Here is a 54,271-nt window from a genome sequence, read left to right on the forward strand (position 1 = left end):
CTATGACACAGAGCAGGTGGAGAATGCCCGCAGCCAATGGAAGCGGCTGAAGGGGGAGGGTCATTTGCTCACCTACTGGCAGCAGAATCCCGAAGGTCGCTGGGTGAAGAAGGCTTGAGCGTCAGCCAGCCATCGCCTCTTCGTATTCGGCCGACAGCTCCAGCCACTGCTCCTCCGCATTTGCGAGTTTTGCGGCCGCTTCCCCGCGCTGCCTGGCCTTCTCGGCCGCCTTTGCCGGCGCCTTCTCGTAGAGCGTCGGATCTGCAAGTTCCGCATCAAGCTGTTGAATCAGTCTTTCAAGCTTCGCGGTTACGGAGTCAATTTCATTGATTTTTTTCTTCAGCGGTGCAAGCGAGGCGCGCTTCTCGGCGCTCGCCTTTCGCTGCTCCGCCTTGTTCGCCGGCTCCTCTGCGCCGACTTGCGGCTTCTCGTCCTTCTTCCTGCCGGCCGCGACGATCAGGTCGCGGTATTCTTCCATGTCGCCGTCGAACGGCTTCACCGTCCCTTCGTTCACCAGCCACAGCCGATCCACCGTCGCCTCGATCAGGTAACGGTCGTGGGAGATCAGGATGACGGCACCCTCATAATCGTTGAGCGCTTCGATGAGCGCCCGGCGGCTGTCGATATCCAGGTGGTTGGTGGGCTCGTCGAGGATGAGCAGGTTCGGCGCGTGGAAAGCTGAAAGCCCCATCAGCAGGCGTGCTTTCTCGCCGCCCGAAAGGTCCTTTGCCGCCGTCGCCATCTTTTCCGTCGCGAGGCCCATCTGTGCAACGCGGGCGCGCACCTGCGCTTCCCCAGCCTGCGGCATCAGCCGGCGCACGTGGTCGACCGGCGTCTCGTTGGGGATCAGGTCGTCGAGCTGGTGCTGAGCGAAGAAACCGACCTTCAGGTTAGGCGCGAGCTTCATTTCTCCCGCCTGTAACGACAGTCGTCCGGCGATCAGCTTCGCGAAGGTGGACTTGCCGTTGCCGTTCGCGCCAAGAAGTGCGATGCGATCGTCATTGTCGATCCTCAGATTGATGCCCTTCAGGATCGGCTTGTCCGCCTCGTAGCCGACGGCGCCGCCGCTGATAGAGATGATCGGCGAGGCCGGCTGCTTCTCGGGCTCCGGAAAGGTGATCGGCTGGACGTGGTCCTCGATCACGGCCGCGACGGTTCCCATCCGCTCCAGTGCCTTCACACGGCTCTGCGCCTGCTTCGCCTTCGAGGCCTTGGCCTTGAAGCGGTCGATAAAGCTTTGCAAGTGCTTTCGCGCCGCCTCGTTCTTGGCGCGCGCCTTCATCTGCAACTCGTCGGCCTCGGCCTTCTGTCGTTCGAACTGGTCGTAGCCGCCGCGATAGAAGGTCAGCTTTTTCTGGTCGAGATGGACGATCGCATTGACGGCGTTGTTGAGGAGATCGCGATCGTGGCTGATGATGATGACGGTATAGGGATAGCGCCGGACATAATCCTCGAGCCACATCGTGCCTTCGAGATCCAGATAGTTGGTCGGCTCGTCGAGGAGTAGCAGGTCCGGCTGCGAGAACAGCACGGCCGCCAGTGCCACGCGCATGCGCCACCCTCCGGAAAACGAGGAGGCCGGTCGTGACTGCGCCTCGTGGTCGAAACCGAGGCCGGCAAGAATGCTCGCGGCCCGCGCCTCCGCCGAATGCGCGTCGATGTCCACCAGCCTCGTCTGGATCTCGGCGATGCGGTGCGAGTCGGTCGCGGTCTCCGCCTCCCGCATCAGCGACGCCCGCTCCTTGTCGGCAGCCAGCACGATCTCGATCAGCGGCTGCTCCGTTCCTGGAGCTTCCTGTGCCACCTGACCGATGCGGGCATTCCTGGGGATCGAGACGGAGCCGCTTTCCGCGGCAAGGTCGCCGGTGACAATCCGGAACAGGGTCGATTTTCCGGCACCATTGCGGCCCACGAGCCCCACCTTCGCACCGGCTGGGAGGCTGACGCTCGCATGGTCGAGAAGCAGGCGGCCCGCGATCCGGGCTGAGACATCGGTAATGGTGATCATGGCCGGCGTTTTGGCTGAAGTCGGTGAGCCTGGCAAGACGGGATCAGACTGGCTGCGAAACGAAGCTGCCGCCTCGTCGTCATCTCGCGACCTGACAAACCGCAAGACCGTGATTAATGGCTTTTTTATTAATGCCGGCTAGCATGATCTTAGAATGACGGAGGACGCTCCACGCACGGACGAGCCGTGCCCCCTTTGGACAGGTGCCTGATGCTGACGGGTCGAAGCTTCATAGTCTTGAATTTCTGCGTCTTCCTGCTGCTGATCTTCTCGGTCTGGGCCCTGCCCAACGGCCGGTTCGTCCTGGTCCTGACGGATCCCGATGCGGCACCCGATTACCCTCTCTCGGTCATCGCGAATGCTGGTGGCGACTTCGTCGCCCAGGGTCGCTTACCGTGGATGACCGTTGCCCACTCAGAGGCCCCGGACTTCGCAGCCCGGCTTGCAAGCGCAGGCGCGGTTCTGGTCCTCAACCATCAACTGGCACTCGGTTGCCTGGAAGGAAACAAAGGATGAGTTCACTAGCATTGCTGCGCAACAAGGCTGCGGGCGGCATTGTCGGTCTGTTGTGGATCAACCTGCTGCTCGTGGCAGTTCGGGAATTCTTCAGTAGCGACGGCTTCTCGCTCGCTCCGGTACTCGCCACCCTCGTGATCGTCGCGCTTGCAACGGCGGGCTGGTGGAAGGATCGCATCGGCCCCGCAACGCGCATCGTCACCTCCATGGCGCATGCCGCCACAGTCGCCATGCTGGTCTATTCCTTCTCCGGATCGCCGCTGCAGATCGACATCCACATGTACTTCTTCGCCTCCCTAGCGATCTGCGCCGTGTGGATCGACTGGAAGGCGCTGCTCGCCTATTCGGCTCTGGTGGCGGTGCATCACCTCGCTCTCTTCTTCGTCATGCCGCTGGCGGTCTTTCCTGGCGAATCCGATTTCTCGCGCGTCATTCTCCACGCCGTGGTCCTGATCGTGCAGACCGGCGTGCTCGTCGCCCTTACGCATGCTGTGGTCAATGCGTTCGAGGCTTCCGACGCAGCGGTCGAAACCGCCACCAAGGCCGAACGCAATGCCGTCGAAATGTCGGAGCGGGCCCGGGAGGCGGATCGCGAGGCTGCAGAGCAGCGGGCGATGAACGCCGAGGAGCGGGCCCGTGAGGCGGAGGCGACCAAGCTGGTCGTCGAGCGCCTCGGCACGGCGCTGTCCGAGCTGTCGACCGGCAATCTGGCACATCGCATCGACCAGCCGTTCCAGGGGGCGCTGGATGCATTGCGGGACTCCTACAACTCCTCCGTTGAGAATCTCGAGTCGGTCCTCACACAGGCCGGCCTGGTTGCAAACACCATCCGCGGAGGCACGGCGGAAATCGGCCGCGCCACCCACGATCTCTCGGTACGGACCGAGCGCCAGGCAGCCTCCGTGGAGGAAACGGCGAGCGCGCTCAGCATTCTCACCCAGACCGTCAACGAGACCGCCAGTGTCGCCGAGCATGTCGATCGCATGGTGGACAAGGCGCGCGATGGTGCGGAGCGCTCTGGAGCGATCGTCACCAATGCGGTGGAGGCCATGAGCCGCATCGAGAATTCGTCTCGCGAGATCGGCCAGATCATCGGCGTCATCGATGAAATCGCCTTCCAGACCAACCTGCTTGCTCTGAACGCCGGCGTCGAGGCCGCCCGCGCTGGTGAGGCCGGCAAGGGCTTCGCGGTTGTCGCCCAGGAGGTCCGTGAACTTGCCCAGCGGTCGGCCAATGCTGCCAAGGAGATCAAGGCGCTCATCAACGCCTCCGGTGCGGAGGTCAACAACGGTGTGACGCTGGTGAACCAGGCCGGCGAGGCGCTGACGGTGATTGCCAACGAAGTCCGCCAGATCAGCGGCGAGATCCAGAGGATCGTCTCCGGTGCACGCCAGCAGGCGACGGGCATCTCCGAGATTGACGGCACGATTGCCGAGATCGATCGAGGTACGCAACAGAACGCGGCCATGGTGGAAGAAAGCTCCGCGGCGGTTCAGGCCCTCCTCAACGAGGCGGTGGCGCTCGAGAACCTCATGGTGCGCTTCAAGCTATCGAAGGATGGCTCTGGGCATTCGATGGGCCGACGTGCGGCTTGAGACGGCGTGGCTCGCTCACCCGAGCCAGACGTCGAGGAACAGCATGAGCACCAGCCCTACGGCAAGACCGAAAGTCGCCTGTTTCTGATGGCCGCTGCGGTGGGTCTCGGGGATGATCTCGTGGCTGATCACATAGAGCATGGCGCCCGCAGCGAATGCGAGCGCCCAGGGCAGCAGCGGTTGTGACACGGTGACCAGTGCTGCGCCGATCAGCCCACCGAGCGGCTCGACGAGGCCGGTGAGCGTGGCAATGACGAACGAACGCCACTTGCTATAGCCTTGCGCGAGGAGCGAAACAGCGACCGCCAGTCCCTCCGGCGCATTCTGAAGGCCGATCCCGACGGCGAGCGGCAGCCCGCCTTCGATGCCGTTGGCCCCGAATCCGACCCCGACGGCCAGCCCCTCCGGGACATTGTGGATCGTGATGGCGATGACGAAGAGCCAGATCCGGCGCACCGAGGCGCTGCTCGGACCCTCGCGTCCGCTGTCGAAGTGCTCGTGCGGCAGAAACTCGTTCATCAGCGAAACCGTGCCCATGCCGACAAGGATGGCGATACAGGCAATTGCCGCGGGTATCGCTCCCTCACCGAAGCGCTGCTCCGCCGCATCGAGGGCCGGAATGATCAGCGAGAAGAAGGACGCCGAAAGCATCACTCCCGCGGCAAAGCCCAGCGACAGATCGCGGAAGGCTCCGCCAGGTCGCCGCCCGAAAAGCACCGGCAGCGCGCCGACGGCGGTACACAGGCCGGCCAGCAGGCTGCCGAGGACGCCGAGCAACAGTGGAGACATCTCTTCAATCATCGCGCCGGACCATAGCTTCGTGGCAGCAAGGAGCGAACCGGTGTGGAGCGTCAGCCGCCGGGACAGAAGCGTCAGATATGGGAGGCAAGAGCCACGTCAACGCGGACCGTCTCCGTCATCGTGGCATCGCCGGGTTGGTCTGGCACGGCAGACCCCGGTGCGCACTACATCCACCGGGAGCCATCGCTGCGGAGGAAATAGACGAGGTCCAGCACCAGCGACGGTCCGCCGAGCGATGTCAGGATGGCATGGACTTGGCCGCGGTGATGGGTCTGGTGGTTGAACACGTGGGAGAGGACGGGCCCGAGCGGCTGCGTTATGGTGGTCGGATTGGAGATGGTCGTGTAGGTGAAGTCTCCGGCGATACGCTCGTCGTTCAGGCCGTCGACGAAGCCGATGATCCGCTGGTCCTCGGCGGCTCGAGCGTCTCGAAGAGCGGAGAAGTCATCGAAGAGAACGACATCCAGTGCCTTCGGTGCCTCTCCTTGCCCGGTCATGCGGCTCACCCAGATACGGTCAGCCACCAGCAGGTGGTTGAGCGTGCGATGGATCGAACCGAAGAACGCACCCGCGTCGGCGCGATAGTCTTCGTCGCTCAGGTCTTCGCATGCGGCGTAGACGCGGCGATTGGCCCAGCGATTATAGTCGGCAAACATCTGGAAATGGCGGCGCATTGCATCCTCCTGGTTCGCCGCATCTTAGCCCGATCGGAATGTCGGCGGGATGATTGCATCTATGAATTTTGCTGATTGGATATGCGGGCGCCGCTCGGTCACAATCGGCATCATTTCAAGCGATCGGAGACTCCATGACCCGTGTCCTTTATTCCCTCTGCGGCCGTGACGAGAACCGCCCTTTCTCCCCGCACTGCTGGAAGGTCTCCATGGCCCTGGCTCACAAGGGCCTGGATTTCGTCGAGCGGCCCTATCCGTTCACCGCCATACCCGAAATAGAGGAGGGGTTCTCGAAGACCGTCCCGATCCTTCGCGACGGGGATCGGCTGGTGCGCGACAGTTTCGAGATCGCCGTCTATCTGGATGAGGCCTATCCCGATCGTCCGACGCTGTTTGGCGGGGAGGGCGGCAAGGCCTTGTCGCGCTTCGTCGAGAGCTTTTCCCAGATGGTCCTCCACATGCCCGTGACGAAGATGGCGATCATGCACATCCACGACATGCTGGATACGCCGGACCAGCAGTATTTCCGCGCCAGCCGGCTCGATCGTCTGGGCAAGGAGATCGAAGCCGTCGCCGCAGAGGGCGACGCGGAGCGGGAGACCTTTGCTGCGAGGCTCGAGCCGGTCCGCCGCACGCTGCATTTCCAGCCATTCCTGGGCGGCGACAGCCCGCTGTTTGCCGATTACATCCTCTTCGGTGCCTTGCAGTGGATGCGGGTGACAGCCGGCCCGCCTCCCTTGGCGGCGGACGATTCCGTCATGCAGTGGTTCGCGCGTTGCCTCGACCTTCACGATGGTCTCGGACGGCGTGTGACGGCCGCGTGAAATTCCCAGGAGCCCCTTGTTTCCAGAGCAGAGGGCGGGTAAACACCGCCCACTTTCTCGGGAAACAAAGGAATTGACGATGGCGATTGAACGCACGTTTTCGATGATCAAGCCGGACGCCACCAAGCGCAACCTGACGGGCGCCATCACCAAGGTGTTCGAAGACAACGGCCTGCGCGTCGTTGCCTCCAAGCGCGTCTGGATGAGCAAGCGCGAAGCGGAAGGCTTTTACGCCGTTCACAAGGATCGTCCCTTCTTCGGCGAACTGGTCGAAGGCATGACCTCCGGCCCGACCGTCGTTCAGGTTCTGGAAGGCGAGAACGCTATCCTGAAGAACCGCGAGATCATGGGCGCGACCAATCCTGAGCAGGCTGCCGAAGGCACCATCCGCAAGCAGTTCGCACTTTCGATCGGGGAGAACTCGGTTCACGGTTCCGACGCTCCGGAAACCGCTGCCCAGGAAATCAAGTACTGGTTTGCAGACACCGAAATCGTCGGCTGATCTGCCGTCAGATGATCTGGAAAAGCCGGCCGTCGCGCCGGCTTTTTTCATTCGGGACAGGACTCGGGAGAGAAATCGGTCGAACCGTAGGGCCTGAACACCTCCGGGTTCCGGTCGTAGGCAGGGCCTAGCGAAAGCGGCTTTGCGGGCAGCACGACCTGGTCGACGTTCGAGGCGATAGTCGTCTTGATCATCTGCAGTTCGTCGCCTTTCTGGTCGAGCAAGCGGATCGTGACGCTATAGGGCTTTCCCTTCTTCACGCAGTGGATCGCGGGGCTTTCAAGAACGATCTTCTCCATTGCCGGAAACAGCTTCTGTTCCACCGTCAAAGACGGCCCGCCGCGAGGATCCTCGAAGCTCGCCTCGGCCACACCGCCTTCCGGCAAGGGAGCAAGCCTGCGGAGCGTAACGAGGTAGGTCGCTCGTGCCACCCGGTAGTTGAACACGAAGATCTTGCCTGAAAGCTCCACGACGTCCTGATCCGCCGTATCCCGCTGGCAGGCGGCAAGGGCAATCAGGGTCATCATGGCAACCACCCAACGCTTCCTCACGGCATCGCCTCCTTCTTGCGCCGATAGTGGCGGCTCGCCTTCACGCGGTTGCCGCAGACAGCCATGTCGCACCAGGTGCGGCTCCTATTGCGGCTGCGGTCGAGGAACAGCCAGCCGCAATTGCCGCAGATCTTCAGGCGCTCGGTCTCCGCCAGCAGGCGTAGCGCCGAGCGAGCCGTTGCCGCCTCGAGCGTCGCCTCGCTTGCGGACTGCTTCAGCATTCGTGCGCAAGCCTGCAGCAGGTCGGCGAGCAGCACGCGATCGTCATGGCCTTCGACCCGGCGGCGGAAATAAGCGTCGATCGCCTCACGCAGTGCGAGGAAATCCTTCCGGTTCGGCTCCGCGACCGGCTTGATCTCACCGAACAGAGACCGCTCTGCCGAAAACTGCGTTGCGGCCTTGGAAAAGGCATCCATCTGCTCGGCAACTTCGAAGCGGTCGGTACGGCGGGCCAGACCGGAGCGCAGGATGACGCTGTTGGCAACATCGAGAGCAAGGGAGCCACCAGAAAATCGATGGGGAGTCCAAGTGAAGATCATGTCTCCAGTATAACCATCAAAAGTCGTTTGACCAGTTACATGGATGGTGGAATCCTGCGGCATGAGCTACTTTCTGCAGCAGATCGCGAATGCCGTGCCGCTGGCGACACTTTATGCGAGCCTCGCCTTCGGCTATGCGATCGCCTTTGCAGTGACGCGGCGTGCTGACATCACCTATGGAGCGATCTTCGCGTTCTCCGGGCACCTTTATGTGTTGGTCGCCCACTTCGGGTGGAATGAACTTCGGCTCGTCTTGCCGGCCGCGCTAGCGCTGGGCGCTCTGGCCGCTCTCAGCGGCGGTGTGGCGACCGGCATGGTCAGCGGCCGGTTCATCATCCGGCCTCGGGCGAGCGTCTCTCCGAACGCTGTCATCGTCGGCTCGCTGGGCCTCGTGCTCGTCCTGATGGAGGGGGCCCGGCTCGCGGCGCAAACCCGCGAACTCTGGCTGCCACCGCTGATGAAGGAGCCGATCGTGCTATGGTCGGGCGAGGGCTTTCCGGTCACGCTGACGACCCTCCAGTGTCTCAGCACGGCGATCCTGCTGCTACTGCTTGGAATGGGCGCGGTCTTCCTCGTCAGGAGCACCTGGGGAAGGCGATGGCGGGCGGTCTCGGAGGATTCACGGGCTGCCGAAATGTGCGGGGTCGATGCCCGAACGGTCTTCGTCATGTCCTATGCGGCCGCGGCACTCATGGCTTCGATCTGCGGCATCCTCGCCACGTCCTACTACGGCACGATGGATTTCGGCGCAGGGCTTGTCTTCGGGCTCAAGGTGGTATTGATCGCGGCGGCGGGCGGCCACGCCCATCCGATCCGGGCCGCGGGCGGCGCCGCCGTGATCGGCTTCGCGGAGACCCTGTGGGCAGGCTATGGTCCCATTGTGTGGCGAGATCTGGTGATCGTCGGCGGTCTCGTGGCCGTGCTGGTCATGAGCCGCAGGGAGCGGATCGTGCCGTGACTAACGCCACTTCTCCCGCGCTCGATCATCGGCATCCTTGGCGGAGACCCAGTCACCTGTCGTGCCGTCGGCTTTGTGCTCCTTCTTCCAGAAGGGTGCGGAGGTCTTGAGGTAGTCCATCATGAAGCTTGAGCCATCGAACGCGGCCTGCCGGTGTGGGGCCGCGGCGATCACCAGCACGATGTTCTCGCCCGGCGCGAGCTTCCCATATCGGTGGATGGCGGTCAGGCCCTGGAGCGAGAAGCGCTCGATTGCGAGGTCCGCGATCCGCCGCATCTCCGCCTCGGCCATTCCCGGATAGTGCTCCAGTTCCAGCGCCGACAGTGCGCCCTGCTCGTCACGGCAGAGGCCCGTGAACGTAACGACGGCGCCGATGCCAGTCCGCCCTCCGATGAGCGCATCGACCTCCGACTGCAGGTCGAAATCCTGCATCTGGACCCGGACGAGGGGCGCCCCGTACATCGGCTCAGCCGCCCGTCATCGGCGGGAATATGCCGATCTCGCGGGCGTTGCCGATCTTCTCGTGGTGCTCGACATGCTCCTGGTCGAGCGCCACGCGAATAACCTCCGGATACTGCAGTGCCGCCTCGTACTGCTCGCCGAGTGTCTTCAGGTGGACCAGGAGATCGCGCACGGTCTTCACGTCGTGGGGCAGTTCGATCTCTTCCTCCGGCTTGCCGATCCGTTCACGCACCCAGGCGAAATAGATGAGCTTGGTCATCGTCAGTCCACCATGTGCTTGAGGCCGGCCTTGAAGTAGTCGTAGCCGGTGTACATCGTCAGCACGGCGGCCACCCACAGCAGGCCGATCCCCATCTCGGTCGTGTAAGGCAGGACCTTGTCACCGGCGGGACCTGCCAAAAGAAAGGCGATGGCCACCATCTGGATCGTGGTCTTCCACTTCGCAATACGAGTGACCGGTACCGCCACCTTGAGCGCGGCCAGATATTCGCGCAGACCGGAGACCAGGATCTCGCGGCACAGGATGACGATGGCCGCCCAGATCGACCATCCGGCAATGGTTCCATCGGCGGCCATGAGAAGCAGCACTGACGCGACGAGCAGCTTGTCGGCGATGGGATCCAGCATGCGGCCGATATTGGAGGTCTGGTTCCAGATCCTCGCGAGATAGCCGTCGAGATAGTCAGTGATTGAGGCGACCGCAAAGAGGATAAGAGCGGTCCATCGTGCAAAATCCGAGCTCGCCAGACGCCCTTCGACAAAGAAGCAAAGGACGATGATCGGTACGGCGACGATGCGCGCATAGGTCAGGAGATTGGGAATGTTGTACGCGCGCGATGCCATTTCATAACCTGCTGATTGACTTCCTCTAGTTGGCCCTTCCTGCAGCAGGCGTCAACAGTGGCGGCGGCCATTTGGCGACCAATCCGCGACATCAGCCTGGCTGCCTCTCGTGGAAATGGTGATAGACCAATTTGGCGACCGTTTCGGAAATGCCTTCCACCGCCATCAGGTCGTTGAGGCCGGCACGGGAAACAGCCTTTGCCGTGCCGAAGTGCTGGAGCAGCTTGCGCTTGCGGCCTGGACCGATCCCTGCGATCTCGTCGAGCGGGTTCTTGACCATCTCCTTCTTTCGGCGTGCTCGATGGGAGCCGATGGCGAAGCGGTGTGCTTCGTCGCGCATGCGCTGCACGAAGTAGAGCACCGGATCGCGCGGCGGCAGCGAAAAATCACTGAGCCCGTCGGCGAAGAAGCGTTCGCGCCCGGCGTCGCGATCGACGCCCTTGGCAACACCGATTGCGGTTACCACGTCGCGGATGCCGAGTTCGTCGAGGATCGTGCGCACCGCCGTCATCTGCCCCTGGCCGCCGTCGATCAGGATCACGTCCGGCCATGCGGGGAAAGGGGCGTCCGCGTCTTCCGCGCCGATCTGCGTCCGATCCGGAATGCCTTCCTCCTTGATCAGCCGTGAGAACCGGCGCGTCATCACCTCGCGCATCATGCCAAAGTCGTCGCCGGGGGTGATCTCCGTCGATTTGATGTTGAACTTGCGGTACTGGTTCTTCACGAAGCCCTCTGGCCCCGCCACCACCATGCCGCCGACGGCATTGGTGCCCATGATGTGCGAATTGTCGTAGATCTCAATGCGCCGCGGGACGTAGGGAAGACCAAAGGTCCCCGCGAAACCCTTCAATAGCCGCGCCTGCGAAGAGGTTTCTGCCAACTTGCGCCCATGTGCCTCTCGGGCGTTGCCGAGCACATGCTCGACCAGATCCCGCTTCTCACCGCGCTGCGGCACCGAAATGGTCACTCGCTGGCCGGCCTTTTCGCAGAAGGCCAGAGCGAGCAGTTCCTGCTCCTCGACCGTCTCGGAGAGCAAGATATGCCTTGGCACCGGCTTGTCGTCATAAAACTGCGCCAGGAACGCATTCAGCACTTCGGCGCCCGACATCTGCGGATCGGCCTTCGGGAAATAGGCCCGGTTGCCCCAGTTCTGGCCGGTGCGGAAGAAGAACACCTGGATGCAGGTAAGCCCGCCTTCGTGATGTATGGCGAAGACATCCGCCTCGTCGACTCCGGAAGGATTGATCCCCTGGTGGCTCTGCACGTGGGAGAGAGCAGCGAGCCGGTCGCGGTAGATTGCTGCACGTTCGAAGTCGAGATCCTCCGACGCCTCCTGCATCTGCCGTGCGATTGCGGCCTTCACGTTCTGGCTCCTGCCGGAAAGGAAGTCCTTCGCCTCTCGGACCAGTTCTGCGTAGTCATCATCGCTGATCTCGTGGGTGCAGGGACCGGAACAGCGCTTGATCTGGTAGAGGAGGCAAGGCCGTGTCCGGGTCTCGAAGACACTGTCGGTACAGGTCCTCAGAAGAAAGGCGCGCTGCAGGGAGTTGATCGTCCGGCCCACCGCGCTCGCAGAGGCGAAGGGGCCGAAATAGTCACCCTTGCGTGCTCGCGCGCCGCGGTGCTTGAAGATCGCCGGTGCCCGGTGGTCGCCGGTGATCATGATATAGGGAAACGACTTGTCGTCGCGCAGAAGCACGTTGAACCGTGGGCGCAACCGCTTGATGAGGTTCGCCTCCAGCAGAAGCGCCTCGGTCTCGGTGCGCGTCGTGACGAACTCCATGTGGGTCGTCTCGCGCACCATGCGCGACAGCCGATTTGAATGGACGCGACCCTGCGCGTAATTGCCTACGCGCTTCTTGAGGCTGCGCGCCTTGCCGACATACATGACGTCGCCGGCCTCGTTGAACATGCGGTAGACGCCGGGCGCATTCGGCAGGTGCTTGACGAATTCGGCGATCAGATCGGCGCCCTTCAGGCCGCTCTCGTTCTTCCAGCCCTCGCTCCAGTCGACACCGAGTGCCCGCTCGACCTGCGGCTCGGCAGCGGCGACGTCGTCCTCGTCATCTTCGGTTTCATCATAAAGGACGCCACCATCCGGCAGCTTGGCTGAACTCATCCCATCCTCTTCGTCCGCTGGCCTGCATTGCCGTGGCGCGACGGCCATGCAGCCCGGACTTCGAATCGCGACCTAGTGAATGCCTAGAGGTAGTGCTTCGGGGCCGACAATAAAAGACGACCATCCGAAGCGATGATTCTCGCCCAAAGAATTGCTTGCGAATACGTGAACGAAGGCGAGCACGGAACGAAAAGGAGGGCGCTCTTTGGCGTTTCGGATCAGGTTGTGAAATCATGGTTAAAAAACAGTATGTTGCCGCGATGCAACATCACTGTTTTGCCGTTCCGGGGCCATAATCAATTCACAGTTCGGCTCTTTCTTGTCCGCATTTCCCAAACATCTTCGCCTCCAGCGGGCCGGGAGCAAGTCCTGCGGCATTCTCGTCGCGACACATTCCGGCGCAGCAAAAAGGAGAGTTTCTATGCGTATTCTGATCGCAACCCTGATGGCTTCGGCCGCAACCCTCGCAGGCCTCTCGGCCGCCAACGCGGCTGATGCCGTCGAGCAGATCCCGGAAGCCCCGGTCGCCTATGAGCAGCCGGCTCCCGTAAAGGACTGGAGCGGCGCGTATATCGGTGGCTACGGCGCCTATGACTGGGGTCGCTTCGACGGTGATCGCGAAGGTGCGTTCGGTGGCGGCGTCTTTGGCGGCTACAACATGCAGAGCGGCCAGATCGTCTACGGCGTCGAGGCTGATGCCGGTTACAACGGCGAGGAAGCGGATGCCGCTCCCGGCGTTGAAGGCAAGGCCGGCTGGAACGGTTCGGTCCGTGCCCGCGTCGGTTATGACCTCAACCCGTTCCTTCTCTACGGTACGGCCGGTGTGGCACTGCAGGACAACGAACTGTCCGACGCAACCTCGTCCGACAGCAACACCGCCGTCGGCTACACGGTTGGCGCAGGCGTCGAAGCGCTGGTGACGGACAACATCACGACCCGGGTCGAATATCGCTACACCGACTTCGGTAGCGATACCTATTCGCTCGACAGTGGCGCCGTTTCCAGCGGTTACGACGACCACAGCGTCAAGGTCGGTATCGGCGTCAAGTTCTGATCGCTCATACTGCGAAGAAGGAATGCCGGCGGCCATGGCTGCCGGCATTTTCGTGTCAGGCGCTGGTCTTCAGCACATCGAAGTCCGGAAACCGCTGCTGGAAGGCCGCCGGCCAAGCGGCGAGTTCAGGCCGCCCTTCCCGCCAGTTCTTCTCGGCGAACCGCAAGTCGAGATAGCTCAGCAATGCGGCGAGCGCGAAATGGCCGCCGTTGAGCTTCCTGCCTGTCTTGGGCAACTGCCCATCGAGGAAATCCAGCCCCCGGCTGACCTTGCCCCACTGCTTGTCGATCCAGGGCTGGTGAACGAGTTCTTCCGGCCTGCTGCGCCGCTCGTTCATGATGGCGAGCAGGCTGTCCATCATCCCGTCGCAGAGTGACTCCAGCACGTCGGCATTGGCCCTCTTCGAATCCTTTCGGGGATAGAGTTTTCCACCCGACAAGCGGTCGAGGTAGTGCATGATCGCGACACTGTCGTAGATCGTCGGCTCATCCTCGCGCAGCAGGGTCGGGATCTTGCCCAGCGGATTGCTGTCCAGCAGTTCCGGGGGTGGCGCCGCGGTCTCCACCTTCACGGCATTAAGCTCGATCCCGAGATGTCGGGCGGCCATCCGCACTTTTGCAGCGTAAGGGGAGGCTGGAGAATAGAGAAGCTTCATGGCGCGGTCCTTGCTGTCTTGAACAATCATTCGGCGGGGGGCAGTTCGACCCGATCGAGGCGGCAGCCGCCACGGTCAACCTCTGCACAATCACGGAAACGAAAATCCTTTGTCAGGCAGATGCGGATCTCCTTCAGACGCTGCCCCTCGCAACGGATGGCGATCCCGCTCGTCGACATGCCGGGATTGGCCGCCACGAAACTCCGCTCGATTTCCGCTGCCGGCAGTGTCAGGCGTGCTTCACCGTCGGAGACCTTCGGAGGGATTCGAATGCGCTCGAATGCTTGGCGGGTTGCATCGAAATAGCCGCGCTGCGTCAGCCCGCTGCAACTGCCATGCTTGCGCCACTGGTGACCGATCAGCCCCATCGACGGCATGATATCAAAGACGATCTTTCCGACAGAGCGCGGCACGCGCTGCGGGCCCTGGCTTCGGCAGTATTCGGGATAGCCGCGTTCATGCTGCGGCCATAGTCCGTGGACGACGAAACGGAATTCCTCATCACCGCTGCATTGTGGGGAACGGCTCGGGCCTTTCTGGGTTGCGCAATAGGTCGGCGACCAGGAAAGCGACAGGACATAAAAGTCGAAGCCCTGGGATTTCGCCAGACCCGCGGATGAAAGCAGCAGGAGGATGGCAATTGGTAGCATTCGGGCGCGAAAAGGTTGATCCATCACACCATTCCCTTCAAAGTGCCCGAGTCAGCGTCTGCCCTGCGTGCGCTGGGACCATTCGAAGGAGAGAAAGAGAAGAACGGCAAGCTGGATGACCTTGAAAAAATACCTCTGGCCTGTCGTCGGCGCGGCGACGATAGCCGTTTGTGGCTGGCTTCTCTACAAGGAATTGCGTGGGCTTTCACTGGACGACGTCTGGGATAGCTTGACGGCGATCTCACCCACTCACTGGGTGCTCGCGGGGCTCTCGACGCTCGTCGCCTATGCGGCGCTCGCGGGCTATGACCGGATTGCGCTTATGCATCTCGGCCGGTCCGTGAACCTGTGGTTCATCACGGTCACCTCCTTCACCACCTATGCGCTCTCACACAATGTCGGCGCCTCCGTGATTTCGGGCGGGGTCGTCCGCTACCGCGCCTATTCCTCCAAGGGGCTGAGCGGGCGCGAGATCGGTGGGCTGATCGCCATCTGTTCCTTCACCTTCGCGCTCGGAACGTTGCTTCTGGCAGGCGTGGTGCTCGTCCTGAAGCCGCACATCACCGATCGCTTCGGCGAGGGCTTCCCTCTTAGCGTCTCCTCCGCCACCGGCTACGTCATTCTCGGCCTGGTAGCGCTGTACGCCGCCGTCAGTTTCCTTCGGCCACGCCCGATCAGGATAGGCTCGACCCAGCTCACCTATCCAACCCCCAAGGTGGTGCTTTCGCAGTTGACCATTGGCCCGCTGGAATTGCTAGGGGCTGCCGGCATCATCTATTTTGCCCTTCCGGAAGCGGGAAATCCTGGCTTCGTCGTCGTGCTCGGCATCTTCCTCGCATCCTTCTCGGCAGCCTTGATCTCGCATGCGCCGGGTGGGCTCGGCGTATTGGAGCTCGTCTTCGTCATGGGACTTCCGGACATGGACCCGGCCGATGTGATCGCGGCTCTTCTCGTCTTCCGGCTGTTCTACCTGCTGATCCCCTTTGCCATGGCGCTCGGGGTGATTTTCGTCTTCGAGAGGACGCAGTTCCGCGCCGGGCGGAGCGCCGAACCCTAGCGTTCTTCGGGCTGCGTCTCTCCGCGGAGCCAGAAGGCGCGCTGCGATGCGAATCTATCCTGGGCCAGCACCTGTTTGACCACCGGCAGCAGCGCGTGCAACTCGTCCTTCAGCGTGAAGGGCGGGTTGACGATGATGAGGCCCGAACCCGTCAGCCCAGTGGTCTCCCGGTCGCTGCGTACCGAGAGCTCCGCGCACAGCAGCTTGGGGATCTCAAGATCCTGCAGTGCCTGGTGAAAATCCTTGATAGGCGCGCCCTTCTTCAGAGGGTACCAGAGGCAATAGGTGCCGCCGGGGAAGCGGCGATAGGCGCCTGCCAGCCCCTTCACCAGCCGCTCGTATTCGTCCGGCTCCTCGAAGGGTGGGTCGACGAGGACAATCCCGCGCTTCTCCTTGGGTGGCAGATGGGCGCCCAACGCCAGCCAGCCGTCCAGTTCCGTTACACGCACCTGATAATCGCCCTCGAACAGCCTGGAGAGCCGGCCGAAGTCGTCAGGGTGCAGTTCCATCGCGGACAGCCGGTCCTGCGGCCTGAACAGCATGCGGGCAAGCTTCGGCGATCCGGGATAGAGCCTGACGCCGCCGTCGGGATTGAGGTCTCGCACCGCCGACAGGTAGGGCGAGAGAAGTTCCGCGACTTGCGGCGGAAGCTCGGCCTCCATCAGCCGGCCGATCCCCTCTCGCCATTCGCCCGTCTTCTGGGCCTCCTCGGAAGAGAGGTCGTAGAGGCCGATGCCTGCATGCGTGTCGAGCACGCGGAAAGCCTTGTCCTTCTTCTGCATGTAGATGACGAGGCGCGCCAGCACTGCATGCTTCAGCACGTCGGCGAAGTTGCCTGCGTGGTAGATGTGCCGATAGTTCATGACTGCTTCTGCCCCGGATGAATAAATTTGATAGGCCGCAAATCGCGCTTTTTGCAGCATTGTGCATGGCATATAGAAAAGCCATGAACCTTGCGACCCCGATCACGGCGAAAGCCGCCTCCAATGTCACGCGCGTCGGCCACACCGTCTGCCCGCACGACTGTCCGTCCGCCTGCGCGCTCGATGTCGATCTCACGGCCGAAGGCAGGATCGGCCGCGTCCGTGGTTCGGCCGAAAACACTTATACTGCCGGCGTGATCTGCGCCAAGGTCGCCCGCTATAGCGAGCGCATCTACCACCCGAAACGCCTGCTGACGCCGAAGCGCCGGCTGGGTGCGAAGGGCGAGGGCGCCTGGCAGGAGATCTCCTGGGACGCCGCGCTGGATGAGATCGCCAATGCCTTCGTCAAGGCGGAGGCGCAGCACGGCTCCGAGGCTGTCTGGCCCTATTTCTACGCCGGTACCATGGGTCAGGTGCAGCGCGATTCCATCGAGCGCCTGCGCCACGCCAAGAAGTATTCCGGTTTCTTCGGCTCCATCTGCACCAACATGGCGTGGACCGGCTATGTCATGGGTACGGGTGCGCTGCGCGGGCCCGATCCGCGCGAGATGGCCAAGTCCGACTGCGTCGTCATATGGGGGACGAATGCTGTCTCCACCCAGGTCAACGTGATGACCCATGCGGTGCGTGCGCGAAAGGAGCGCGGCGCCCCGATCGTCGTCATCGACATCTACGACAATCCGACGATGAAGCAGGCCGATATGGGCCTGATCCTGAAGCCCGGCACCGACGCCGCACTTGCCTGTGCCGTCATGCATGTCGCCTTCCGAGACGGATACGCCGATCGCGAGTACATGGCGAAGTTTGCGGATGACCCGGCCGGGCTGGAGGAGCATCTGCGGACCCGGACGCCGGAGTGGGCATCTGCGATCACGGGGCTGACGGTGGAGGAGATCGAAGCCTTCGCCCGCCTCGTCGGCACCACGAAGAAGACCTTCTTCCGCCTCGGCTACGGCTTCGGGCGCCAGCGCAACGGCACTGTCTCCATGCACGCGGCGCTGTCGATCGCGACGGTCCTCGGCTCCTGGCAGCACGAAGGCGGCGGCGCCTTCCACAACAATGGCGACATCTTCCGCCTGAACAAGTCGGAACTAATGGGCACGGCTTACGCCGATCCCGATATCCGCATGCTCGACCAATCGCAGATCGGCCGCGTGCTGACGGGGGATGCCGATGCGCTGCGCCATCGCGGGCCGGTGACGGCGCTGCTGATCCAGAACACCAATCCGGTTAACGTTGCGCCGGAGCAGCGTCGCGTGAAGCAGGGCTTCGCGCGCGATGACCTGTTCGTCGCCGTCCACGAGCACTTCCTGACCGAGACGGCCGAGATGGCCGACGTCGTCCTGCCGGCAACGATGTTCCTGGAGCATGACGACCTCTATCGCGCCGGCGGCCAGAACCACATCCTGCTTGGCCCGAAGCTGGTCGAGCCGCCGGAGACGGTGCGCACCAACCTCTTCGTCATCGAGGAACTGGCCAAGCGTCTTGGCGTCTTGCATTTCCCGGGCTTCGGTCTCTCGGAACGCGAGCACATCGACCGCATGCTCGCCGCCAGCGGCTGGCCCGGCTACGACAGCCTGGCGCTGCAGCGCTGGATCGATGCGCAGCCGGATTTCGAGACGGCGCATTATCTCAACGGCTTCGGCTATCCCGACGGGAAATTCCGCTTCAGCCCCGACTGGGCGAACGGCCCGTCGCCCAATCGTCCGCCGAAAAGCCTCGGACCCATGGGTCCAATGGCGGCCCTGCCGAAGTTCCCGGACTACGTTCCGGTGATAGAGGAAGCCGATGCCGAGCATCCGTTCCGCCTGGCGACGTCTCCCGCCAGGAACTTCCTCAATTCGACCTTCGCCGAAACGCCGACCTCCGCCCAGAAGGAAGGCCGGCCGGAAGTGATGATAGAACCATCCGACGCGCTTCGCCTTGGCATCATCGATGGCGACATCGTCCGCCTCGGGAACACGCGCGGCGAGATCCGCCTGCATGCGCGCATCGTGCCTGGCGCCAAACCAGGCGTGCTGATCGCCGAGGGTCTCTGGCCCAACAAGGCGCATCTCGACGGGGAGGGGATCAACGTCCTCACCGGCGCTGATGCCGTCGCTCCCTATGGGGGGGCGGCTTTTCATGACAATCGCGTCTGGCTGCGCAAGGATATCGCATGAGTAAACTGGAGAATGCCAAGGTCGAGATCGTCGAAGACAAGACGCTCTCGGACGACTGGTACCACCTGCGCAAGGTGACCTTCGACTACACGAACTCCCGTGGCGAAGTTCACCGTCTCTCGCGCGAATGCTATGACCGCGGCCACGGCGCAACGATCCTTCTCTATGATCCGCAGCGGCAGGTCGTCGTTCTCGTCAAGCAGTTCCGGATGCCCGCCTATGTGACCGGCCATTCCGGTTGGGTGATCGAGACTCCGGCCGGTCTTCTGGACGGCGACCATCCGGAGGAGGCGATCCGCCGCGAAGCGGTCGAGGAAACCGGCTACGAGGTACGCGAGGTCCGTTTCCTCTTCGAGTGCTTCATGTCGCCCGGTGCGGTCACCGAGCGCATTCACTTCTTCTACGCACCCATCGACCTCAGCCACCAGGTGCACGACGGTGGTGGCCTGGACGAGGAGCACGAGGACATCGAGGTTCTTGAAATCCCGCTCGACAATGCCTTGGCCATGATCGGCACCGGCGAGATCTGCGACGGCAAGACGATCATGCTCCTGCAGTGGGCGGCACTGAACCGGGAAAGACTGTAGGCGTCCCCGAACCCTCAGAGCCCGCCGGAGATCAGCGTCTGTTCCGCAAGCGCCGTGGCAGCGCCCGGCGTCGTCACAGCGCGCCCATCCTCCATCCGCACCTTGCCCTCCGCCACCAGCTTCAGCGCCAGCGGATAGAGTTGATGCTCTACCGTCAGGATGCGCGTGGCGAGCGTCTCGGCCGTATCCTGCGCCAGCACCGGAACCGCCGCCTGTGCGACGATCGGCCCCTCGTCCATGCCTTCGGTCACGAAGTGAACGGTGCAGCCGGCGATCTTCATGCCCGCGTCAATGGCGCGCTGGTGGGTGTGTAGGCCGGGAAAAAGCGGCAGCAGGGAAGGGTGGATATTGAGGATATTCCCTTCGTGCCGGCGGATGAAGTCGGCGGAGAGGAGCCGCATGTAGCCGGCAAGGCAGATGATGTCCGGACCGATCTCGTCGAGCGCGGCGAGGATTGCCTCTTCATGCTCAGCCTTACTCGCGAACGCCTTCCTCTCGAAGACCTTCGTCGGGATGCCAAGCGCCTCGGCCTTCGCCAGGCCGCCGGCCGAAGCCTTGTCGGAGATGACGCAGGTGATCTCTGCCGGCCATTCCGGCGCCGCGCAGGCCTTCGCCAGCGTCAGCATGTTTGAGCCGCCGCCGGAGATGAAGACGACGACGCGTTTTCGGCTGTGGCTCTCGACCGAGGTCATAGGGCAAGCGTGCCCTGGTAGATGACACCAGGCCCACCTTCCGAACGCGACACCATCCGGCCGAGCGGCATCACGATCTCGCCCTCTGCGGACAGAACGTCGGTAACAGCCTGGGCATTCTCGGCGGCAACCACGGCGATCATGCCGATGCCGCAGTTGAAGGTTCGCAGCATTTCCTTCGCGTCCACGCCGCCGGTCTCGGCGAGCCAGGAGAAAACGGGTGTGACGGGGATGGAGTCGAGATCGACTTCCGCCGCAAGGTTGGCCGGCAGCACGCGCGGAATGTTTTCAGGGAAGCCGCCGCCGGTAATGTGCGCTAGCGCTTTGATCGCGCCCGTCTCGCGGATTGCCCTGAGCAGCGGCTTGACATAGATGCGCGTCGGCGTCAGCAGCGCCTCTCCCAGGCTCTTGCCATCTGCGAAGGGTGCAGCGTCATCCCAGCCGAGCTTTGACACCGACACGATCTTGCGCACCAGCGAAAAGCCGTTGGAGTGAACGCCGGAGGAGGTGAGCCCGAGGATGAGGTCTCCTTCGGCGATATCGCCGACCGGGAGCAACTGGCCGCGCTCAGCCGCGCCGACGGCAAATCCGGCCAGGTCGTAGTCGCCGCCGGCATACATGCCCGGCATTTCTGCCGTCTCGCCGCCGATCAGCGCGCAGCCCGCCTGGCGGCAGCCCTCTGCGATACCTTGCACGATCGCAGCACCTTGGTCCGGATCAAGCTTGCCAGTGGCGAAGTAGTCGAGGAAGAAAAGCGGCTCGGCACCCTGCACGACGAGATCGTTGACGCACATGGCGACGAGGTCGATTCCGACAGTGTCGTGGTGGTCGGCATCGATGGCAATCTTGAGCTTGGTTCCGACACCGTCATTGGCGGCGACGAGAACGGGGTCGGTGAAGCCTGCGGCACGCAGATCGAACAGGCCACCGAAGCCGCCGATCTCGCCGTCTGCGCCGGGCCGGCGGGTCGAACGGACGGCCGGCTTGATCTTCTCGACCATCAGGTTTCCGGCATCGATATCGACCCCGGCATCGCTATAGGTGAGGCCGTTCCTGCCTGTCTCGCTCATCGCCTGTCTCCGCTCGCTAAGCTTCGAGGGCCATTGCACGGGTTGCGGGCTTATGCAAGCACTTCGCCAGCGTTGGCAGGGGATAGCGGGTAAGGGAGGTCGATGGACTTGACCGTCGACGCGGCGCCAGCCTATCCGTGTCAGGACTGCGGCCAACCACCGGGGAAGACGGCGATGCCCTACCACATCAGCGGAGCGAGCCTGCGCCGTCACATCCTCTTCTGGTTGGCGGCGCTGATCGTTTTCATTGTCTTCCTGTGGGCGTTTCGCTCGATCCTGCTGCCCTTCGTGGCCGGCATGGCGCTCGCCTACTTTCTCGACCCAGTGGCAGACTGGCTGGAGCGGCGCGGCTTGAGCCGGATGATGGCAAGCGTCGTGATCCTTATCTGCTTCGTCCTTGTCTTCGTTCTGTTGCTGATGATCATCATTCCCGTGATCGTCAGCCAGTTGAACGAATTCGCCGCGGCACTTCCGGGCTATGTCACCCGCCTGCAGGAGCTGATCGCCACCCCCGACGCCTTCCTTCCAGACTGGCTGAGCACGCAGATCGAAACGGCCAAGCAGAATTTCTCCAACGTGATGTCGGAAGGGGCGGGCTTCATTACCGGCCTGCTTCGCCAGATATGGGCGTCGGGCAAGACGCTGCTCGACGTCGTCTCGCTGCTGGTCGTCACGCCGGTTGTTGCCTTCTATATCCTGCTCGACTGGGACAAGATGATTGCCAGGGTCGACAGCTGGGTTCCAAGAGATCAGGTTGTCACGGTCCGTCGGCTCGCGCTCGACATGGACAATGCCATCGCCGGCTTCGTTCGCGGGCAGGGCTCCATCTGCCTCATCCTCGGGGCCTTCTATGCCATCGGCTTGTCCCTGATCGGGCTCAATTTCGGACTGCTCATAGGCTTTGCGGCAGGGTTGATCAGTTTCATCCCCTATATCGGCTCCTTCGTCGGGCTGCTTCTTTCCGTGGGGGTGGCGCTTGTTCAATTCTGGCCCGATTACACCTGGATCATAGCGACGGCAGCCGTTTTCTTCGCGGGCCAGTTTATCGAGGGCAACATCCTGCAGCCGAAGCTGATGGGCTCGCGGATCGGCGTCCACCCCGTGTGGCTCATGTTCGCCCTTTTTGCCTTCGGCCTCATCTTCGGCTTTGTCGGCCTCCTGATTGCCGTACCCGCCGCCGCTGTGGTCGGCGTGCTTGTCCGCTTTGCGCTGTCGCGGTATCTTGAGAGCGACCTCTACTATGGCCGAAAGGCCGCGCTTCCTTGGCAGGAGCCGCCGCAGGTACTGGAGCATTCCCGGGACAGCAATGATTGATCCGACCGAGAAAGACCGGCGCCGCCATGAGCAGCTGCCGCTTTCCTTCCCCTATGATGCCGCCACCGGGCGGGACGACCTGCTGGTCTCCGAACGTCTGAGCGCCGCCGTCTCGATCATCGATGCCTGGCCCAACTGGCCGTCGCCCGTCGTCATCCTGGCGGGACCCGTCGGTTCCGGGAAGTCGCACCTCGCGGCCATCTGGCGGGAAAAGAGTGGTGCGACACCCATTCATCCGCAGGCGGGTTCTGGATCGTCGGCCGCGGCCGCCCAAGGCCCGGTCCTGTTCGAGGATGCCGAACGGCAGGGCTTCGATGACACGGAACTCTTCCATGTCATCAACAGCGTGCGCGAGAACGGCCACAGCCTGCTCATTACCTCGCGCCTCTGGCCCATGTCCTGGCCCGTGACGCTTCCCGACCTGCGTTCGCGCCTCAAGGCGGCAACGGTGGTGGAAATCGGCGAGCCGGACGAGGAGCTGCTTGCGCAGGTGATCGTCAAGCTCTTCGCCGACCGGCAGCTTTACATTGATGACAAGCTCGTCGGCTATATCGTCACCCGGATGGAACGCTCGCTGGCTGCTGCGCAGACCATCGTCGATCGGCTCGACCGCCTGGCACTCGGTCGCGGGACGCGGATCACGCGTCCACTTGCGGCGGAAGTGCTGAACGAGGTCGGAAATACCGTCGAGGATGATTGACTGTCATAGTTCCGTCGCCAAACTGTAATATCGGCCGGAGAATAACTTGGGGGCGATGGAATGGACGTGACGACGGAACCGCATGGGCAGGAAGGGATGGCACCTGTCACCGAGGATCTGCTCCAGAGTCCCGATCGCTTCATCAACCGCGAATTTTCCTGGCTGCAGTTCAATCGTCGCGTTCTCGAAGAGACGCTGAACACCGCCCATCCTTTGCTGGAGCGGGTGCGTTTCCTGTCCATCTCGGCCGCCAACCTCGACGAATTCTTCATGGTCCGCGTGGCCGGCCTCGAGGGCCAGGTGCGTCAGGGTATCGTCATCCGTAGCCCGGACGGCAAGACGCCGGCCGAACAGCTGGACGCAATCCTGCAGGAGATCGACAACCTGCAGATGGAACAGCAGGCCTCGCTCGCCGTCCTGCAGCAGTACCTCGCTCGCGAGGACATCCTGATCGTTCGGCCGGCCGCACTCTCCGGTGACGACCGCACCTGGCTGGCCAATGCCTTCGATGACGAACTCTTCCCGGTGCTGACGCCGCTGTCCATTGACCCTGCCCATCCGTTCCCGTTCATTCCGAACCTCGGTTTCTCGATCGCGCTGCAGCTTGAAAGCCTGCACGGCCGCGAGCCGATGACGGGGCTGCTCCGCCTTCCACCGACGCTTGACCGCTTCATCCGCCTGCCCGACGAGGGAGCGGCCATCCGCTACATCACCCTCGAAGACGTCGTCGGGATGTTTACGAACCGCCTCTTCCCCGGCTACGTGGTGAAGGGCGCGGGTACGTTCCGCATCATCCGCGACAGCGATATCGAGGTGGAGGAAGAGGCCGAGGACCTCGTCCGCTTCTTCGAGACGGCCCTGAAGCGCCGCCGCCGCGGCAAGGTCATCCGGATCGAGACGGATTCCGAAATGCCGCCTGAACTGCGCCAGTTCGTGGTGCAGGAGCTTGGCGTTCCGGACAACCGTATAGCGGTTCTCCCGGGACTGCTGGCCCTCAATACTCTTTCGGAAATCACCAAGTCCCCGCGGGAGGACCTGCGCTTCGAGCCGTTCAATCCGCGCTTTCCGGAACGCGTGCGCGAGCATGCCGGTGACTGCCTTGCCGCCATCCGCGAGAAGGACATGGTCGTCCACCATCCCTACGAGAGCTTCGATGTGGTCGTGCAGTTTCTACTGCAGGCGGCGCGCGATCCCGATGTTCTGGCGATCAAGCAGACTCTCTACCGCACCTCGAACGACAGCCCGATCGTCCGGGCGCTGATCGATGCGGCCGAGGCCGGCAAGTCCGTGACAGCACTTGTAGAACTTAAGGCCCGGTTCGACGAGGAAGCCAATATCCGCTGGGCACGCGACCTTGAGCGCGCCGGCGTCCAGGTTGTCTTCGGCTTCATTGAACTAAAGACCCATGCCAAGATGTCCATGGTCGTGCGCCGAGAGGACGGCAGGCTCCGGACGTATTGCCACCTGGGCACGGGGAACTACCACCCGGTCACCGCCAAGATCTATACGGACCTTTCCTTCTTCACCTGCAATCCGAAGATTGCCCACGACATGGCGAATGTCTTCAACTTCATCACCGGCTATGGCGAGCCGGAAGACAGCATGAAGTTGGCCGTTTCGCCTTATACGCTGCGCCCGCGCATCCTTCGCCACATCGAGGAGGAGATCGTCCACGCACAGAACGGCGCGCCGGCGGCGATCTGGATGAAGATGAATTCGCTGGTCGATCCGGAGATCATTGACGCACTCTATCGGGCGAGCGCCGCCGGCGTAGACGTCGACCTCGTCGTTCGCGGCATATGCTGCCTGCGCCCGCAGGTGCCGGGTCTTTCCGACAATATCCGGGTGAAGTCGATCGTCGGCCGCTTCCTGGAGCACAGCCGCATCTTCTGCTTCGGCAACGGCTACGGACTGCCGTCCGACAAGGCGCTCGTCTACATCGGCTCTGCCGACATGATGCCGCGCAATCTCGACCGCCGGGTCGAGACGCTCGTACCGCTCCTGAACCCGACGGTGCACGAGCAGGTGCTCTCGCAGATCATGCTCGGCAACCTGATTGACAACCAGCAGAGCTACGAGATATTGCCCGACGGCACGTCCAGGCGCATCGAAGTGCGTCCGGGCGAGGAACCTTTCAACGCGCAACAGTATTTCATGACCAATCCGAGCCTTTCCGGTCGTGGTGAAGCTCTCAATTCAAGTGCTCCGAAACTGATTGCCGGGCTGATGTCCGGGCGCAGGAACTAAGCCGAGAAAAAGGCCGTATGGTAAGATCTGAAGCGCAGGGCCGGCTGCCGGGCATCGCTCCCGTCTCCGTCGTCGACATCGGCTCCAACTCCGTACGCATCGTGATCTACGAGGGTTTGTCGCGCGCGCCGGCCATGCTGTTCAACGAGAAGGTCCTGTGCGGGCTGGGCAAGGGCCTTGCCTCCACCGGTCGCATGGATCCGACGGCAGTCGAGAGAGCACTGGCGGCGCTACGCCGCTTCAGGGCACTTTCCGAGCAGGCCCGCGCCGCGCACATCTATCCCCTTGCGACAGCCGCGGCACGGGAGGCGTCGAACGGTGACAAGTTCATCCGCGATGCCGAGGAAATCCTCGGCTGCAGGATTCAGGTGCTGACGGGCGAGGAAGAGGCCCTCTATTCCGCCTACGGCGTCATCAGCGGCTTCCATGATCCAGATGGCATCGCCGGCGACCTTGGCGGCGGCTCGCTTGAGCTCATCGATATCCGCGGCGAGCAGGTCGGCCGGGGGATCACCCTGCCTCTGGGCGGCCTGCGGCTCTCCGAAACCTCCGGCCAGTCGATCGACAAGGCAAGATCGATCGCCGCCGAGAATGTCGCGCGGGCGTCCTTCCTGAAGAAGGGGGAGGGACGGACCTTCTATGCCGTCGGCGGTACCTGGCGAAACATTGCCAAGCTGCACATGGAAATGACCGGGTATCCGTTGCACATGATGCAGGGCTACGAGGTCAGCTACGAGGATATGGCCTCCTTCCTCGATACGGTGGTGTCCGGCGACAGCAAACATCCGTCCTGGCAGGCCGTCTCGAAGAACCGCCGCGCCCTGCTGCCTTTCGGCGCCGTCGCCATGCAGGAGGTACTGCGGGTGATGAAGCCTGGCCGCATCCTCTTCTCCGCCCAGGGCGTGCGCGAAGGCTATCTCTATTCGCGGCTCTCGGATGAGGAGAAGGCATCTGATCCTTTGCTGGTCGCCGCCGACCAACTGGCAATCCTGCGCGCCCGCTCGCCCGAACACGCGCGCGAACTCGCGGCATGGACGGGGCGGATGGTCTCGCTCTTCGGCATCGAAGAGACCGAGCAGGAGAGCCGCTACCGACAGGCTGCCTGCCTGCTCGCCGATATCAGCTGGCGCGCCCATCCAGACTATCGTGGGCCGCAGGCACTGAACCTCATTGCCCATTCGTCATTGGTCGGCATCACTCATCCGGGCCGCGCCTATCTTGCGCTTGCCAACTACCACCGGTTCGAAGGGCTGCAGGATGACGGCGCGTCGGAGCCGCTGGCGGCCATTGCCGGCCCCCGCCTGCAGGATCTGGCAAAGCTCCTCGGCGGCATGCTGCGGGTCGTCTACCTCTTCTCCGCCTCCATGCCAGGCATCGTCAATAGCCTGTCCTTCCGACCTTCGTCGTCGCCCGACCTCGACCTCGAGTTCGTGGTCCCGCCCGAGCATGCCAACTTCGCCGGCGAGCGTCTTGACGGCCGCCTGCAGCAACTCGCAAAGCTCACGGGCAAGCGGCTGGCCTTCCGATTCGAATAGGTCCGCGGCGAGGGCAGACCCTCATGATTCCCGGCTCAAGGCGCCACTAGTTCAGTACTCTGCCAAGGGGCGCTAGCCTGCATTGCTGACGAAGACAGCCAGGAGCAGCAGCGCGGATATAGGTGTCGAGGCTCCAATGAGAACAAAGCCCGCTACACTGGCAATCAAGTAGAGAGCCCATAACCATCGGTGAGAGGTTCGCAACCCGATGAAGCCGAGCCCAAGGTTCAGAGCAAAGCCACCAATCGCGATCCAATACATCCCGGACATCGATAGTAGTCCTGCCCGGCGCAACTGGCTGAAGAGTTCAACTCCAGCGGTAGCTGCGAATGCAGCGGCGATTAACCTCAACTCCGTCGGATTTGTCAGAGTAGCTACCCTTCCAGCGCAAGCGTGGCGAAGCTCGCCAGCCAGTGCTCGCCCATGTAGTCGCCGGCGACGTGGGGCAACGCGGCGGCGAGATGTGCCTCGGCAGCCGCAACCATCATCGATCGGCGCGGATCGTCCTCCGGGATCGCCTTGCCCAGCGCTCGCCAACACCAGGCGCGGCTGAGGTTGAGGCCGTCAAGATGGGCGATTTTGCCGTCCGACCGGTCGGAGACCCGGGCTGGACTAAACAGCGTCTGCGGTTGTCCGGCCTCGATCTGAGGCAGGAAGCGGTCGAACCAGCCAAGGAAGTCGTCTCGCGGCATCAGCCGGCGCATGCATTCGGCTTCGACCAGGGCGGAGGAGAGGAAGTCGTCGCCGGACGGCTCGCCCCAAGCCGGGCAGTTCTCGTCAGCGCCGTACCACCGCAGTGCCGTCGCGGACAGCAGGCTGAACAGTGCCCCATTCCCCGTTGCCTCCCCATAATCGGCAGCCAGTCGCAGGGCGAATGCGGTGTTGAAATGCGTCCCGACCCTCACCGGATAGGTGGCAATCGGCAAAAAATCCTCGAAGCGCGCGACGAAGGCATCCGCCAGCGGCTGGAGCGTGTCGAACCAGGCGTGATGCGTGTGCAGGGAGAGTTCCGCCGAGAGCTTCAGCAGCCAGCCCCAGCCATAGGGCCTTTCGAAGCCGCGGGCCTCCGGCGCGGCCAGATAGGCGCATTCGCCCTCCACATTGTCCGGCGTCAGTTGTGCGTTGAACAGTGCCCGGATGGCGGGCGCCGCCTCGATCTGCGGGAAGCGCCGCAGGAGATGCGCCAGCATCCAGTAGCCGTGCACGCAGGAATGCCAGTCGAAGCTGCCGTAGAAGATCGGATGCAGCTCTCGCGGCGTGCGCGCATCCTCCGGCCCCGCCAGAACATGCCCCGGCTTGTTGGGATATTCCCGCCGTACGTGACCGAGTGCGATAGCCGTAAAATGCTGGGCGATCTCGGCGGTCATGGCAGGGGACATAGCCTAGAGCTCCACCGCCTCGACCTTCTTGTCCACGAAGCGTAGTGCGACGCCGCCGGAGATCAGCTTCAAGGCCGTGTCGCCGAACAGTTCGCGCCGCCAGCCATGCAGCGCGGCCACGTCGGCGTCTTCGCCCTCTGCGGCGATCTTCTCGAGATCGTCGGAATTGGCGATCACCTTGGCGGCGACACCCTCCTTGTCGGAGATCAGCTTCAGCAGCACCTTGAGAAGCTCAACGGCAGCACCGGTGCCTTCAGGAGAGCGCGTCGGCTTCGGGGCATGCGGCATCTCGGCCTTCGGCAATGCAAGTGCGGCATTGACCGCCTCGATGACCGCGGTTCCCGAGGCGGACCGTTCCCAGCCCTTCGGGATCGTCCTCAGCCGCGAGAGCGCGTCCGTGTCCTTCGGCTGCTGCTGGGCGATTTCGTAGATCGCATCGTCCTTCAGAACCCGCGAGCGCGGGACGTTTCGGCTGCGCGCTTCCCGCTCGCGCCATGCCGCCACGAACTTGACGATCGCGAGCTCGGTTGGCTTGCGGAGCCGCGCCTTCAGCCGCAGCCAGGCATCATCGGGATGGATGTCGTAGGTATTGGCCGATTCCAGGATCGCCATTTCCTCCGTCAGCCAGCCGGCGCGGCCCTCCCGTTCCAACTGAGCCTTCAGCGCCGCATAGACGTCGCGCAGATGCGTCACGTCGGCCAACGCATATTCCAGCTGCTTGTCGGAAAGCGGCCGCCGGCTCCAGTCGGTGAAGCGTGACGTCTTGTCGATATGGGCGCCGGTGGTGCGCTGCACGAGCTGGTCATAGGAGACACTGTCACCGAAGCCGCAGACCATGGCCGCGACCTGCGTGTCGAAGATCGGATGCGGCACGAGATTGCCAAGGTGGTGGATAATCTCGATATCCTGGCGCGCTGCATGAAAGACCTTGACCACCTTACTATTGGCCATCAGCTCGAAGAATGGCTTGAGGTCGAGGCCCTTCGCCAGCGGATCGACGAGAACCTCCGTCGTCGGGCTCGCCATCTGGATCAGGCAGAGCTGCGGCCAGAAGGTGGTCTCGCGCAGGAACTCGGTATCGATGGTGATGAAGTCCGATTGGGCGAGCTTGGCGCAGGCGTCTTCGAGGGCAGCAGTCGTTTCGATCATCAGGTCCGGTCACAACAATGGAGAGATAAGAGGCTCAGCCTTCCTTCTCCTTCCAACCCGATATGTCAATATAACCCCGCAAATCAGCGGCGGTCTTCCTTGTCTGGTGGCGCGGCGAGCTTGTTGAAGTAGGCCGATGTCCTGAGCAGTGCCCGAAAACGCCTTGGCCGCTCATCCGGTGGCACCGGCGGACGCGTCCCCATTCGCCTCAGCGTGAAGACCGCAAATCCCGCGAAGATGAAGGAGGTATAGATGAAGAAGACGTCCGGGCCGTAATATTCGAGCAGCAGCGAGGCGAGTAGCGGCCCGACCGTTGCGCCGACCGACCAGTAGAAGAGCAGTCCGGCGGAGACGAGTGCGTGTTCGCCATCCTTGGCGTAGTCGTTGCCGTGGGCGGAGCAGAGCGAGTAGAGCGGCATCGAAAAGGCGCCGAACAGGAAGACGCCGATGATGTTTGCGGTCTCGCTCGTGCCCGCGCCGAAGGAGAGATAGGCACCCGTGATGATGGAGCCGATCGTCGTCCACAGGATGACGGTCCGTCGGTCCAGCCGGTCGGAATAGACGCCGAGCGGATATTGCAGCACGACGCCGCCGATGATGCCGGCGCTCATGAAGGTGGCGATCGAGGTGATGCTCATGCCGATCGCTTCCCCGTAGATTGGCCCGATATTTCGGAAGGCCGCCATCGCGAGGCCCACGCAAACCACGCCGACAACCGCGAGCGGCGAAATGCGCCAGACCGCCTTGAGGTCGAAGCGGATCGCCTCGGGCGGCGTCGGGCTCGAGCGGTCGGCAAGCGAGATCGGCACCAGCGAGAGCGTCATGGCGATCGCGATGATGCTGAAGATAACCGTTCCCTCTATGCCCGCCAGCGGGATCATGTACTGCGCCGCCGTCACCGAGCCGAGGTCGACGAGCCGGTAGATGGAAAGCGTGCGGGCGCGATTGGCGTTCGTCACCTTGGCGTTGATCCAGCTTTCGACCGTCGCAAACAGGCTCGCCACCGCAATTCCGATGACGAAGCGCATCAGGAACCAGAAGGTCGGATCGATGATGAGCGACATCGCCAGCGAGCAGGATGCGCCAATCGCGGCCATGGCCGAGAAGGTGCGGATATGGCCGATCTCGCGCAGCAGCCTCGTGACGTAGATGCAGCCGATGGCAAAGCCGACGCTGTAGCCGGCGCCAATCATGCCGATGAGGGAAGGGGAGAAGCCTTCGTAGGAGCCGCGCAGGGCGATATACGTGCCCTGGAGCCCGTTGCCGCCGATGAGGATCCCGGCGGTGACGAGCAGGGGAATCAGCGGACGGATCTGGCTCATGGAGTGCTTTCGGGAGACGTGCTGCGCGACTCGCTCCCCGTGCGGTGGAGCAAGCGAGCATAGGCCGGCAATGCTTCCGCTGTCTCTGGAAATCAGCGCGCCATAATACAGCGAGAGCCGCTTCGGGAAGCGTTTGCTACTGGCCGCTGAGGTAGCGACGGTTGACCCATCCCTCCCAGCCCGTGACCCTTATCTTCTGCCAACCATTCCTCGCATAGGGCAGGAACGAGATGTCGCATTGGTTGGGGGGCAGACGTGCCAGCACCTTCGACTGCGGCGAAGACCAGGCCCTGAGGTTCAAGCGGTCGCCGGGGGCGACGCCGGTCACGCAGTAGAGCGAAGGCGACACCATCGAGATATAGCGCTTGTGAAGCCAGCCGGCGTCATGCCTCGCTTCCACGGGGCACCAGTTGCCCTGGCATTCGCCGATAACCATGACGCCGCACTCGTCGTGCCGGAGCCGGTTGACGATTGGTGCGGACGAAGCCGCCGCACGCCGAACGTTGAGGACGTCGTCGGTCCGCACGTTCACGACGCAGTGCTCCTCGCCACGGATCACCTGCGGGTAAGAGAGGGCCGGCATCAGCAAGCCGGCAAACCCAGCGACTACCGCGAGAGCCAAACCCAAGGAGGGTGTGAAGCGTTCAGAAAGTCGCCGCGACAACATGGTAGCTGGGACCACGATTGGTGTCGGCGTGCTTGGCGAGCAATGGAGCGCCGACGAGAAAGGCCGCAAGAGCAAGGATGAATGCTGGACCCTGAAGTGGCATCGGCTGATCCTCAACGGTTAACAGGGTCTAAAGTAGACAAGTCAAATTAATCGCAGCTGAACAAGCGTGGTTAACGCGGCAATCTGGGATCGGGCAATCGAACTGCCGACGAGTACAGCGCGCCTTGGGCAGCGATGGCATGCAGGTTGGGTGCGGTGGTTATCGCCGCAAGAACCACGATTCCGCTGTAACAGGCCCGGTAACATTTCTGTGCGGGAACCGAATTGGAGAGGATCGGTTCTCCACCCGAAGCTAGATGAAAGGATATGTCTGATGTTTATCGGAAAACCGCTTGCGGCCGGGGCAGTCAGTGCCCTGATGTTCGTCACCTCCGTCTTCCCCGCCGGCGCGGTCGTCATGCCGACGGTGAAGGCTCCGCAGATCTCCGACGTGGAGCAGGTACGGAATCATCGGGATCGCGATCGTCGCTACTATCGGGATCGGGACGATCGGCGCGGTTATTACCGCGGGCACCGTGGCTCCAGGGAATATCGTCGCGGCTACCGTCGCCACAATGATGGCTGGTGGTACCCGCTCGCAGCCTTCGGCGCCGGCGCGATAATCGGCGGCGCGATCAACCAGGGTCGGCCTGCGCAGGCGCTGCCCAGCAGGCATGTCCAGTGGTGCGCCAACCGCTACCGAACCTATCGCGCCTCCGACAATACCTACGTGCCTCGGGTCGGCGTACGTGCTCAGTGCAGGTCGCCATATCTATAGTGTCACCGGAAAGGACGCCTAACGCCTCCGCAGGAAGACCCGCCACCGCGACCCGGTGGCGGGTCTTCCTGTTTGCGCCGGCGTCTGGCCTCGCCGAAGAACCGGCTTCCGCCTTGACAAACCGGGCTGACCGTGCGCTTTTCGCGCCGATTTTCTTGCCAGCTGTCCGGCAGTGCTTCGCACGCCGCTTGATGCAGCATCGCACCAGTCCGGGATACCTAAAGATGCACCGTTACCGCAGTCACACCTGTGCCGCCCTCAGGAAGTCCGATGTCGGCTCCACCGTCCGCATCTCCGGTTGGGTCCATCGTGTCCGCGACCATGGCGGCGTCCTCTTCATCGACCTGCGTGACCATTACGGCATGACCCAGGTCGTCGCGGATCCCGATTCGCCGGCGTTCAAGATTGCCGAGACCGTTCGTGGCGAATGGGTGATCCGTGTGGATGGCATGGTGAAGGCCCGCACCGACGATACCATCAACAAGAACATGCCGACCGGCGAGATCGAGCTCTACGCCCAGGAGATTGAAGTCCTCTCTGCCGCCAAGGAACTGCCGCTGCCGGTCTTCGGCGAGCCGGACTATCCGGAAGACGTGCGTCTCAAGTACCGCTTCCTGGATCTCCGTCGCGAAACGCTGCACAGGAACATCGTCAAGCGCACCCAGGTGATCGCTGCCATGCGCCGCGAGATGGCGAATGTCGGCTTCACCGAATACTCGACGCCGATCCTGACCGCGTCCTCGCCGGAAGGTGCCCGCGACTTCCTCGTCCCGAGCCGGATCCACGAGGGCAAGTTCTTCGCGCTGCCGCAGGCGCCGCAGCAGTACAAGCAACTGCTGATGGTCGCCGGCTTCGACCGCTACTTCCAGATCGCCCCCTGCTTCCGAGACGAAGACCCGCGCGCCGACCGGCTGCCGGGCGAATTCTACCAGCTCGACCTGGAGATGAGCTTCGTCACGCAGGAGGATGTCTGGACGACGATGGAGCCGGTCATCCGCGGCATCTTCGAGGAATTCGCCGAAGGAAAGCCAGTCACCCGCGAATTCCCGCGCATCCCCTATGACGAGGCGATCCGCAAATACGGCTCCGACAAGCCGGACCTGCGCAACCCGATTGTCATGGAAGCCGTCACGGAGCACTTCGCCGGCTCCGGCTTCAAGGTCTTCGCCAACATGATCGCGTCCAATTCCAAGGTCGAGGTCTGGGCGATCCCAGCCAGGACCGGCGGAAGCCGCGCCTTCTGCGACCGCATGAACGCCTGGGCGCAGAGCCAGGGCCAGCCCGGCCTCGGCTATATCTTCTGGCGCCAGGAAGGTGCAGTACTCGAGGGCGCAGGCCCACTCGCCAAGAACATCGGCGAGGAGCGCACCGAGGCGATCCGCAACCAACTGGGGCTCGACGAGGGTGATGCCTGCTTCTTCGTCGCCGGCGAGCCGGAAAAGTTCTACAAGTTCGCGGGCGAGGCCCGCAACCGTGCGGCCGACGAGCTGAACCTCATCGACAGGGACCGGTTCGAACTGTGCTGGATCGTCGATTTCCCGTTCTTCGAATGGAACGAGGACGAGAAGAAGGTCGACTTCGCCCACAACCCATTCTCGATGCCGCAGGGTGGCATGGACGCTCTGGAAAACCAGGATCCGCTGACGATCAAGGCCTTCCAGTACGACATGGTCTGCAACGGTTTCGAGATCGCCTCCGGCTCGATCCGTAACCAGTCGCCTGAACTCATGGTCAAGGCGTTCGAGAAGGTGGGTCTAAGCCAGGCCGACGTCGAGGAGCGCTTCGGTGGCCTCTACCGCGCATTCCAGTACGGCGCCCCACCCCATGGTGGCATGGCGGCCGGTGTCGACCGCATCGTCATGCTGCTGACTGGCGCGAAGAACCTGCGCGAGATCACGCTCTTCCCGATGAACCAGCAGGCGCAGGATCTCCTGATGAACGCTCCGTCGCCCGCAACGGCGACGCAGCTGCGCGAACTGGCATTGCGCGTGGTGCCCTCGAAGAAGGACTGAGCTGGCGTCCCCAGCCATCGAATTGCACAAACGGCGGCCTCGGGCCGCCGTTTCTGTTTCACCGGTACACCTTTGGTGAAGAGCCGATCGCGGCTGAAAGGGGAACCATCCTCTGCCTCCCGTATTGTCTGGCCAGCAGAAGCACAGGAGAAAGAACATGCGCATTCAGCTCATCGCCGCCACCGCGGCCCTCGTCATGGTTTCGGGCGCTGCCGTGGCGCAGAGCACAATCGTCGTCCAGGAGCAGGCTCCGGTCGTCACCGGCTCCACCGTCGTAGTACCGGGCGAAGTCCGTACCTACGTCATGGAACAGAGTGTTCCGTCGGTCGCCTATGAGGGCGAGATCGTCGTCGGTGCGCCGCTGCCTGAAGCCGTCGAAGTCCGCACCGTCGATGGCTACAACGACTACGCCTATACCGTCGTCAACGAGCGCCGGGTGCTGGTAAACCCGCAGACCCGCACCGTCATCCAGGTTCTGGATTGATAGCTTCGAAAGCCCGGATCACGATCCGGGCTTTCCTTCGTCGCCTGACGATGATCAAGTTGCACTGCAGCAACCTAGCCGCTATAGACCCTCCATCACAAGGACTCGGGTGAAATCCCGGGTGGCTCTTCCGGCCGCCGATCCGCCGGACAACGCAAAGCATCATCTCTTCCCAGACCGAAACCAAGTTCCGGCCGATGCTTTTCTTTGCGAAAAATCCCAGATGAACGGTCTTACACACTACAAACGCGAATGGTTTTCCAACATCCGCGGCGACATCCTCTCTGGCATCGTCGTTGCTCTTGCCCTTATCCCTGAAGCCATCGGCTTCTCGGTCATTGCCGGCGTCGATCCCAAGGTCGGCCTGTTTGCGTCCTTCGCCATTGCCTGCGTCTCCGCCTTTACGGGCGGACGGCCCGGCATGATCTCCGCCGCCACCGCGGCAACGGCGGTCTTGATGGTGACGCTGGTCCGCGACCACGGCCTGCAATATCTCTTCGCCGCGACCCTGCTGATGGGCCTCCTGCAGATACTCGCGGGTGCTGCCCGGCTTGGTCGTGTCATGCGCTTCGTCTCGAAATCGGTGATGACCGGCTTCGTCAACGCCCTTGCGATCCTGATCTTCATGGCGCAGCTGCCGGAACTGATCGGCGTGCCGGTCGAGACCTATGTGATGATCGCAGCCGGCCTCGCCATCATCTATCTCTTACCCCTGGTGACGCGCGCCATCCCGTCGCCGCTGGTAGCGATTGCGGTGCTGACGGCCGTCGCCTTCTATTTCGGCATGGACATACGCACGGTCGGTGACCTTGGCGAACTCCCGGACAGCCTGCCGATATTCGCGCTGCCGCAGGTGCCGCTCACCTGGGAGACGCTGGAGATCATCCTGCCATATTCGCTTGCTCTCGCGGCTGTCGGATTGTTGGAGTCACTCCTGACGGCAAAGATCGTCGACGACATGACGGACACCAACAGTAACAAGAGCCAGGAATGCGTAGGGCAGGGGGTGAGCAACATCGCCTCCGGTCTGATCGGCGGCATGGGCGGCTGTGCGATGATCGGCCAGTCCGTCATCAATGTCAGCTCCGGCGGGCGCGGGCGCCTGTCGACCTTCGTTGCCGGCACCTTCCTTCTCTTCCTGATCCTCGTCCTCGACGAGATCGTCCGCATCATCCCGATGGCCGCCCTGGTGGCGGTGATGATCATGGTCTCCATCGGCACCTTCTCCTGGCGCTCCGTCATCGACCTGCGCCGTAACCCACTGCCGTCGTCGATCGTCATGCTGGCAACGGTCATCACCGTCGTGGCAACCCATGATCTGGCGAAGGGCGTGCTGGTCGGCGTGCTACTCTCCGGCGTATTCTTTGCCGGCAAGGTCTCACGGCTCTTTCATGTCCGCTCGAAAGCGAGTGCCGACGGCACGCAGCGCACCTATCACGTCGACGGTGAGATCTTCTTCGCCTCCACAGAGAGCTTCATCAAGGCGTTCGACTTTTCCGAACCCCTTAAGCAGGTGACGATCGATGTGACCGAGGCGCATCTCTGGGACATCACCGCCGTCGGTGCCGTGGATGACGTGGTGCTGAAGTTCCGCCGCCACGGCGTGGAGGTGGAACTGCGCGGTCTCAATGAAGCGAGCGCCCACATGATCGACCGCTTTGGCGTGCACGACAAGGACGATGCGCCGCAGACGGTGGCCGGACACTGACGGAATTCGCCATAACTGGTGCGTGAAGGCGCCAGGGGAGGCAAGACTTGCAACAGTCTGCAAATTTGGGTAGGCAGAGTGTACAGTCTAACTGTATATCCTGCGAGGGTCTTGATGTCCGCCAAAAACAAGGAAGTGGTTCGTCGCTTCAACATCGAAGTCATCCAGAATGGCAATGAGGAAGAATTCCGCGCGATGATGGCGCCGGACTTCATCAACCACGCGGTACCGGAAGGAATGCCGAATGGCCCCGAAAGCATGTGGAACACCTTTCAGAACATCCTTCGTCCTGCCCTGTCGGACCTGACGGTGACGATCCACGATCAGGTCGCCGAAGGCGACAAGGTCACCACGCGAAAGACGATCAGTGGAGTACACACGGGAACCCTTCTGGGCGTTCCGGCGACAGGCAGGGAAATCGCCATCAGCGTGATCGACATCGTGCGAGTCCAGGACGGCAGATATGCGGAGCATTGGGGTTTGAACACCCTGTCAAACGTCCTCGCGAAGCTGTCGAAGCCATGATCGGGTCAGGCTAGAGTAGCCGATCGAGCAAACGGACGGCTGCTTCAAGCGTTCGCCTGTCCTCCTGCGAAAGGCGTTCCTCTATCAGGGCGGCGATTTCCGATGTCCGGGCCCGGCGAGAGCGGAGCAGTTCGTCACGTCCATTCTCGGTAATGGAAAGAAGCTGGCTGCGGCCGTCGGCCGGGTTGGGCATCTTGCTGATCAACCCAGCCGATTCCAGCTGCCCGGCAACCAGCCGCATGCTCTGATGCCTGACGTTGCGACGTTCCGCCAGTTCGGCAACACTCAGGGGGCCGGCCCGCTCCAGAAGCGATAGCGTTTCCGACTGCGAAATTGTCGGTGTATTCGCCTTCGTCTTGATGCCGCGAACGAATTTACCAAGCGTGACGCGAAGATCTTCCGCAAGCGCCAGTGCCGTGGTGTCTTTTTCCGATTCGGCGTCTGCGGCCATCACTTTCCTATCCTGCGAAACACCCGTTGGACCTCGTGTGCGCAAGCAAAACCCAGTGGAACCGCATTGGTCGGCATAAACGCCATTGAACTACTGCTGGTACAACGTGTCGTGCCGGATCGCGGTGACAACTGCGTCCCTCGCCGGGTCCTATATGCCGGAGCCGTCCAGTTCCGCCTCGTCCTTGCCCTCCCATGCTGGGGGCAGGGTGAGTGCCTCGACATTGGCTGCGGGCATCGGCATCCAGCACTTCAGCTCCGGCTCGGCATATTCGATGATTCTGCCTGGCGCGGAATCGGAGGAGCGCCAGGCCTCGCCGCCATGCTGGTCTCCCCTGGCCCAGTAGACGAGATCGACGGCGCCGGGGCCCTGTTCGGACGGGCGTATGGTCACAAGAATGCGACTGCCGTCCTTCGGTGCGGAGCGCATCTGCCGCCAGCGGCCAGGTTGATCCATTTTTGTTTCCTCCCAGACAGTTGGCCCAAGTGTCGCCGCGAGATCCCGTTCGGTCAACTCCAATGCCCCAACGCAATCCAGAACATTTGCCGCCTGTCGCTCACGTCACGAAAGGCATGATGTCGACGCCGTCACCCGGGAATACAGTCAGATGCGGATGGTCGCGGAATAGCTGCGCGGCCGCTTCGGCGGTTTCCGCTTCGACGACGAGATAGCCGCACAACGGATTCTGGGCCGCCGCCACGCCGTCCTTCGTCACGCGTGTCGTCTTGCCAACCATTCCGCCACGATCGATGATGAGCGCGGCATTGCGTTCTTCCCAGGCTTTCCATTGCGCGACGCCCACGGCATCGATCGCATCCTGCTCGGCCTTCGGCATATTGCGAAACGACGCGAGGTCCTCGGGCTTCATCGTGTAGACGGCAAGAAACCGGGGCATCGGCGTAACCTCCATCCGCTCGGTTGGCCTCCCACGCCGCCGTATCCCTGATGGCGGCCTGTTCTGCCACTACTGTCTCCGGTTTGCCTCCACCGTCACGCCCAGCACGTCCGGAGGCGTGTTCGGCGCTCCCATGGCAGCGCCCATGATCATCGGGAAGGGGACCGGGTTTTCGGGCTCGGCCGAGATCGTCAGGTTGCCGGGGTTGTCGAGATAGGTGTTGACGGCTTCCGTCACCATGTTCTGCAGCTTCGGCACATTGTACTGGGCGAGCATCATCGGCGTCATCGCCTTCAGCATCTGGGCCATGTTCTCACCCGAGACGCCCTGTTCCTTGCCGGCATAGTCGAGCGCCCGGCTGGTGATGCCGGCATCCTGGAAGCTGATCTCGGCACTGTTGAAGGTCAGTCGCTGCATCAGGCCGAGCATCGCAAGGCTCGCGGCATCCTGGGCCTCCTTGCCGGCGTTCGCTTCCATGGCCTGTGACGCCTGCTGCGCAGCACGCACGAAGTCCATGGTATAGCCGGAGAAGCTGAGGGCCATCGAGAGCTTGCCGACATTGGCGAAATCGAAGACATATTCTTCGAGATCGACCACGCCTTCCTCGGCCTGCCAGCTTCCCGACAGGCTCATGGTCCCCGAAAGCTTCGTCATCCCGAGCGACTGGAGAGCTTCACGGGACTTGGCATCCTCGACCGTCGACAGATCGGCTTCAATGCCGTCGACCTCGATCGCAAACCCGACCGCGGACTGGTCTTCGGCAACATCGGTTGCGGAACTGGACGAGGCGACCGAGAATACGGTCTTTCCGTCGACAGTGACCTTCATCGGTCCGGTAGAGGCTTCCTCATAGAGGAGGACGGAGTCCAGGCTGTCGCCCGTGGCCGTGGCGGGGACGGTCACGCCGCTCATCGATATGTCTGAGATCGTGACAGTGGTCTTGTCTTCCGTCGCGGTCACATCGGGAAAGGCCACGGTCTCGATGAAGTAGCCGCCATTGTCTTCTTCGACGCCCTCGAGGGTGATGTCACCAAGCGTGATGGCGGGGTCAGTTTCGACCGGCTTGTAGGTGGCGCCGCGCAGGGTCACCGTGGAACCACGGACGTCGATCGTCTGGGCAGCGAGCGGAGCGCCGGGCATGCCCATGGCCGCATTCAGCTTGGCCACCAGGTCTGCTCCGTCAAGCGAGAATGCAGGCCCTGCCATCATCATCAACGCGCCGCCGGCGGCCAGAGCCCGCATCGTGCCTGCATAAGACATCGTCAATCCTCCTGTAGGCATCTGCCCGTAGCGTTCCGTTTTGCCTGTTATACGAGGCAGCGAAGAAACGTCCATGGTTTTTGTTCCCCGCCGACAGTGGTGGAAGCGCCGTGTCTGTGCCGTCATCCACAGGCGCATGTCCTGTATTTCTTGCCGGGAATCGGGCTTTCCGCTAGTCAAGGCCCCATGGGACAAAATCTTACACCGCCGTCAGACGGCGAGGGCGGCGACCATATTCTTCCGGTCGACCTGAAGGCGGCACTCGAAGAGCGCTATCTCGCCTATGCACTGTCGACGATCATGCATCGCGCGCTTCCGGACGTCCGTGACGGCCTGAAGCCGGTGCATCGCCGCATCATCCATGCAATGAGCGAAATGGGCATCCGTCCCAATTCGGCCTTCAAGAAATGCGCCCGCATCGTCGGCGACGTCATCGGTAAATTCCACCCGCATGGCGACCAGTCGGTCTATGACGCACTGGTGCGCCTCGCGCAGGATTTCTCGCAGCGATACCCGGTCGTCGACGGGCAGGGCAATTTCGGCAATATTGACGGCGACAGTGCGGCCGCCTACCGGTACACCGAGGCTCGTATGACTGAGGTGGCAGCTCTCCTCCTCGAGGGGATCGACCAGGATGCCGTCGACTTCCGCCCGACCTACAACGAGGAGGACGAGGAACCCGTCGTCCTGCCGGCGGCCTTCCCGAACCTTCTCGCCAACGGCGCCTCCGGCATCGCGGTCGGCATGGCGACGTCCATCCCGCCCCACAACGCCCATGAACTCTGCGACGCAGCACTCCACCTGATCAAGCATCCCGATGCGACCGTCGAAAAGCTCGTGGAATTCGTGCCCGGCCCGGACATGCCGACTGGCGGCATCATCATCGACAGCCGCGAGTCCATCATCGAGTCCTACAAGACCGGCCGCGGCGGCTTTCGCGTGCGGGCGAAGTGGGAGACGGAGGACCTCGGTCGCGGCGGCTACCAGATCGTCGTCACCGAAATTCCATATCAGGTGCAGAAGTCGCGGCTGATCGAGAAGATCGCCGAGCTCCTCATCGCCCGCAAACTGCCGCTGCTTGAGGATGTTCGGGACGAATCCGCCGAGGATGTCCGCATCGTGCTCGTGCCGAAGAGCCGTACGGTGGACGCCACGCTGCTGATGGAATCGCTCTTCCGACTGACGGATCTGGAAAACCGCTTCCCGCTCAACATGAACGTCCTGTCCATGGGCAAGGTGCCCAAGGTCATGGCGTTGAACGAAATCCTGCTGGAATGGCTGGACCACCGCAAGACCGTCCTCATCCGGCGCTCGAAATTCCGGCTGGCAGCCATCGATCGCCGTCTCGAGATCCTCGGCGGCCTGCTGATCGCCTATCTCAACCTCGACGAGGTGATCCGCATCATCCGCGAGGAAGACGAGCCGAAGCCGGTGATGATCGCCAAATGGGATCTCACAGACATCCAGGCGGAAGCCATCCTCAACATGCGCCTGCGCAACCTGCGCAAGCTGGAGGAGTTCGAGATTCGCAAGGAATTCGATGAACTCACCCGGGAGAAGGCCGACATCGAGGGGCTGCTCGCCTCCGATGACAAGCTGTGGCGGGTGGTGGAAGTCGAGATCCAGGACGTTAAGAAGAAGTTCGCCAAGGCAACCGAGCTCGGCCGCCGCCGCACCCAGTTCGCCGAGGCTCCGGAAGCGGACATTGACGCGATCCAGCAGGCGATGATCGAGAAGGAGCCGGTGACGGTCGTTCTCTCGCAGAAGGGCTGGATCCGCGCGCTGAAGGGCCATATCGGCGACACCTCGTCGCTAACATTCAAGGAAGGCGACGCCCTGAAGCTTGCCTTCCCTGCGCAGACGACGGACAAGCTGCTGCTCGTTACCACCGGCGGCAAGGCCTACACGCTCGGAGCCGACAAGCTGCCGGGCGGCCGCGGCCATGGCGAGCCGGTCCGCATCATGGTGGACATGGAGAACGACCAGGACATCCTGACCGCCTTCGTCCACGACCCGTCGCGCAAGCTGATCCTTGCCTCGACTGCCGGCAACGGCTTCGTGGTGGCCGAAAGCGAGATGGTCGCCAATACCCGCAAGGGCAAGCAGATCATGAATGTTGGTATGCCGGACGAGGCAAAGCTCGTCGTGCCGGTCTCCGGCGATCACGTCGCGGTGGTCGGCGAGAACCGCAAGATGCTCGTCTTCCCGCTCTTGCAACTGCCGGAAATGACCCGCGGCAAGGGTGTCCGCCTGCAGCGCTACAAGGACGGCGGCATCTCCGACGTGAAGTGCTTTGCCATCGACCAGGGCCTTACCTGGGAGGATTCTGCCGGCCGCGTCTTCACGAAGACGAAGGACGAACTGGTGGAATGGCTGGGCGACCGCGCCTCTGCCGGCCGGCTGGTGCCAAAGGGCTTCCCGCGCAGCGGCAAATTCGCCGGATGATCAGGGGTAGGGGACGGTGTGATCGCGCAGAAAGCGCGTCGCACCTTCCTCGTCGATCTCACCTGCAGCGACGGCGAGGACGAAGGCGACGATTTCCGCCTGCGTCGCTTCGATCAGGTATCCGTTGATGAGCAGGAAGGTGAAGGCAGCAAGGTAGGCGGTCCGCTTATTGCCGTCTGCGAACGCGTGACCGCGCGCAAAACCGCATAAGTAAGCTGCGGCCAAGCAAAGGAGATCCTCTTCGCCGTAGTTGTTCTTGTGGAGAGGGCGTGCCAATGCCGCCTCAAGCGCGTTTTCATCTCGGATGCCCGGCAGTCCCCCATGTTCCGCCAACTGCTCGCAATGGATGATCTCGATTGCTGGCCGCGATAGCCATTTCACAGTTGTCACTTCGCCAGTTCTCGGAGGGCAACCTTATATTTTTGCATGCCCACACGGGCAGCCTTCAGTTGCTCGGCAAGGTCGGGTTGCTCCGGTACCAGGGAAATGCTGCCCCCTTCTTCCCGAATTTCGACGGTATCCCCCGCCTTCAGTCCGAGACGATCCAGCACGTCCTTGGGGATGATGATGCCCTCGGAATTGCCGATCTTACGAATTGTGGCGTTCATGGTTGAGCCCTCGTGTTTTAACGACGTTATAACATGAGGGTGATGTGCTGGCAATCAAGCGAGCAAGCCGGCCTCTTTTCCTAGGCGCATCAGCCGCATCTGCCACACCGAATGCGCTACCAGCGCCAGCACGAGGATAGCACCTCCGATAAGCGCTTGCGCTGCCGGAACTTCGGAGAATACGATCCACACCCAGACCGGCGCCAGGATCGTCTCCAGCAGGTAGAACATTCCGACCTCCGGGCCGCTGAGATAACGCGGGCCGGTCGCGAGGCACCAGAAGGCGAGGGGTATCATCACGGCGCCGTCGAAGATCACCCAGACTGGCGCGGCCACGGCGACGCCCTGCTGCGCCACGAAAGTCAGTCCGATCAACGCCGGCAGGATGGTTGTCACAAGCGGTACGAAGCCCATGTCGCGCCCGCTCTTGCGGCCAATCGTGATGGCGCCGGCGAGCAAGGCCGACGTTAAAAGCGCAAGACCGTCACCGAACAACCCGCCAGCCTCCAGTCCGCCCGCGACGATCAGAGCCACACCCGCCACCATCACGCTCATGGTCACGAGCGTGGAGAATGACGGCACCTCCTTCAGTACCAGCCAGCCCAACAGGGCAGCGAACATAGGCGTGAACGCGACGATGAAGACGACATTGGCCGTGGCGGTGTTGAAGACGGCGCCGAGGAAGGTCATCGTCGAAATCCCGTAGCACAGGCCGGCAAGCACGCCCGCCTTGCCGGGCACTAGCACCGGGCGTTTCTTCGCGAAGATGCGCAGCAGGAGCCAGATCGTCATGCCGGCTGCAAACGTCATCACGCTGCGCAGTGCGATGACCGACCACACCTCGCCCTCTCCGAGCTTGACGAGCGGGACGTCAAAGGAGAGCGCGAGCCCGCCGAGGGTGGTCAGGGCAAGGCCCTTCTGGTGATCATTCATGGGACGGGTCTTCAGATGTCGGTGGCGGGGTCGAAGCGTTCCCAGCCGCGCGGCGTCAGGTGTTCCTGCGGCTGGAAGCGCGTCTTGTAGCCCATCTTGCTCGATCCCTTCACCCAGTAGCCGAGATAGACATGCGGCAGGCCGAGCGCCTGCGTGCGGCTGATGTGATCGAGGATCATGAAGGTGCCGAGCGAGCGCCGGGCAAGATGTGTGTTGAAGAAGGAATAGACCATGGACAGGCCGTCGCTCATCGTGTCGGTCAGCGCAACTGCCAGCAGTTCACCCTTCCGCTCGCCGATACCCGCTCCCGGCTCACGCTTGCGGTACTCAATGATGCGTGTGTTTACATGCGTGTCCTCGACCATGATCGCATAGTCGAGCGCCGACATGTCCGACATGCCGCCCCTCTGGTGGCGGTCGTCGAGGTATCGCCGGAAGAGCGAAAACTGCTCGGTCGAAGGTTGCGCTGGCAGGAGCGTCGAGACCACGTCGGCGTTCGCGGCGAGCACGCGCCGCATCGTCCGCCCGGCCTGGAACTCGTCGGCGAGGATGCGAACGGAAATACAGGCCCGGCAGGTCTCGCAGGCGGGGCGATAGGCAATATTCTGGGATCGCCGGAAGCCGCCCTGGGTCAGGAGGTCGTTCATCTCCGCCGCCCGCGGCCCGACCAGGTGGGTGAACACCTTGCGCTCCATCTGGCCCGGAAGATAGGGACAGGTCGCCGGGGCTGTCAGGTAGAACTGCGGGGAAGGCGTGGTCTGAGTATTCATCGCGGCGCGATTGGTTCCGTTCTGGCTTCCAGATGATGCCGTAACAGCCATACCATGGCGCAGATTGGGAAAACGTCAACAGCGCCTGAAGCGATTGCTCCGGGCGCCGTGCGATAAGGTGTTGATGGACCCGGTCAGTCGGTGCGGACGATGACTGTCCCCAGCAGCATGTCATGGACGAGCCGCGACCGCTCGGTGAATAGGCCCGCAAGCAGGATGAGCGGCGTCAGCACCGAATTGATGATCCAGAACAGCACCGTGTGGACCATGGCGGTCAGAAAATCCATCCGACGGCCGTCGAGCCGCATCATGGCTACACCCATGGCCCGCATGCCGGGCGTTGCCTGGTTGGGCCCGCCGAGCGTCATGCCAAAATAGAGAAGCGCGACGATGACAAAGAGCGCCGGATAGAGAAAGAAGCCAAGGCCGAGCGTGATGATGCCGAGGAAGAAGACGATCACCGCGGCCGGAATGCACAGCAGCAGCACGATCGCGTAGTCGATCACGAAGGCGAAGGCCCGCCGTGACAGCACGCCGCTATAGGCGCGCCAGTCGTCGGGCGCGGTGTAGGTCGGGGTGGGGTCGAGGCTCATCGGCTTTGTCTCCGGTTAGGTGATAAAGCATATGGGAGGTCTCCGCCGCCGGTGCAAGCGCAGCTCCTCCGTCACCCCTTTGCAAGCTTCCGCGCCACCTCCAGCGAGAAATAGCTCAGGATGCCGTCGCAGCCGGCGCGCTTGAAGCAGAGCAGGGTCTCCATCATGATCCGGTCGCCGTCGATCCAGCCGTTCATCGCCGCCGCCTTGATCTGCGTGTATTCCCCCGAGACCTGGTAGGCGAAGGTAGGCAGTCCAAACGCTTCCTTGATGCGCCAGCAGATGTCGAGATAGGCGAGCCCCGGCTTCACCATCAGCATGTCGGCGCCTTCCTCGACGTCGAGTGCGGCATCGCGCAACGCCTCGGTGCCGTTTGCCGGGCTGATGTAGTAGCTGTTCTTGTCGCCCTTCAGCAGGCCGCCGGTATTGATGGCCTCGCGATAGGGACCGTAGAAGCCCGAGGCAAACTTCGTGGCATAGGACATGATGCCGACGTCCTGGTGGCCGGCGGCATCGAGCCCCCGGCGGATGGCGCCGATCCGGCCGTCCATCATGTCCGACGGCGCGATGACGTCGGCGCCCGCATCGGCCTGCATCACCGCCGCACGCACGATCTGGTCGACCGTCTCGTCGTTGACGATGACACCGTCGCGCAGGATGCCGTCATGGCCGTGGCTCGTGAACGGGTCGAGCGCCACGTCGGTGATGATGCCGATGTTCGGAACCGCCTTCTTGATCGCCGCCGTTGCCCGATTGATGAGGTTGTCCGCCGCAAGGCTCTGCGAGCCGGTTTCGTCGCGCAATTCCATCTCGATGTCTGGGAAGGTCGCGATTGCCGGGATGCCGAGGTCGGCCGCCTCCTTCACCGCCTCCACCGCCTTGTCGACGCTCATCCGGTTGACGCCCGGCATGGCGGCGATGGGATCAATGATGCCGGTCCCCGGCACGAGGAAGATCGGCCAGATCAGATCATCGACGGTCAGCCGGTTCTCCTGCACCATGCGTCGCGTCCAGTCCGCCTTGCGGTTTCGCCGCATGCGACGGTGGCCGGTGATCTCGTCCACCAGATGCGTCTTGTCGGTCATGGAGATGCCTCGCTGTCTTTTCGTGATGTCATGCCACTTACCATCCCGGAGGATGATTGCGAATGGCCAGATCGACGCGCCCCGCTTGCGTCTGGCTTCTTGCGGCTGGCGGCCGCAACGCGCGCCGGGTAATGTGGCGCCATGGAACCTGATTCACCCACAGTGCCGAAGCGGACGCTGACGCAGATCCTGTTCGTCCTGTTTCTCCGTATCGTCGCCATGACCTGCTTCTGGTTCGGCCTGCAGTATTGGGGGATGCTGGTGGGATACACGCTCGACGGTCGCGGACGATTCGACCTGCTGTCCCTCCCGTGGCAGGTGGCCGCGCCAAGCCTCGCAGTGCTGTTTCCGGTCGCCTCCCTGGGCCTCTGGCTTGCCGTCTCCTGGGGGCCGGTCCTCTACGCGCTCGCGGCGATCATCCAGTTTCTGATGTACAATCTCTGGGCGGATATCTTCGGCGCGAACGTCTTCGTCCTGCTTTTCCACGCGGTGGTAGCGCTTCTCTACCTGCTTTTCCGCATCGCTTTCTGGCTGGAAGACCGGCGCAGGGCGGAGCAGGTAACCCCCCGTTAACCCTCGTTCGAAAGCTTTCAAGCTTCCGATTTTAATGAATTTCGTACCTAACCTTTTGATTTTTATGGAGCGATTTGCGTCGCGACGGATGCTGCCTTGTCTCGGCCGCAGTCGACGAGTGCCGGGTAAGCGCTTGTTAAGTATGTGTTTTAAGTCGAATTTTATGGGCATTCGATAGTCTCACTCACAAGGCGGGAAGACAACAAACACCGCCAAGCAAAACAGTGAGGCAGACAACATGAACACGAAGCTGAAGCCGCAGGCAGCCGTCGCTGCCGAAACCCGCGAAGATGCAATCCGCTCGCTCTACCTGGAATCCCTTCACCTGGTCGAGCGTCTCCACCGCCGCCTTCTCGACGTCATCAAGGACGAGTTCGACCGCCAGGGCCGTGACGATATCAATGCAGTCCAGGCGCTGCTGCTTTTCAACATCGGCAATTCGGAACTCTCGGCCGGTGAGCTTCGCTCGCGGGGCTACTACCTCGGCTCGAACGTCTCCTACAACGTCAAGAAGCTGGTCGACCTCGGCTTCATCAACCACCAGCGCTCCCGCATCGACCGCCGGTCGGTCCGCATCAGCCTAACCGAGGACGGCCAGGAGATCGCCGAGACCGTCGCCAAGCTCTACGAGCGCCATATCGGCTCTATTGAGAAGGTCGGCGGCATCGGCGAGGGCGAGTTTGCCCAGATGAACAAGCTCCTGCAGCGCCTCGACCGCTTCTGGAACGATACCATCGCCTACCGCCTCTGATCCGCGACACTCCTCCAGTCGCCCTCAAAACCGGACGCGTCCCTGCGCGGCCGGTTTTTGCGTTGCCGGAAAACCACAGCGCTCTGCCCCCATCGTCCGTCACGACCTTGTCATCGCTGTCATCGTCCGGCGGCTCCGCCGAGACACGAATTGGCCATATTGCCGTGTGATCCGCGCTATCGGGACGCTGGGACTGGAATCACCCTTTGGTGTCGTCGCCGGCTGCGCAATTTGCGCCTTTGTTAACCATGTACCGCTAGGTCTGAACGGCAGCCGCGGGATGAGATGGGTAGGATGATGTCGAAGAAGATCGGATCGGAACAGGTTTCTCGCCGGATGCTCCTGCGCTCGGCTGCAACGTTCGGCGCAGCGGCGCTCGCCGCGCCGGCGCTCGCCCAGACGGCGATCGATAACCTGATCGCGGCGCCACGCCGCGGTACCTGGGACGACCAGTTCGATGCCAAGGGCAGCTCGCGCACGGTAGCTGCCGTCGCCACGCACAATCCGGTTCTCGGTCCTCACGCGCCTGTGAACATTCAGCAGGCGATCATGAACTACCAGATGATCGTTTCCAACGGTGGCTGGCCGGAGATCAATCCCGCGCAGACGCTGCGTCTCGGAGTGGTCGATCCGTCCGTGCAGCAGGTGCGCCAGCGCCTGATGATCTCCGGCGACCTGCCGCAGTCCGCTGGCATGTCGGCAGCGTTCGATTCCTATGTTGACGGTGCGGTGAAGCGCTTCCAGGCCCGCCATGGCCTGCCGGCCGACGGCGTGATGGGCGAATTCACGGTCAAGGCGATGAACGTCTCCGCCGCGACCCGCCTGCACCAACTCGAGACCAACCTCGTGCGCCTGCAGGCCATGTCCTCCGGGGACCTTGGTCGTCGCTATGTGATGGTCAACATCCCGGCCGCCTATGTCGAGGCTGTCGAGAACGGTCGCGTCGCGCTCCGCAACACAGCTGTTGTCGGTAAGATCGACCGGCCGACCCACGTCATCAACTCCAAGATCTACGAGGTCATCCTCAATCCGTACTGGACGGCGCCGCGCTCGATCGTCGAGAAGGACATCGTACCCCTGATGCGCAAGGATCCCACCTATCTGACGCGCAACAACATCCGCCTGTTTGACGGCAACGGCAACGAGGTGGCGCCGGAGACGGTGGACTGGCATGCCGAGAAGGCGCCGAACCTGATGTTCCGCCAGGACCCCGGCAAGATCAACGCCATGGCCTCTACGAAGATCAACTTCCACAACCCGCACAACGAATACATGCACGACACGCCCCAGCAGGGCCTGTTCAACAAGCTGATGCGTTTCGAATCCTCCGGCTGCATTCGTGCCCAGAACGTCCGCGACCTGACCACATGGCTGCTCAAGGAGACGCCGGGCTGGGACCGCCAGAACATGGAGCGGGTGATCGCGAGCCGGGTCAACACCCCGATCAAGCTGACCGAGGAAGTGCCGATCTACATCGTCTACATCAGCGCTTGGTCAGCCTCCGACGGGATCGTCCAGTTCCGCGACGACATCTATCAGATGGACGGCGCAACCGAGCTTGCGCTGCAGACCACGACCGGTGTCGAGCAATCTGCCGGCCCGATCAGTGAGGAAGACTTCCTGCCGCAGTAAGCTGCGCATCCCGAGAGACTCGAAGCCGCGGCGGATGCCGCGGTTTTTCGCGTCTTTGGAACAGCGGCGCGACACTTCAATCACGTGCGCCGTATTGCCGAAGTCGGGGCCACCCGTTAAGACGCGGGGGCACAAGCATCCCGACCCCTTGAGGAGCCCAGCCAATGTCGAATACCGACGCCTTCTTCTCCCGCCCGCTTGCCGAATCCGATCCGGAGATCTTTGGCGCGATCGAGAAGGAGCTTGGTCGCCAGCGCCACGAGATCGAGCTGATCGCCTCCGAGAACATCGTCTCCCGTGCCGTGCTCGAAGCCCAGGGCTCGATCATGACCAACAAGTATGCCGAGGGGTATCCCGGCAAGCGCTATTACGGCGGCTGCCAGTTCGTGGACATCGCCGAGGAACTGGCGATCGAGCGGGCCAAGAAGCTCTTCGGCGTCAACTTCGCCAACGTACAGCCGAATTCCGGTTCGCAGATGAACCAGGCGGTGTTCCTGGCGCTCCTGCAGCCGGGCGACACATTCATGGGTCTCGACCTCAACTCGGGCGGTCACCTGACGCATGGCTCGCCGGTCAACATGTCCGGCAAATGGTTCAACGTCGTCTCCTACGGCGTGCGCGAGGACGACCACCAACTCGACATGGATGAAGTCGCCCGCAAGGCCGAGGAGCACAAGCCGAAGCTGATCATCGCCGGCGGTACCGCCTATTCGCGCATCTGGGACTGGAAGCGTTTCCGCGAGATCGCCGATTCTGTCGGCGCCTACCTCATGGTCGACATGGCCCATATTGCCGGTCTGATCGCGGGCGGCGTGCATCCGTCGCCGTTCCCGCATTGCCATGTCGCCACCACCACGACCCATAAGTCCCTGCGCGGACCGCGTGGCGGCATGATCCTGACGAACGATGAGGATCTGGCGAAGAAGTTCAACTCCGCCGTCTTCCCCGGCCTCCAGGGCGGCCCACTGATGCACGTCATCGCCGCCAAGGCCGTCGCCTTCGGCGAGGCGCTGCAGCCGGAATTCAAGGATTACGCCGCGCAGATCGTCAGGAACGCCAAGGTGCTCTCAGAGACCCTCGTAAAGGGCGGCCTCGACATCGTCTCCGGCGGTACCGACAACCACCTGATGCTGGTGGACCTGCGCAAGAAGAACGCCACCGGCAAGCGCGCGGAGGCGGCACTTGGGCGCGGCTACATCACCTGCAACAAGAACGGCATTCCCTTCGATCCGGAAAAGCCCTTCGTCACCTCCGGCATCCGTCTGGGTACCCCGGCGGGTACGACGCGCGGCTTCAAGGAGGGCGAGTTCACCGAAATTGGCAACCTGATCGTCGAAGTCCTCGACGGCCTGAAGGCGGCCAATTCTGACGAGAGCAATGCCGCGGTCGAGGCGGCGGTGCGCGAGAAGGTCGTGGCGCTGACCGACCGCTTCCCGATGTACCCTTATATGTGAAGCTGAAGGAGCGGGAATGCGCTGCCCCTATTGCGGTTCTGAGGACACTCAGGTCAAGGATTCGCGCCCGGCGGAGGACAACACCTCCATCCGCCGGCGGCGCATCTGCCCCGATTGCGGCGGACGCTTCACTACCTTCGAGCGGGTGCAACTGCGCGAGCTGATGGTCTTGAAGAAGACCGGCCGCAAGGTGCCCTTCGACCGCGACAAGCTGGTGCGCTCCTTCCAGATCGCGCTGCGCAAGCGGCCGGTGGACGGCGATCGGATCGAGCGGGCCGTCTCCGGAATCGTCCGGCGGCTGGAAAGCTCGGGCGAGACGGAGATCTCATCCGAACAGATCGGCCTGCAGGTGCTGGAGGCATTGAAGAGCCTCGATGACGTCGCCTTCGTCCGCTACGCCTCGGTTTACCGGGATTTCTCCCATGCGGAGGATTTTGAGAAGGTGATCGAGGAGATCAACGCCAAGATCGCCCGCGATCCCGGGCTCGAGCCTTGATCCCGTGAGCGTGACGCCACAGGACCGGCGCTTTATGGCGGCTGCCCTGCGGCTGTCGCGCTGGCACACCGGGCTGACCGCCACCAATCCCTCTGTTGCCGCACTCGTCGTGAAGGACGGCGCCATCGTCGGCCGCGCCGTGACCGCGCCAGGTGGCCGGCCCCATGCGGAAACTCAGGCGCTCTCCGAAGCCGGCGAGAAGGCGAGGGGGGCGACCCTCTACGTCACGCTCGAGCCCTGCTCGCACCACGGCAAGACGCCGCCCTGTGCCGATGCCATCACCGCCGCCGGCGTCGCCCGCGTCGTCGTCTCGCTGACCGATCCCGATCCCCGCGTTTCCGGGCGCGGCCTTGCCATCCTGCGCGATGCCGGCATCACGGTGGAAAGCGGCGTCCTCGAGGAGGAGGGGCGCAGAACCCTCGCCGCCTACCTCATGCGCCAGACGAGGGGTCGGCCGCAAGTGACTCTGAAGCTTGCGGTTTCCGCGGACGGCATGATTGGCAGGAGAGGCGAGGGCCAGGTCGCCATCACCGGCCCCGCCGCCCGCGCCCAGGTGCATGTGCTGCGCGCAGAGATGGACGCCATCCTCGTCGGCATCGGCACGGCGCTCGCCGACGACCCCGAACTTACCTGCCGAACGCCAGGTCTCGAAGCCCGCTCGCCGCTCCGCATCGTACTGGATCGCCGGCAGGAATTGCCACCGACGTCGAAGCTCGTGCGATCGGCCAGCAACGTGCCGGTGCTCGTGGCGTCCATCACTGGTCCTGAGACCTCAGGGGATGAGAGCGCCCGCCGCGCCGCGCTCGCCGATGCCGGCGTTGGGCTCCTTGAAGCCGAAACGCTCTCCACGTTCCTCTCGGGGCTCGCTGCCCGCGGCATTTCCTCGCTGCTGGTCGAGGGTGGCGCCGGTGTTGCCGCGAGCTTCCTCGCAGCCGGCCTCGTCGACCGCATCCTCCTCTTCGAAGGCGCCGCCACGGTGGGCGAGGGTGGCCTTGCGTCGCCGCTCACGCGTGCCGATATGCCGGATGGCTTCCGCCTCCAGCGCGAATATGCGTTCGGGCCCGATCGGCTCTTCGACTACGAAAGGTTTTCCTGATGTTCACGGGTATCGTCACCGATGTCGGCACGGTTTCCAGCGTCACGCCGATGGATGAGGGCGTGCGGCTGAGGATCGCTACCGCATATGACCCGAGGACTATCGAGATCGGCGCCTCCATCGCCCATTCCGGCGTCTGCCTGACCGTGACGGCGCTGCCGGGCGAGGGGGAGAATGCCCGCTGGTTCGAGGTCGAGGCGTGGGAGGAGGCGCTCAGGCTCACCACCATCGCCGGCTGGAGCGAAGGCACGCGCGTCAACCTGGAGCGGGCGCTGAAGATCGGCGACGAACTCGGCGGCCACATCGTCTCCGGCCATGTTGACGGCAAGGCCGAGATCCTCTCGGTCGAGCCGGAAGGCGAGGCGGTGCGCATCCGCCTGCAGGCTCCCGAGGCACTCGCCCGTTTCGTCGCGCCGAAGGGTTCGGTTGCGCTGGACGGCACCTCGCTCACCGTCAACGCCGTCGACGGTGCCGACTTCGACGTGCTCCTCATCCGCCACACGCTCGCCGTCACCACCTGGGGCGACCGCAAGCCCGGCGATTTCGTCAACTTCGAGGTCGACACCATGGCGCGCTACGCCGCACGGCTGGCGGAATTTCCGGTAAAAGGCTGAGTCCGCCGAGCGGCCTCATCCTCAGTCCTTCGCGCTGGCGAGAAACGCCGCCCGCTGCGCCTCGTAGGCACGCCCGTAGGCAGGACGCCCCTCTCCGCGGACGACATAGGCGGCGAGGTTCGGATACTCCTCCAGAAGCCCCGCGCCCTCCAGCCGCCGCAACACGGTCACCATCAACAGGTCCGCAGCGCTGAACGCGCCGTCCAGCCAGTCCGCATCACCGAGTCGGGCGGAAAGCTGGCCAAGGCGCCGGCGGATGCGATCTTCCACCATGCCGAGGCGCTCCTGGTACCAGCGCCGGTCGCCCTCCTGGTACCCCGCCATCTCGCGCTCGACGATCACCGGCTCCATGGTGCTGAGCGCCGCAAACATCCAGCTGATCGCCCGTGCACGGGCTTCCGGATCCTTCGGCAAGAGACCCGGATGGTGCTCGGCGATATGCAGCACGATCGCTCCGGTTTCGAACAGGGCAAGCCCGTCCTCTTCATAGGTCGGGATTTGCTCGAATGGCTGGAGCGCCAGATGCGCCGGCTCCTTCATCGCCTGAAACGACAGCAGGCGAACTTCGTATGGTAACCCTACCTCTTCGAGCGCCCAGCGTACCCGCATGTCGCGGGCATGGCCCTGGCCGCGATCAGGTGAGCTTTCGAATGCCGTGATGGTGATGCTCATCCCTGCCTCCTGTGGTTTCCCTGAAGACGGCCGGCGAGGACGCATTCCGACATCCGGCGCCATCGGCGAAAGGGCAGTCCGGCCGGGGCACGTCGTCGCAACAGTCGCCGCCGCCCTTCGCAAACCCGCTGCGATCCCTTATCTAGGGCGCAACAGACAGGACCCGTTATCATGCATCCCGATCTCAATGCCAGGGCGGCCCATTCCGTCGCCATCCGTGAGCGTGCCGCCGCCGAGATGAAGGCGATAGGCGTGGACGTAGCCTTCATCTCGGCGCTCGTCGATACCTTCTACGGCCGCGTGCTCGCCCATCCCGAGCTCGGCCCGGTCTTCGATGCGCGCCTTGCCGGTCGCTGGCCGCAGCACATGGAGAAGATGAAGGCCTTCTGGTCCTCCGTCGCCTTCCGCAGCGGCGCCTATGGCGGAAAGCCGGTCCAGGCCCATATGGGCGTTGCGAACATGACGCCGGACCTCTTTCCGCAATGGCTGTCGTTGTTTGCTGCCACCCTCGATGATATTGCCCCAAGTGAGGAAGCCAAGGCTTGGTTCATGGCGACCGCCGAGCGCATCGCCAGGAGCCTGACGCTGTCGCTTTTCTACAATCCCGCACTCGACGATCCGGCCCTGCGCCGAAGCTGATCGATCCTCGGCGGCCGCCCGCGCAAGGTGGCCTTTGCTTGACTTCCATGCCCGCAGGGCCCATGTTCGAGCCATGTTGACCGAACGCCTCCATAACCGTCTCAAGCGGGTGTGCCTCATCGCAGGCACCTGACCCCCGGCTCGGTCGCGTCGCGCCCCGGCCGTGGGGCGCATAGGCGGCTTTTCCGCAAAATCCGGTT

At 63.0% G+C, this 54,271-nt stretch carries 59 protein-coding genes and 1 other annotated feature (1 of these 60 cut by a window edge); of the genes, 30 read left to right on the forward strand and 29 right to left on the reverse strand.

Going from position 1 to position 54,271, the window contains the following annotated elements; genetic code table 11:
• On the forward strand, window positions 1–118 hold the final stretch of the coding sequence (locus FN060_RS03820; protein ID WP_142586936.1) for a DNA polymerase III subunit chi. It extends 332 nt beyond the left edge of the window; 118 of the gene's 450 nt are visible here — the last part of the coding sequence; its start codon lies beyond the left edge, outside the window; the stop codon is at window positions 116–118.
• Window positions 119–121: 3 nt separating this feature from the next.
• Here the strand turns inward: FN060_RS03820 and FN060_RS03825 are convergent, their stop codons facing one another.
• Window positions 122–2,008, reverse strand: coding sequence for an ABC-F family ATP-binding cassette domain-containing protein (locus FN060_RS03825; protein WP_142586937.1), 1,887 nt, complete (start codon window positions 2,006–2,008; stop codon window positions 122–124).
• Here FN060_RS03825 and FN060_RS03830 point away from each other — a divergent pair.
• The 3 genes from FN060_RS03830 to FN060_RS03840 all read left to right on the forward strand — a co-directional run bounded on the left by FN060_RS03830 (window position 1,998) and on the right by FN060_RS03840 (window position 4,119).
• Window positions 1,998–2,150, forward strand: a complete 153-nt coding sequence (locus FN060_RS03830) for a hypothetical protein (protein ID WP_172973607.1) — start codon at window positions 1,998–2,000, stop codon at window positions 2,148–2,150. The two genes, FN060_RS03825 and FN060_RS03830, sit on opposite strands and share 11 nt — an antisense overlap.
• Before the next feature lie 68 nt (window positions 2,151–2,218).
• Window positions 2,219–2,524: a hypothetical protein gene (locus FN060_RS03835; protein WP_142586938.1), complete on the forward strand. Its 306-nt coding sequence runs from the start codon at window positions 2,219–2,221 to the stop codon at window positions 2,522–2,524.
• The gene (locus FN060_RS03840) at window positions 2,521–4,119 is read left to right on the forward strand and encodes a methyl-accepting chemotaxis protein (protein ID WP_172973606.1); all 1,599 of its coding nucleotides are present in this window, start codon (window positions 2,521–2,523) and stop codon (window positions 4,117–4,119) included. The genes FN060_RS03835 and FN060_RS03840 overlap by 4 nt, the downstream gene beginning before the upstream one ends.
• Before the next feature lie 15 nt (window positions 4,120–4,134).
• Here the strand turns inward: FN060_RS03840 and FN060_RS03845 are convergent, their stop codons facing one another.
• Both FN060_RS03845 and FN060_RS03850 read right to left on the reverse strand, forming a co-directional pair.
• A complete protein-coding gene (locus tag FN060_RS03845; protein ID WP_235864210.1) occupies window positions 4,135–4,908 on the reverse strand; it encodes a ZIP family metal transporter in 774 nt (257 codons plus the stop codon).
• 176 nt (window positions 4,909–5,084) lie between these two features.
• Complete coding sequence (locus tag FN060_RS03850) at window positions 5,085–5,594, reverse strand: DinB family protein (protein WP_077547075.1); 510 nt, start codon at window positions 5,592–5,594, stop codon at window positions 5,085–5,087.
• A gap of 134 nt (window positions 5,595–5,728) precedes the next feature.
• Here FN060_RS03850 and FN060_RS03855 point away from each other — a divergent pair, with 134 nt between their 5' ends.
• Window positions 5,729–6,418: a glutathione S-transferase family protein gene (locus FN060_RS03855; RefSeq protein WP_077547076.1), complete on the forward strand. Its 690-nt coding sequence runs from the start codon at window positions 5,729–5,731 to the stop codon at window positions 6,416–6,418.
• Window positions 6,419–6,497: 79 nt separating this feature from the next.
• Complete coding sequence (ndk, locus tag FN060_RS03860; RefSeq protein WP_052637803.1) at window positions 6,498–6,920, forward strand: nucleoside-diphosphate kinase; 423 nt, start codon at window positions 6,498–6,500, stop codon at window positions 6,918–6,920.
• Between the two features lie 47 nt (window positions 6,921–6,967).
• Here ndk and FN060_RS03865 read toward each other — a convergent pair whose 3' ends face one another.
• Complete coding sequence (locus FN060_RS03865; RefSeq protein ID WP_425312136.1) at window positions 6,968–7,471, reverse strand: hypothetical protein; 504 nt, start codon at window positions 7,469–7,471, stop codon at window positions 6,968–6,970.
• Complete coding sequence (locus tag FN060_RS03870) at window positions 7,468–8,010, reverse strand: CGNR zinc finger domain-containing protein (protein WP_142586939.1); 543 nt, start codon at window positions 8,008–8,010, stop codon at window positions 7,468–7,470. Before FN060_RS03870 ends, FN060_RS03865 begins: the two co-directional genes overlap by 4 nt.
• A 61-nt stretch (window positions 8,011–8,071) precedes the next feature.
• Between FN060_RS03870 and FN060_RS03875 the strand changes: the two genes are divergently transcribed.
• Complete coding sequence (locus tag FN060_RS03875) at window positions 8,072–8,968, forward strand: branched-chain amino acid ABC transporter permease (protein WP_142586940.1); 897 nt, start codon at window positions 8,072–8,074, stop codon at window positions 8,966–8,968.
• Here the strand turns inward: FN060_RS03875 and FN060_RS03880 are convergent, their stop codons facing one another.
• The 4 genes from FN060_RS03880 to uvrC form a co-directional block, all read right to left on the reverse strand.
• Window positions 8,969–9,430 (reverse strand): molybdenum cofactor biosynthesis protein MoaE, encoded by a 462-nt coding sequence (locus FN060_RS03880; RefSeq protein ID WP_142586941.1) that lies wholly within the window; start codon window positions 9,428–9,430, stop codon window positions 8,969–8,971.
• 4 nt (window positions 9,431–9,434) lie between these two features.
• The gene (gene moaD / locus FN060_RS03885) at window positions 9,435–9,689 is read right to left on the reverse strand and encodes a molybdopterin converting factor subunit 1 (RefSeq protein ID WP_142586942.1); all 255 of its coding nucleotides are present in this window, start codon (window positions 9,687–9,689) and stop codon (window positions 9,435–9,437) included.
• 2 nt (window positions 9,690–9,691) lie between these two features.
• Window positions 9,692–10,273 (reverse strand): CDP-diacylglycerol--glycerol-3-phosphate 3-phosphatidyltransferase, encoded by a 582-nt coding sequence (pgsA, locus tag FN060_RS03890; RefSeq protein ID WP_052637809.1) that lies wholly within the window; start codon window positions 10,271–10,273, stop codon window positions 9,692–9,694.
• 91 nt (window positions 10,274–10,364) lie between these two features.
• Window positions 10,365–12,392, reverse strand: a complete 2,028-nt coding sequence (gene uvrC, locus FN060_RS03895; RefSeq protein WP_142586943.1) for an excinuclease ABC subunit UvrC — start codon at window positions 12,390–12,392, stop codon at window positions 10,365–10,367.
• Window positions 12,393–12,813: 421 nt separating this feature from the next.
• Between uvrC and FN060_RS03900 the strand changes: the two genes are divergently transcribed.
• On the forward strand, window positions 12,814–13,446 hold the full coding sequence (locus FN060_RS03900) for an outer membrane protein (RefSeq protein ID WP_142586944.1): 633 nt from the start codon (window positions 12,814–12,816) through the stop codon (window positions 13,444–13,446).
• 55 nt (window positions 13,447–13,501) lie between these two features.
• On the opposite strand, the gene FN060_RS03905 is transcribed toward FN060_RS03900, so the two are convergent.
• Together FN060_RS03905 and FN060_RS03910 are read right to left on the reverse strand one after the other, a co-directional pair.
• Window positions 13,502–14,101, reverse strand: a complete 600-nt coding sequence (locus FN060_RS03905) for a glutathione S-transferase (protein ID WP_142586945.1) — start codon at window positions 14,099–14,101, stop codon at window positions 13,502–13,504.
• A 26-nt stretch (window positions 14,102–14,127) separates the two neighbouring features.
• Window positions 14,128–14,775, reverse strand: coding sequence for a ribonuclease T2 family protein (locus tag FN060_RS03910; RefSeq protein WP_142586946.1), 648 nt, complete (start codon window positions 14,773–14,775; stop codon window positions 14,128–14,130).
• 91 nt (window positions 14,776–14,866) lie between these two features.
• Here FN060_RS03910 and FN060_RS03915 point away from each other — a divergent pair, with 91 nt between their 5' ends.
• The gene (locus tag FN060_RS03915; protein ID WP_142586947.1) at window positions 14,867–15,808 is read left to right on the forward strand and encodes a lysylphosphatidylglycerol synthase domain-containing protein; all 942 of its coding nucleotides are present in this window, start codon (window positions 14,867–14,869) and stop codon (window positions 15,806–15,808) included.
• On the opposite strand, the gene FN060_RS03920 is transcribed toward FN060_RS03915, so the two are convergent.
• A complete protein-coding gene (locus tag FN060_RS03920) occupies window positions 15,805–16,671 on the reverse strand; it encodes a 23S rRNA (adenine(2030)-N(6))-methyltransferase RlmJ (RefSeq protein ID WP_142586948.1) in 867 nt (288 codons plus the stop codon). The genes FN060_RS03915 and FN060_RS03920 overlap by 4 nt on opposite strands.
• 83 nt (window positions 16,672–16,754) lie before the next feature.
• Here FN060_RS03920 and FN060_RS03925 point away from each other — a divergent pair, with 83 nt between their 5' ends.
• Both FN060_RS03925 and FN060_RS03930 read left to right on the forward strand, forming a co-directional pair.
• Complete coding sequence (locus FN060_RS03925) at window positions 16,755–18,893, forward strand: molybdopterin-containing oxidoreductase family protein (RefSeq protein ID WP_142586949.1); 2,139 nt, start codon at window positions 16,755–16,757, stop codon at window positions 18,891–18,893.
• Window positions 18,890–19,480, forward strand: coding sequence for an NUDIX domain-containing protein (locus tag FN060_RS03930; protein WP_077547088.1), 591 nt, complete (start codon window positions 18,890–18,892; stop codon window positions 19,478–19,480). Before FN060_RS03925 ends, FN060_RS03930 begins: the two co-directional genes overlap by 4 nt.
• A 14-nt stretch (window positions 19,481–19,494) precedes the next feature.
• Here FN060_RS03930 and purN read toward each other — a convergent pair whose 3' ends face one another.
• Together purN and purM are read right to left on the reverse strand one after the other, a co-directional pair.
• The gene (gene purN, locus FN060_RS03935) at window positions 19,495–20,172 is read right to left on the reverse strand and encodes a phosphoribosylglycinamide formyltransferase (protein ID WP_077547089.1); all 678 of its coding nucleotides are present in this window, start codon (window positions 20,170–20,172) and stop codon (window positions 19,495–19,497) included.
• A complete protein-coding gene (gene purM / locus FN060_RS03940; protein WP_142586950.1) occupies window positions 20,169–21,242 on the reverse strand; it encodes a phosphoribosylformylglycinamidine cyclo-ligase in 1,074 nt (357 codons plus the stop codon). Before purM ends, purN begins: the two co-directional genes overlap by 4 nt.
• A gap of 174 nt (window positions 21,243–21,416) precedes the next feature.
• On the opposite strand from purM, the gene FN060_RS03945 reads away from it, so the two are divergent.
• Genes FN060_RS03945 through ppx form a run of 4 tightly spaced genes read left to right on the forward strand, consistent with a single transcriptional unit; the run spans window position 21,417 to window position 27,038 of the window.
• Complete coding sequence (locus FN060_RS03945; RefSeq protein WP_142586951.1) at window positions 21,417–22,556, forward strand: AI-2E family transporter; 1,140 nt, start codon at window positions 21,417–21,419, stop codon at window positions 22,554–22,556.
• Entirely contained in the window at window positions 22,549–23,256 is a 708-nt protein-coding gene (hdaA, locus tag FN060_RS03950; protein ID WP_142586952.1) for a DnaA regulatory inactivator HdaA, read from the forward strand. The genes FN060_RS03945 and hdaA overlap by 8 nt, the downstream gene beginning before the upstream one ends.
• 60 nt (window positions 23,257–23,316) lie before the next feature.
• Window positions 23,317–25,503 carry an RNA degradosome polyphosphate kinase gene (locus FN060_RS03955; protein WP_142586953.1) on the forward strand — a complete coding sequence of 729 codons (2,187 nt, stop codon included), beginning with the start codon at window positions 23,317–23,319 and terminating at the stop codon, window positions 25,501–25,503.
• A gap of 17 nt (window positions 25,504–25,520) precedes the next feature.
• A complete protein-coding gene (ppx, locus tag FN060_RS03960) occupies window positions 25,521–27,038 on the forward strand; it encodes an exopolyphosphatase (RefSeq protein WP_142586954.1) in 1,518 nt (505 codons plus the stop codon).
• Window positions 27,039–27,412: 374 nt separating this feature from the next.
• Here the strand turns inward: ppx and FN060_RS03965 are convergent, their stop codons facing one another.
• From FN060_RS03965 to FN060_RS03980, 4 genes are all read right to left on the reverse strand, one after another.
• Window positions 27,413–28,417 carry a DUF2891 domain-containing protein gene (locus FN060_RS03965; protein ID WP_142586955.1) on the reverse strand — a complete coding sequence of 335 codons (1,005 nt, stop codon included), beginning with the start codon at window positions 28,415–28,417 and terminating at the stop codon, window positions 27,413–27,415.
• Between the two features lie 3 nt (window positions 28,418–28,420).
• Window positions 28,421–29,566 (reverse strand): ribonuclease D, encoded by a 1,146-nt coding sequence (gene rnd / locus FN060_RS03970; protein ID WP_142586956.1) that lies wholly within the window; start codon window positions 29,564–29,566, stop codon window positions 28,421–28,423.
• 83 nt (window positions 29,567–29,649) lie between these two features.
• Window positions 29,650–30,888: an MFS transporter gene (locus tag FN060_RS03975; RefSeq protein ID WP_142586957.1), complete on the reverse strand. Its 1,239-nt coding sequence runs from the start codon at window positions 30,886–30,888 to the stop codon at window positions 29,650–29,652.
• A 136-nt stretch (window positions 30,889–31,024) separates the two neighbouring features.
• On the reverse strand, window positions 31,025–31,471 hold the full coding sequence (locus FN060_RS03980; protein WP_183949828.1) for an SH3 domain-containing protein: 447 nt from the start codon (window positions 31,469–31,471) through the stop codon (window positions 31,025–31,027).
• 52 nt (window positions 31,472–31,523) lie between these two features.
• Between FN060_RS03980 and FN060_RS03985 the strand changes: the two genes are divergently transcribed.
• The 6 genes from FN060_RS03985 to FN060_RS04010 all read left to right on the forward strand — a co-directional run bounded on the left by FN060_RS03985 (window position 31,524) and on the right by FN060_RS04010 (window position 37,104).
• Entirely contained in the window at window positions 31,524–31,679 is a 156-nt protein-coding gene (locus FN060_RS03985) for a hypothetical protein (RefSeq protein ID WP_162197780.1), read from the forward strand.
• A 252-nt stretch (window positions 31,680–31,931) separates the two neighbouring features.
• Window positions 31,932–32,375, forward strand: a complete 444-nt coding sequence (locus FN060_RS03990; RefSeq protein ID WP_244665685.1) for a BA14K family protein — start codon at window positions 31,932–31,934, stop codon at window positions 32,373–32,375.
• Between the two features lie 224 nt (window positions 32,376–32,599).
• Window positions 32,600–34,387 (forward strand): aspartate--tRNA ligase, encoded by a 1,788-nt coding sequence (gene aspS, locus FN060_RS03995; protein ID WP_142586959.1) that lies wholly within the window; start codon window positions 32,600–32,602, stop codon window positions 34,385–34,387.
• 157 nt (window positions 34,388–34,544) lie between these two features.
• Window positions 34,545–34,871: a DUF1236 domain-containing protein gene (locus tag FN060_RS04000; protein WP_142586960.1), complete on the forward strand. Its 327-nt coding sequence runs from the start codon at window positions 34,545–34,547 to the stop codon at window positions 34,869–34,871.
• 98 nt (window positions 34,872–34,969) lie between these two features.
• Window positions 34,970–35,026, forward strand: a sequence feature (sul1 is cis-regulatory element that is thought to sense ions involved in sulfur or methionine metabolism; They are found in Alphaproteobacteria).
• Window positions 35,027–35,094: 68 nt separating this feature from the next.
• Window positions 35,095–36,579 (forward strand): SulP family inorganic anion transporter, encoded by a 1,485-nt coding sequence (locus FN060_RS04005; RefSeq protein ID WP_142586961.1) that lies wholly within the window; start codon window positions 35,095–35,097, stop codon window positions 36,577–36,579.
• 114 nt (window positions 36,580–36,693) lie between these two features.
• Complete coding sequence (locus tag FN060_RS04010) at window positions 36,694–37,104, forward strand: ester cyclase (RefSeq protein WP_142586962.1); 411 nt, start codon at window positions 36,694–36,696, stop codon at window positions 37,102–37,104.
• 10 nt (window positions 37,105–37,114) lie between these two features.
• Here FN060_RS04010 and FN060_RS04015 read toward each other — a convergent pair whose 3' ends face one another.
• The 4 genes from FN060_RS04015 to FN060_RS04030 all read right to left on the reverse strand — a co-directional run bounded on the left by FN060_RS04015 (window position 37,115) and on the right by FN060_RS04030 (window position 39,710).
• Entirely contained in the window at window positions 37,115–37,555 is a 441-nt protein-coding gene (locus FN060_RS04015; RefSeq protein WP_142586963.1) for a MarR family transcriptional regulator, read from the reverse strand.
• 150 nt (window positions 37,556–37,705) lie between these two features.
• A complete protein-coding gene (locus FN060_RS04020) occupies window positions 37,706–38,011 on the reverse strand; it encodes a hypothetical protein (RefSeq protein ID WP_142586964.1) in 306 nt (101 codons plus the stop codon).
• Between the two features lie 100 nt (window positions 38,012–38,111).
• A complete protein-coding gene (locus FN060_RS04025; RefSeq protein ID WP_183949830.1) occupies window positions 38,112–38,450 on the reverse strand; it encodes a hypothetical protein in 339 nt (112 codons plus the stop codon).
• A 69-nt stretch (window positions 38,451–38,519) separates the two neighbouring features.
• Window positions 38,520–39,710, reverse strand: a complete 1,191-nt coding sequence (locus FN060_RS04030; RefSeq protein WP_142586965.1) for a hypothetical protein — start codon at window positions 39,708–39,710, stop codon at window positions 38,520–38,522.
• A gap of 186 nt (window positions 39,711–39,896) precedes the next feature.
• On the opposite strand from FN060_RS04030, the gene parC reads away from it, so the two are divergent.
• Complete coding sequence (gene parC / locus FN060_RS04035) at window positions 39,897–42,155, forward strand: DNA topoisomerase IV subunit A (protein WP_142586966.1); 2,259 nt, start codon at window positions 39,897–39,899, stop codon at window positions 42,153–42,155.
• On the opposite strand, the gene FN060_RS04040 is transcribed toward parC, so the two are convergent.
• The 6 genes from FN060_RS04040 to hemB all read right to left on the reverse strand — a co-directional run bounded on the left by FN060_RS04040 (window position 42,156) and on the right by hemB (window position 46,144).
• Window positions 42,156–42,545: a type II toxin-antitoxin system death-on-curing family toxin gene (locus FN060_RS04040; protein WP_142586967.1), complete on the reverse strand. Its 390-nt coding sequence runs from the start codon at window positions 42,543–42,545 to the stop codon at window positions 42,156–42,158.
• Window positions 42,542–42,763 (reverse strand): AbrB/MazE/SpoVT family DNA-binding domain-containing protein, encoded by a 222-nt coding sequence (locus tag FN060_RS04045; protein ID WP_077547108.1) that lies wholly within the window; start codon window positions 42,761–42,763, stop codon window positions 42,542–42,544. Before FN060_RS04045 ends, FN060_RS04040 begins: the two co-directional genes overlap by 4 nt.
• A 54-nt stretch (window positions 42,764–42,817) precedes the next feature.
• On the reverse strand, window positions 42,818–43,696 hold the full coding sequence (locus tag FN060_RS04050; RefSeq protein ID WP_142586968.1) for a DMT family transporter: 879 nt from the start codon (window positions 43,694–43,696) through the stop codon (window positions 42,818–42,820).
• Window positions 43,697–43,707: 11 nt separating this feature from the next.
• On the reverse strand, window positions 43,708–44,466 hold the full coding sequence (locus tag FN060_RS04055) for an arginyltransferase (protein ID WP_142586969.1): 759 nt from the start codon (window positions 44,464–44,466) through the stop codon (window positions 43,708–43,710).
• Window positions 44,467–44,600: 134 nt separating this feature from the next.
• Window positions 44,601–45,059 carry an RDD family protein gene (locus FN060_RS04060; protein ID WP_052637837.1) on the reverse strand — a complete coding sequence of 153 codons (459 nt, stop codon included), beginning with the start codon at window positions 45,057–45,059 and terminating at the stop codon, window positions 44,601–44,603.
• A 71-nt stretch (window positions 45,060–45,130) separates the two neighbouring features.
• Window positions 45,131–46,144 carry a porphobilinogen synthase gene (gene hemB / locus FN060_RS04065; protein WP_142586970.1) on the reverse strand — a complete coding sequence of 338 codons (1,014 nt, stop codon included), beginning with the start codon at window positions 46,142–46,144 and terminating at the stop codon, window positions 45,131–45,133.
• A gap of 141 nt (window positions 46,145–46,285) precedes the next feature.
• Here hemB and FN060_RS04070 point away from each other — a divergent pair, with 141 nt between their 5' ends.
• The 7 genes from FN060_RS04070 to FN060_RS04100 all read left to right on the forward strand — a co-directional run bounded on the left by FN060_RS04070 (window position 46,286) and on the right by FN060_RS04100 (window position 52,760).
• Window positions 46,286–46,717, forward strand: coding sequence for a DUF6163 family protein (locus FN060_RS04070; RefSeq protein WP_142586971.1), 432 nt, complete (start codon window positions 46,286–46,288; stop codon window positions 46,715–46,717).
• 238 nt (window positions 46,718–46,955) lie between these two features.
• Window positions 46,956–47,468 (forward strand): transcriptional regulator LdtR, encoded by a 513-nt coding sequence (gene ldtR / locus FN060_RS04075; protein ID WP_052637840.1) that lies wholly within the window; start codon window positions 46,956–46,958, stop codon window positions 47,466–47,468.
• Window positions 47,469–47,765: 297 nt separating this feature from the next.
• Window positions 47,766–49,100 carry a L,D-transpeptidase family protein gene (locus FN060_RS04080; protein WP_142586972.1) on the forward strand — a complete coding sequence of 445 codons (1,335 nt, stop codon included), beginning with the start codon at window positions 47,766–47,768 and terminating at the stop codon, window positions 49,098–49,100.
• Window positions 49,101–49,264: 164 nt separating this feature from the next.
• Window positions 49,265–50,554 carry a serine hydroxymethyltransferase gene (gene glyA, locus FN060_RS04085; protein WP_142586973.1) on the forward strand — a complete coding sequence of 430 codons (1,290 nt, stop codon included), beginning with the start codon at window positions 49,265–49,267 and terminating at the stop codon, window positions 50,552–50,554.
• A gap of 16 nt (window positions 50,555–50,570) precedes the next feature.
• A complete protein-coding gene (nrdR, locus tag FN060_RS04090; RefSeq protein WP_052637842.1) occupies window positions 50,571–51,050 on the forward strand; it encodes a transcriptional regulator NrdR in 480 nt (159 codons plus the stop codon).
• Between the two features lie 4 nt (window positions 51,051–51,054).
• On the forward strand, window positions 51,055–52,146 hold the full coding sequence (ribD, locus tag FN060_RS04095) for a bifunctional diaminohydroxyphosphoribosylaminopyrimidine deaminase/5-amino-6-(5-phosphoribosylamino)uracil reductase RibD (RefSeq protein WP_142586974.1): 1,092 nt from the start codon (window positions 51,055–51,057) through the stop codon (window positions 52,144–52,146).
• The gene (locus FN060_RS04100) at window positions 52,146–52,760 is read left to right on the forward strand and encodes a riboflavin synthase (protein ID WP_142586975.1); all 615 of its coding nucleotides are present in this window, start codon (window positions 52,146–52,148) and stop codon (window positions 52,758–52,760) included. Before ribD ends, FN060_RS04100 begins: the two co-directional genes overlap by 1 nt.
• Window positions 52,761–52,781: 21 nt before the next feature.
• Here the strand turns inward: FN060_RS04100 and FN060_RS04105 are convergent, their stop codons facing one another.
• Window positions 52,782–53,432 carry a glutathione S-transferase family protein gene (locus tag FN060_RS04105; protein ID WP_142586976.1) on the reverse strand — a complete coding sequence of 217 codons (651 nt, stop codon included), beginning with the start codon at window positions 53,430–53,432 and terminating at the stop codon, window positions 52,782–52,784.
• A gap of 171 nt (window positions 53,433–53,603) precedes the next feature.
• Between FN060_RS04105 and FN060_RS04110 the strand changes: the two genes are divergently transcribed.
• Window positions 53,604–54,071: a group III truncated hemoglobin gene (locus tag FN060_RS04110; RefSeq protein WP_142586977.1), complete on the forward strand. Its 468-nt coding sequence runs from the start codon at window positions 53,604–53,606 to the stop codon at window positions 54,069–54,071.
• Window positions 54,072–54,271: the final 200 nt, after the last annotated feature.

Source organism: Pseudorhizobium halotolerans (assembly GCF_902153235.2).
In the GTDB taxonomy this organism is placed as follows: Bacteria; Pseudomonadota; Alphaproteobacteria; order Rhizobiales; family Rhizobiaceae; genus Neorhizobium; species Neorhizobium flavum.

Excerpts from the sequence above, each read along its gene's own strand:
- FN060_RS03830 (WP_172973607.1), top strand. The coding sequence starts at position 1,998 with ATGGTGATCATGGCCGGCGTTTTGGCTGAAGTCGGTGAGCCTGGCAAG.
- FN060_RS03825 (WP_142586937.1), bottom strand. The coding sequence starts at position 2,008 with ATGATCACCATTACCGATGTCTCAGCCCGGATCGCGGGCCGCCTGCTT.
- FN060_RS03835 (WP_142586938.1), top strand. The coding sequence starts at position 2,219 with ATGCTGACGGGTCGAAGCTTCATAGTCTTGAATTTCTGCGTCTTCCTG.
- FN060_RS03840 (WP_172973606.1), top strand. The coding sequence starts at position 2,521 with ATGAGTTCACTAGCATTGCTGCGCAACAAGGCTGCGGGCGGCATTGTC.
- FN060_RS03845 (WP_235864210.1), bottom strand. The coding sequence starts at position 4,908 with ATGTCTCCACTGTTGCTCGGCGTCCTCGGCAGCCTGCTGGCCGGCCTG.
- FN060_RS03850 (WP_077547075.1), bottom strand. The coding sequence starts at position 5,594 with ATGCGCCGCCATTTCCAGATGTTTGCCGACTATAATCGCTGGGCCAAT.
- FN060_RS03855 (WP_077547076.1), top strand. The coding sequence starts at position 5,729 with ATGACCCGTGTCCTTTATTCCCTCTGCGGCCGTGACGAGAACCGCCCT.
- ndk (WP_052637803.1), top strand. The coding sequence starts at position 6,498 with ATGGCGATTGAACGCACGTTTTCGATGATCAAGCCGGACGCCACCAAG.
- FN060_RS03870 (WP_142586939.1), bottom strand. The coding sequence starts at position 8,010 with ATGATCTTCACTTGGACTCCCCATCGATTTTCTGGTGGCTCCCTTGCT.
- FN060_RS03875 (WP_142586940.1), top strand. The coding sequence starts at position 8,072 with ATGAGCTACTTTCTGCAGCAGATCGCGAATGCCGTGCCGCTGGCGACA.
- FN060_RS03880 (WP_142586941.1), bottom strand. The coding sequence starts at position 9,430 with ATGTACGGGGCGCCCCTCGTCCGGGTCCAGATGCAGGATTTCGACCTG.
- moaD (WP_142586942.1), bottom strand. The coding sequence starts at position 9,689 with ATGACCAAGCTCATCTATTTCGCCTGGGTGCGTGAACGGATCGGCAAG.
- pgsA (WP_052637809.1), bottom strand. The coding sequence starts at position 10,273 with ATGGCATCGCGCGCGTACAACATTCCCAATCTCCTGACCTATGCGCGC.
- uvrC (WP_142586943.1), bottom strand. The coding sequence starts at position 12,392 with ATGAGTTCAGCCAAGCTGCCGGATGGTGGCGTCCTTTATGATGAAACC.
- FN060_RS03900 (WP_142586944.1), top strand. The coding sequence starts at position 12,814 with ATGCGTATTCTGATCGCAACCCTGATGGCTTCGGCCGCAACCCTCGCA.
- FN060_RS03905 (WP_142586945.1), bottom strand. The coding sequence starts at position 14,101 with ATGAAGCTTCTCTATTCTCCAGCCTCCCCTTACGCTGCAAAAGTGCGG.
- FN060_RS03910 (WP_142586946.1), bottom strand. The coding sequence starts at position 14,775 with ATGGATCAACCTTTTCGCGCCCGAATGCTACCAATTGCCATCCTCCTG.
- FN060_RS03915 (WP_142586947.1), top strand. The coding sequence starts at position 14,867 with ATGACCTTGAAAAAATACCTCTGGCCTGTCGTCGGCGCGGCGACGATA.
- FN060_RS03920 (WP_142586948.1), bottom strand. The coding sequence starts at position 16,671 with ATGAACTATCGGCACATCTACCACGCAGGCAACTTCGCCGACGTGCTG.
- FN060_RS03925 (WP_142586949.1), top strand. The coding sequence starts at position 16,755 with ATGAACCTTGCGACCCCGATCACGGCGAAAGCCGCCTCCAATGTCACG.
- FN060_RS03930 (WP_077547088.1), top strand. The coding sequence starts at position 18,890 with ATGAGTAAACTGGAGAATGCCAAGGTCGAGATCGTCGAAGACAAGACG.
- purN (WP_077547089.1), bottom strand. The coding sequence starts at position 20,172 with ATGACCTCGGTCGAGAGCCACAGCCGAAAACGCGTCGTCGTCTTCATC.
- purM (WP_142586950.1), bottom strand. The coding sequence starts at position 21,242 with ATGAGCGAGACAGGCAGGAACGGCCTCACCTATAGCGATGCCGGGGTC.
- FN060_RS03945 (WP_142586951.1), top strand. The coding sequence starts at position 21,417 with ATGCCCTACCACATCAGCGGAGCGAGCCTGCGCCGTCACATCCTCTTC.
- hdaA (WP_142586952.1), top strand. The coding sequence starts at position 22,549 with ATGATTGATCCGACCGAGAAAGACCGGCGCCGCCATGAGCAGCTGCCG.
- FN060_RS03955 (WP_142586953.1), top strand. The coding sequence starts at position 23,317 with ATGGACGTGACGACGGAACCGCATGGGCAGGAAGGGATGGCACCTGTC.
- ppx (WP_142586954.1), top strand. The coding sequence starts at position 25,521 with ATGGTAAGATCTGAAGCGCAGGGCCGGCTGCCGGGCATCGCTCCCGTC.
- FN060_RS03965 (WP_142586955.1), bottom strand. The coding sequence starts at position 28,417 with ATGTCCCCTGCCATGACCGCCGAGATCGCCCAGCATTTTACGGCTATC.
- rnd (WP_142586956.1), bottom strand. The coding sequence starts at position 29,566 with ATGATCGAAACGACTGCTGCCCTCGAAGACGCCTGCGCCAAGCTCGCC.
- FN060_RS03975 (WP_142586957.1), bottom strand. The coding sequence starts at position 30,888 with ATGAGCCAGATCCGTCCGCTGATTCCCCTGCTCGTCACCGCCGGGATC.
- FN060_RS03980 (WP_183949828.1), bottom strand. The coding sequence starts at position 31,471 with ATGCCGGCCCTCTCTTACCCGCAGGTGATCCGTGGCGAGGAGCACTGC.
- FN060_RS03990 (WP_244665685.1), top strand. The coding sequence starts at position 31,932 with ATGTTTATCGGAAAACCGCTTGCGGCCGGGGCAGTCAGTGCCCTGATG.
- aspS (WP_142586959.1), top strand. The coding sequence starts at position 32,600 with ATGCACCGTTACCGCAGTCACACCTGTGCCGCCCTCAGGAAGTCCGAT.
- FN060_RS04000 (WP_142586960.1), top strand. The coding sequence starts at position 34,545 with ATGCGCATTCAGCTCATCGCCGCCACCGCGGCCCTCGTCATGGTTTCG.
- FN060_RS04005 (WP_142586961.1), top strand. The coding sequence starts at position 35,095 with ATGAACGGTCTTACACACTACAAACGCGAATGGTTTTCCAACATCCGC.
- FN060_RS04010 (WP_142586962.1), top strand. The coding sequence starts at position 36,694 with ATGTCCGCCAAAAACAAGGAAGTGGTTCGTCGCTTCAACATCGAAGTC.
- FN060_RS04015 (WP_142586963.1), bottom strand. The coding sequence starts at position 37,555 with ATGGCCGCAGACGCCGAATCGGAAAAAGACACCACGGCACTGGCGCTT.
- FN060_RS04020 (WP_142586964.1), bottom strand. The coding sequence starts at position 38,011 with ATGGATCAACCTGGCCGCTGGCGGCAGATGCGCTCCGCACCGAAGGAC.
- FN060_RS04025 (WP_183949830.1), bottom strand. The coding sequence starts at position 38,450 with ATGCCCCGGTTTCTTGCCGTCTACACGATGAAGCCCGAGGACCTCGCG.
- FN060_RS04030 (WP_142586965.1), bottom strand. The coding sequence starts at position 39,710 with ATGTCTTATGCAGGCACGATGCGGGCTCTGGCCGCCGGCGGCGCGTTG.
- parC (WP_142586966.1), top strand. The coding sequence starts at position 39,897 with ATGGGACAAAATCTTACACCGCCGTCAGACGGCGAGGGCGGCGACCAT.
- FN060_RS04045 (WP_077547108.1), bottom strand. The coding sequence starts at position 42,763 with ATGAACGCCACAATTCGTAAGATCGGCAATTCCGAGGGCATCATCATC.
- FN060_RS04050 (WP_142586968.1), bottom strand. The coding sequence starts at position 43,696 with ATGAATGATCACCAGAAGGGCCTTGCCCTGACCACCCTCGGCGGGCTC.
- FN060_RS04055 (WP_142586969.1), bottom strand. The coding sequence starts at position 44,466 with ATGAATACTCAGACCACGCCTTCCCCGCAGTTCTACCTGACAGCCCCG.
- FN060_RS04060 (WP_052637837.1), bottom strand. The coding sequence starts at position 45,059 with ATGAGCCTCGACCCCACCCCGACCTACACCGCGCCCGACGACTGGCGC.
- hemB (WP_142586970.1), bottom strand. The coding sequence starts at position 46,144 with ATGACCGACAAGACGCATCTGGTGGACGAGATCACCGGCCACCGTCGC.
- FN060_RS04070 (WP_142586971.1), top strand. The coding sequence starts at position 46,286 with ATGGAACCTGATTCACCCACAGTGCCGAAGCGGACGCTGACGCAGATC.
- ldtR (WP_052637840.1), top strand. The coding sequence starts at position 46,956 with ATGAACACGAAGCTGAAGCCGCAGGCAGCCGTCGCTGCCGAAACCCGC.
- FN060_RS04080 (WP_142586972.1), top strand. The coding sequence starts at position 47,766 with ATGTCGAAGAAGATCGGATCGGAACAGGTTTCTCGCCGGATGCTCCTG.
- glyA (WP_142586973.1), top strand. The coding sequence starts at position 49,265 with ATGTCGAATACCGACGCCTTCTTCTCCCGCCCGCTTGCCGAATCCGAT.
- nrdR (WP_052637842.1), top strand. The coding sequence starts at position 50,571 with ATGCGCTGCCCCTATTGCGGTTCTGAGGACACTCAGGTCAAGGATTCG.
- FN060_RS04100 (WP_142586975.1), top strand. The coding sequence starts at position 52,146 with ATGTTCACGGGTATCGTCACCGATGTCGGCACGGTTTCCAGCGTCACG.
- FN060_RS04105 (WP_142586976.1), bottom strand. The coding sequence starts at position 53,432 with ATGAGCATCACCATCACGGCATTCGAAAGCTCACCTGATCGCGGCCAG.
- FN060_RS04110 (WP_142586977.1), top strand. The coding sequence starts at position 53,604 with ATGCATCCCGATCTCAATGCCAGGGCGGCCCATTCCGTCGCCATCCGT.